The following is a 55811-nucleotide window of genomic DNA, read 5'->3' as shown; positions in this document are numbered from 1 at the left end:
GGCTTCGGCCGGTCCACTGCCGGAGAATATGCCGGCAACATCTTTTGGGTTGTCGCGTTCTCGCTGATCGTGAGCTGGTTCGTTGCCGTAACCTTCACGCCCTATCTCGGTGTGAAGCTGCTGCCGCAGATCAGCCAAGTCGAGGGCGGCCACGACGCGATCTACGCCACCAAGCACTACGCGCGCCTGCGCCGGCTGGTGCGCCTCTGCGTCGACCGGAAGAAGCTCGTCGCCGGCCTGACGCTCGGCCTGTTCGTGCTGTCGGCGGCCGGGGCCGGCCTCGTCGAGCAGCAGTTCTTCCCGAATTCCGACCGGCCGGAGCTGATCGTCGAGGTCAACATGCCGCCGGGCACGGCCTTCGACGTTACCGACGCTTCGGTGAAGCGGATCGAGGCGGCGCTCAGGGCCGAGCCGGAATCGAAGATCGTCACGGCCTATGTCGGCCAGGGGCTGCCGCGCTTCATCCTGCCGCTCGATCCCGAACTGCCCGATCCGGCCTTTGCGCAGATCGTCGTGCTCACCGGGAGCAGCCACGCCCGCGACGCGCTCAAGCTCAAGGCGCGGGCCATGGTCGATGCCGGGATGTTTCCGGAGGCGCGGGTGCGGGTGACGCAGTTCGTGTTCGGCCCGCCGGTGCGCTACCCGGTGCTGTTCCGGGTGATCGGCCCCGACCTCGACGAGCTCCGCAAGATCGCGGCGCGGGTGCGCGACGTCGTCGCCGCCAACCCCGACATGCGCCTCGCCCATCTCGACTGGGGCGACAAGACCCCGAACCTGCGCCTCGCCTTTGACCAGGAACGCCTGCGCCTGCTGGGCCTGAGCCCCCGCGATGCCGCGATGCAGCTCCAGACCATGCTGAACGGCGCCCCCGCCACGCAGGTTCGCGAAAACCTGCGCCCGGTCGATGTGATGGTGCGCAGCCCCTCCGCCGAGCGCCGCACCCTCGGCTCCATCGGCAGCATGACCCTGGTGACGAGCGACGGGAAGGCGGTGCCGCTCGCGCAGGTCGCCCGGCTCGAAAGCCGTACCGAGGACGCGGTGCTCAAGCGCTACGACCGCAACCCCTTCATCGCCGTGCAGGGCGACGTGCGCGATGGGCGGCAGCCGCCGGACGTGACGGCAAAGATCCTGCCGCTGCTGGAGCCGATCAAGGCCGGCCTGCGGCCGGGCTACCGCATCGAGACCGGCGGTTCCGTGGAGGACAGCGCCAAGGCGCAGGCGGCGCTCGGCGCGGTGTTCCCGCTGATGCTCGTCGTGACGCTGACCGTGCTGATGTTCCAGGTCCGCTCGTTCTCGACCATGTTCATGGTGCTCGCCACGGCTCCGCTCGGCCTCTGCGGCGCGGTGCCGACGCTTCTCGTCTTCGGCCAGGCCTTCGGCTTCAATGCCATCCTCGGCCTGATCGGGCTGTCGGGCATCCTGATGCGCAACACCCTGATCCTCGTCGATCAGATCGACCGCGAGAAGGCGGCCGGCCTCTCGGACTACGACGCCATCGTCGAATCGACCGTGCGCCGCGCCCGGCCGGTGGTCCTGACGGCGCTGGCCGCCATGCTCGCCTTCATCCCCCTCACCCACTCGATGTTCTGGGGCGCACTCGCCTACGTGCTGATCGGCGGCGTCGGCGTCGGCACGGTGCTGACGCTGCTGTTCCTGCCGGCTTTGTATGCGCTGTGGTTCAGGGTGGCGGCGCCGGTCGGGGAGGATGCGGCAGAGGACTGGCTGCCGGCGGAGCCGATCCGGGCGTAGCCATGCATCCGGCTCCTACCACCGAGGCAAACGCAACCCGGCATCGACACCCATTCGTGCGCCCATCGTTCGGCTGCAGAGCTATTCTGGGTCGGATACTGTCCAGGGATTCACGATGGTGAGGCCGCAATTCGCGAAGCCGCCGATATCGCGTGTGGCGATGAAGCCCCCGGCAGCCAGTGTCGCCGCCGCAATCAGGGCATCGAAGCCTTCGATTGGCATCCCTGCCCGGCGTCGTTCTGCCACGATGCGGGCGAAATGAGGTGCGGCTTCCGCTGCGAATGGGAGAATCCGCCCAGCGAATTCTTCGGCAAACATGGCCTCGACCAGCGCAGCGGCTCCGTCGCGGCGCTTTCCGGCCGGCATGGCTGCGATCCCGTACAGAATCTCGGCGCGATTGATACTGGTCGGATAGAGCGCATCGCGTGGTTGCGCGGCTACCCAGGCGGTAACGGCCGGGTTCGGTTCGGGCCGCATGAGTTCGGAGATCACGTTCGTGTCGAGCACGATCATCGATCGAGGTGGGTGGGGTCCGTGATCGCGACGGGCGGATGCGGTTCCAATTCGATCCCACCTATGCGCGCGAAACGGCGTCGGATCGCCTCGGCCAAATTGAGTTCGGACGGTGGTGGGTTCGTCAAAATCTCGGCGAGGATACGGTGTGCCTCGTCTTCCGCGCTGCGGCCGTTACGGGTCGTCCGGTCGCGAAGACTGGCGTTTACGCGCGCGTCGAGATTTCAGATCGTCAGCGTCGTCATGCTCGTATCTCGAAGACCGCTTCGGGCAAGGTACGCAAAGCTCATCGATCGAGCAATCTGCGATCGCAGCACGCGACGAAAACCCGGACAGTCGAAGCTCCGCCAACCGACCAGAGGCTGTAACGACCCAATAACCTTGTCGAATTCATTGTGCTTCGGAAAACCGAAACCATCTCTGGACATCATCCGTTAAGTGAGTCCGAAGGCCTCGGCGCCAACGCCTTCAGAATTAAGCCAAAAACAAGCCGCGCCCGCAAAACTCTTTCCATTACGCGCAACGACAAGCGCGACAGGCGGGCACGTCATGAGCATCACCGACACCAGCGACCCAGGTCGGTCCGGCCTCACCGGCAGCGCGCGCGATTTCCGCGTCCCGGCCGGCGCAAACCTGCTGGAGCGCGGCGACGGCTTTTTCGCGTGGCAGGAGGAGCGGCGGCAGGCCGGCTATTGGCCGTTCTCGCGCTCCACCGAGACCCGCCCCGGCACCGCCTGCCGGGCGCGCGACGACGGCGGCAATCCGATCGAGGGCATCAACTTCTCCTCGCAGGACTATCTCAGCCTCGCCGCTCACCCCGAGATCGCCGAGGTCGCCACCGATGCCGTGAAGCGCTTCGGCGTCCACAGCGCTGGCTCGGCCGTGCTCGTCGGCAACACCGCGAGTTCGGTGGCCCTGGAGTGCCGCATCGCCGACTTCCTCGAGATGGAGCAGGCGGTGCTCTACCCCACCGGCTGGGCAGCCGGTTACGGCGTCATCCGCGGGCTCGTGCGCTCGGCCGACCACATCGTGATGGACGCACTTTCCCATGTCTGCCTGCAGGAGGGCGCCGGCGCTTCGACCCGGAACATCTCCCTGTTCCGCCATCTCGACCTCGACCATTGTCGGGCGAAGCTCGCCGCGATCCGGGCGAAGGACACGCAGAACGGCATCATGGTCATCACCGAGGGCCTGTTCTCGATGGACTCGGACACGCCCGACCTCGCGGCGATGCAGGAGCTCTGCGACGAATTTGGCGCGACGCTGATGGTCGACGTCGCCCACGATCTCGGCGCGCTGGGTGCGGAGGGACGCGGCCATATCGGCATCCAGGGGATGCTCGGGAAGGTCGACCTCGTGATGGGCAGCTTCTCCAAGACCTTCGCCTCGAATGGCGGCTTCGTCGCCACCAACCGGCGCACGATCAAGGAGTACCTGCGTTACTACAGCCCCTCGACGACCTTCTCGAATGCGCTCTCGCCGGTGCAGACGGCGGTGATCGGCAAGGCCTTCGACATCGTCGCCTCGGATGAAGGCAGGGCCTTGCGCGAAACACTGATGCGCAACGTCGTCAGCCTGCGCGCGCAATTCGCGGAGGCCGGCCTCGACGTCTACGGCGACCCCTCCGCCATTGTTTGCGCCAAGGTCGGAGCGGAGAGCACCGCCCGCATGGTCAGCCGCCGCCTGCCGACGCTGGGGCTGCTCGCTAACCTCGTCGAGTACCCGGCGGTGGCCAAGGGCGCCGCCCGCTTCCGCCTGCAGGTCATGGCCGGCCATTCCGAGGAGAACATCCGCCACGCGGTGCGCGCGATCGAGCTCGCGGTGGACGAGGCGCGCATCATGGCGGCGGTGCGCGAGGCGCGCGCCCTGGCCATGGCGGCGTAGAGCCTCGCCGAGGGCGCGCATCGCCACCGTTCCGGCTATACCGGCCCCGGTGATCCCCGCTCAACCCCGCCCCTTCCTCGACGTCGCGCGGTCCGTGCTCGGCCGGCCCTGGCGCGAGCGCTGTGCCGGCCCGTCGCAGCACGCCTTCGCCACGACGATGACCCAGGCGCACGGCCTGCCGGACCTGCTCGCGCGCATCCTCGCCAGCCGCGGCGTCCGGCCGGATCAGGCGGAAAAGTTCCTGGCCCCGAAGATCCGAGACCTGATGCCGGACCCGTCCGTGCTCGTCGACATGGAGGCCGCCGTCGACCGGCTCGCCCGTGCCGTCACCGCCCGCGAGCCGGTGGCCATCTTCGGCGATTACGACGTCGACGGCGCTGCGAGCGCCGCGCTGCTGGCCGGCTATCTCCGCAGTTTCGACGTGCCGGTGCAGATCTGGATCCCCGATCGCATCACCGAGGGCTACGGCCCCAACGTCGCGGCGGTGACGACGCTGGCTGAGGGCGGCGCGCGCCTCCTCGTCTGCGTCGATTGCGGCACGGCAGGCCACGCCCCCCTGGAAGCCGCCAAGGCTCTCGGCCTCGACACCGTCGTGCTCGACCACCACGCCGCCACCGAACACTTGCCGCCGACGGTGGCGCTGGTGAACCCCAACCGGCTCGACGACCTGTCGGGCCTCGGCCATCTCTGCGCGGCCGGGGTGGTGTTCCTGACGCTCGTCGCCCTGAACCGCCGGCTGCGCGGGCTCGGCGCCTTCGCCACTCGCGAAGAACCGGCGCTCACCGATTCCCTCGACCTCGTCGCGCTCGCCACCGTCGCCGACGTCGTGCCGCTGCTCGGCCTCAACCGCGCCTTCGTGGTGCAGGGCCTGACCGTGATGCGCGGCCGGGGACGGCCGGGGATCGCCGCCCTGTTCGACGCGGCGGGCCTCAGCGAGCCGCCGGAAGCCTGGCATCTCGGCTATCTCGTCGGGCCGCGCATCAATGCGGGCGGGCGCATCGGCGATGCCGGCCTCGGCGCGCGGCTGCTGGGCACCGCCGACCCCGTCGAGGCCACCCGCATCGCCGCCGAACTCGATCGTCTCAACCGCGAGCGGCAGGCGATCGAGGCGCTGGCCGTCGAGGAGGCCGAGGCCGCCATGGACCGCGACCTGATGGCCGAGCCCGACCGGCCGGTCCTCGTTACCGGATCGCCTGAATGGCACCCCGGCATCGTTGGGCTGATCGCGGCGCGTCTGAAGGAGCGCTTCGGCCGCCCGGCCTTCGCTTTCGCGATCCGCCCCGACGGCACCGCCACCGGCTCCGGCCGCTCGATCCTCGGGGCCGATCTCGGCCGCGCCGTGCACGCCGCGGTCGAGGCGGGCCTGGCACTGAAAGGCGGGGGCCACGCCATGGCCGCGGGCGTCACCCTGCCCTCTTCGGATTTTTCCGCCTTCACCACGCATCTCGCGACCGCCCTCGCCTCGGCCGTGGCCGAAGCCCGCGAGGCGGAGGCACTGCTGATCGACGGCACCGTCAGCGCCGGCGGCGCCAGTGCCGAACTCGTGAAAACCATCCAGCGCGCCGGGCCCTTCGGCCAGGGTGCGCCGGAGCCGGTCCTCGTCCTCCCCCGCCACCGCCTCGTCGACGCGGCGGTGGTCGGCAACGGGCACGTCCGCGCCCGGTTTCGGAGCCGCGACGGCCAGACCGTCGGCGCCATCGCCTTCCGGGTCGCGCAGGGGCCGCTCGGGATGGCGCTGCTCGGCGGCGTCGGCCAGGACTTCCACGTCGCCGGCACCCTCTCCACCGACCGCTGGCGCGGGGCCGAGCGCGCGCAGTTGCGCATCAGCGATCTCGCGGCACCGGAGTGACACTGCGGGACACGGTGCTCACGACCCGCGCGATCCAGTTGACACCCGGAAACGCCCTCACCATAAGGACGCCCTGTCGAGACCACCCCTTGGGGCGGTCCTGCGGTTTGGGGGAATGTCCCGAGCGGCAAAGGGGGCGGACTGTAAATCCGCTGCGTAAGCTTCGTAGGTTCGAGTCCTACTTCCCCCACCAAACCAGCCTGATCGACACATCTTCTCAACGCCGCGGCGCCATGCTATCCGGCGCCGCATGCGGGTGTAGCTCAATGGTAGAGCAGCAGCCTTCCAAGCTGAATACCCGGGTTCGATTCCCGGTACCCGCTCCAAACGGCTCTCATACGCAGGGCGCGGCAGGGTGCCGCCGCGTCTCGCTCCGCTGAGGCAATCACCCTGTCGGAGACCCGAGCCTGATCGGCCCGGGCCCGGCGCGGCTGGTCAGACCTTCAGCCGCTTGTTGCACTCCGAGTAATATCCGCCGCCCTTCATGATCCAGTTCAGGCCGCCGTTGCCGCCGTTGGCCTTGTTGACGTTGTACTGGTCGAGGCAGGTCTTCTGACGCTGCTTGCCGGCGGATTCGCTGGCGTATTTCGGGTCGATCTTGCTCGGGAAGACCGCGGAGCCGGAGGCCGCCGGGGTCGTCGGCTTCGCGGTCGGTTCGGGCTTGGCGGCGGTCTGGGTCGGAGCGGGCTTGGCCGCCTCCGTCGGGGCGGGTGCGGGGGCCGTGGTCGTGGTCGCCGCGGCCGGTTGCGCGTCGGCGCCGCACTGGGCCTTGCGGAAGTCGTTCCACTTCGTGGCGCCGAGCGAGCCGTCCTTCTTGGCGGCCTGGTACTTGACGGAACACTCGCTCGCGGAGAGGGCCGAGGCCGGCCCGCTCGCTGCACAGGTCATGGCGAGGATCGAGGCGGCGAGAATCAGACGAGACATGGAATGAAACCTCCCTGGCGCGGCGTTTACCAGTGTCGGCAGGGTAAGCCCGATACCCATACCTGAGAAGAGTGCGCACCGGGTTTTCCCATGCCGCAGAGTGGGACGCCCGATCTTCCCGATGCTTGGTGATCGGCCGTCGCCCGGCGTCGGAGGATCGCCCTATCGGCCCCGTGCCGCGACCTCACCGGAACCGCCACACGCTCGACTGTTTGATCTCGGCATCCTCCAGCGAGCGCGTCACCGGCACCGCGTAGGTCGCGATCGCCTCCAGCCGGTCGCGGGGCAGGTAGGAGCGGCCGGGATCGCCGATGAGAACCAGGGTGCCCTGCGCCTGCAGGCCGTCGAGCCACGCCCCCACGGCACCGGCGAGGTCGCGCTCGTAGAAGATGTCGGCGGCGAGGACGCCGTCGAACGGGCCGACGCGGCCGATCAGGTCGTCGCCCGTCGCGGTGATCCGGTCGGCGACGCCGTTCTCGGCGGCGTTGAGGGGGATTGCGGCGAGGGCGAAGGCGTCGAGGTCGCTCGCCAGCACATGCGCCGCCCCGGCCTTCGCGGCGGCGATGGCGACGAGGCCGGAGCCGGAGGCGAAGTCGAGCAGGCGCTTGCCCGCAACCGTCTCGGGATGGTCGAGGATGTAGCGCGCGAGCGCCTGTCCACCGGCCCAGGCGAAGGCCCAGAACGGGGGCGGCAGGCCGATCTCTTCCAGTTCGTCCTCGGTCTTCTGCCAGAGCTCGGTCGCCTCGTCGGCGACGTGCAGCCGGATCTCTGGCGCGTAGGGCACCGGCCTGAGGCGGGTGTTGGCGCGGATGAAGCCGAGAGGATCGCGGGAGGGCGTCACGGGGAGAGCAATTCCGAATAGATCCCGGCAACCGCGCTGCCGATGGCCGCCTCCGTGTAGCCGCCCTGCAGGATGCGGGCGCGGGCCGCCTCGCCCATCCGCTCGACCAGCGCCGGGTCTCCGGCAAGCCGCATCAGCGCCGCAGCGAGCGCCTGCGCATCGCCCGGCGGCACCAGCAGTCCCTCGACGCCGTCGCGGACGAGGTCGCGGCAGCCCGGCACGTCACTGGTGAGGATCGCCCGGCCGCTGGAAGCCGCTTCCAGGAGCGTGCGCGGCAGACCCTCGCCGCCACGCGAGGGCAGGCAGCCGACGTGGTGGGCGGCAAACACGCCTGCGACGTCGCGCGTCGGCCCGTGCCAGGTGACACCGTCGCGGCTCCACGCCCGCAAAGTCGCCTCGGGGATGGCGCGGCGGTTGGAGGCGTCGGGCGCGCCGTAGAGCGAGAGCGCGACCGCGGCCCCCTGCCCTCGCGCCAGCCGCACGGCCTCGACCGCGACGTCGATGCCCTTCGACCACAGCATCCGCGCCACGATCGCAACCTCGAGCGGCGGCGGGGGCGGCAGCGGGCGCGGCACGAAGGCATCCGGGTCGACGCCGGCGCCGCCGACGATGGTCACGGCGGTGTCGGACGGATCGAGCCCGAGTGCGCGGGCATCGTCCGCGTTCTCGAACAGGTAGCGGGTGCGCCGGCTCGCCAGCGGCCCGCGGATCAGGCCCTTCAGGGCGAGCCGCGCGAGCTTGCCGGTGCGGTCCTCGCGGGCGCCGAGGAGGCCGAGGCCGGTGAGCGCGTAGACGCGGTCGGGAATGCCCGTCATCGCCGCCGCCGTGCCGCCGACGAGGATACCGCGCAGCGCGATGCAATGGACGATGTCCGCCTTCAAGGCCTTCAGGATCGCCGCGAGTTGCCCGGCGGCGTAGCCCGCCGCCATCGGGTTGAGGCTGGAGCGCTCGGCCTCCAGTTCGATCACCCGCGCGCCGGCCGCCTCGATGACGGCCCTGTGGGCGCGCACCCGCGTGATCACCGCCACCGACAGGCCCATCGCCACGGCCGCGCGCGCCATCGGCAGGAAATGCGAGGCGAAGAACCAGTCCTCCGTCACGACGAAGGCGAGGGTCTTCTTTTGCGGTATCGGGGCGTTCATCGCGGCGGGATGTAGCACGGCCTCGTCAGGTGCGGCACGGGATGCCGGAACACGCCCCGTTCGCTGCCGGTTGAGCCCTCGCGTCGCGTGAGAAAGCCAGCATGTCAGCCTGCGAGGACACCGGAACCGTCGATCCGCGCGAGGCCGCAATCGAGGCCGGCCTGCGCTACGTCGACGATTCGAAGCCGGGCCTGACGCGCAGGCGCAGCGGCACGGGCTTTTCCTTCCAGGATGCCGACGGCACCACGATCCGTGACAAAGTGCTGATCGCCCGGATCAGGAAACTCGCGATCCCTCCGGCCTATACCGACGTCTGGATCTGCCGCCATGCCAACGGCCATATCCAGGCGACGGGGCGCGACGCCAAGGGGCGCAAGCAGTACCGCTACCATCCCGAGTTCCGGCAGGCGCGCGAGACGACGAAATTCGAGCGCATCATGAGCTTCGCCGACGCACTGCCCGGCATCCGCGCCCGCATCGACGCCGATATGGGCAAGCGCGGGTTGAGCCGCGAGAAGGTGCTGGCGACGGTGGTGCACCTCCTCGAAAGTACCCTGATCCGCGTCGGCAACGACGATTACGCCCGCTCGAACAAGAGCTACGGCCTCTCTACGCTGCGCGACCGGCACGTGAAGATCTCCGGGGCCGAGCTGACCTTCCGCTTCAAGGGCAAGAGCGGCAAGGAGTGGAACCTCTCGATCCGCGACCGGCGCGTCGCCAAGATCGTCAAGGCCTGCCAGGACCTGCCGGGCCAGGAGCTGTTCCAGTATCTCGACGAAGACGGCGCGCGCCGCGACGTGACTTCGTCGGACGTCAACGCCTACCTGCGCGAGATCACGGGCCAGGATTTTACCGCCAAGGATTTCCGGACCTGGGCCGGCACGGTGCTGGCGGCGCTGGCGCTGAAGGAATTTGAGAGCTTCGACAGCGAGGCCAAGGCCAAGCGCAACGTGCGCGACGCCATCGAATCCGTCGCGAGCCGGCTGGGCAACACGCCGACGATCTGCCGGAAATGCTACATCCATCCGCAGGTCGTCGACTGCTACCTCGAAGGTGCGCTGCTGCTGCAGGTCAAGGAGGCGGTCGAGGACGAACTGGCGGAAGACCTCGACCGGCTGAAGCCCGAGGAGGCCGCCGTGCTCAGCCTGCTCCGCAACCGGCTTCAGGAAGCTGCGCCGCGCGGGACTCGGGCGAACGTGGCCCGCAAGGGCGCCTCGCGGGCGAAACCGCCCTCGGCGAAGAGCCGGCGCGCTGCCTAGAGCCGTACCCGACCCGATTGCATCGGGCCGGCGCCTCTAAGCCTTGTTGTGACGCGCCTTCTTTCGACAAACCGGCACCCACTTGGTCGGAAAGCGCTCTAAGGGGGACGGAACCCCGCGCTGCCGCCCGGCCGGCTTCGGACCGTTGCCGGCTATGCTGGATCGTTAATTGCTTTGCTCTTGGCTGTGGCGAGTCCCCGGCACCGTCGGTGCGGGGTCCGACGACGAGAGGTCCCATGAGACACGCGGCTTTCGGATTGGCTGCGATCGCCCTCCTGAGCGGCAGCGCGCGAGCCGGCGAGACGCTGACCGGCCGTGCAACCGTGATCGACGGCGACACGTTGCGCGTGCGCGGCACCGTCGTCGGCCTCGCAGGCGTCGCGGCTCCGGGCCTCGGCCAGACCTGCCAGGGCAAGGGCGGCCGGATCGTGCCGTGCGGCCGGCAGGCTGCGCGTGCGCTGTCCGAGCATATCGGCGAGGCCGTCATCGCTTGCGAGACGCGCGGTCTCGACCCGTCCCATCGTACGCTGGCGATCTGCCGCTTGGGCGGCGACGACCTGAACGCCTGGATGGTGGCGTCGGGGCTCGCGGTGTCCGACCGCTTCGTCGACACCACGTATTTCACGGACGAGACGCAGGCTTGGGCCAGACGGAACGGCCTCTGGGCCGGCGTGTTCGAGGATCCGACGGGACGGCGGCGGGGCGATTACGCCGTCGCCGCCCGCCCGATACTGACGGATGGCGAGGCCGGGGAACCCGAACGTGCCGACGGCGCCGTCGCGCTCAAACTGTCGAAGCTGGCCAGATAGGCTGTCCGCTGCCGTCTCAATGTGAGGCGACCCGGCGCGGCGGATCGACGTCGACAACCGGATCGAGGCCGAGCTGGCGGGCAAGCATCACGAGATCCTTGAGGCGTCCCGTCTGAGTCTTGCGGCGCAGATTGAGCCGGTGCGTCTCGACGGTGCGCACGGACAGCGACAGGCGCCGCGCCACCTCCTTGTTCGAGAACCCGGCGCTGAGGAAGCGTAGAACCTCCGCCTCGCGGGGCGTCAGGGACAGGGTCTCGGGAGCGGCCATCAGGACGTGGTCGCGCGTGTCCAGGCCGATCTCTGCCGTCCCGATCTCCGCCGTGGCGCCGGCGAGGCCGAGGATGACGCTGCAGACGTCGCGCACCGGCGTTCCGCGCCCGACGAAGGCGTCCGCGCCGGCCGCGAGCAGGCGGCGCAGGTCGTCCGAGCCGAGGGACTGGAAGAGGACGAGGATGCGCAGGGCGGGGTAGTTGTCGCGGAGCGACGCGATCCGCTCGCAGGCCGCCTCCGGCAGCGCGGCACGGACGCAGACGAGGGCGACGACCGTGTCCGTCTCGCCCCGGCCGAGATCTTCCTCGCCGATCGTGCGCAGCGCTGGAGTATGCTCAAGCGTGGCCCGGAAGTTCGGATCGAGCCCGGGCGGCTCGTCGACGATCAATACTCCGACGGCGTAACTCATGCCGCATTCCCCCTTGCGCGTCCCACCGCAGCACATCGCGGCCGTGTCGGGGGTATTCAGAACAAGAGTCGTTCCAGGGGTCGAATGGGTAAAAGTGGTTCGATTTCGTGACGACTCGGAGATGCCGAGATCAATCCTGTCCTGATCCGAGACAGGATATACGATTGCTTGTTAAGATTTCTTAATGGTTAGCGAAATGCGTTCCAGTCCGTCTCAGCAGGCTTTGCTGAGAGGCATGCCGCCGTCCGAGGCGACGACGCGGTCGCGTCCCGTCGCCTTCGCTTCGTACAGGGCGACGTCGGCACGCTTGAGCAGGCCGTCGACGGTGTCGCCCCTGCGCCAGGCGCTCACGCCGAAGCTGCAGGAGAGTTTCGCCGGCCCCGCCTCCACGGGGACGCGCACGGCGACGGCGCGCCGGCGCAGGCGCTCGGCGATCACCGTGGCCTCGGCGAGATCGCGATCCGGCAGCAGCAATGCGAATTCCTCACCGCCGAGCCGTCCGGCGATGCCGTTTCCGGAGATCAGCGAGGCCACCGCCTTGATCGCCTCGTCGCCGATATCGTGTCCGTAGGCGTCGTTGATCCGCTTGAAATGGTCGATGTCGAGGAGGATCGCCGCGAGACTGCCCGAAGCATCGGCATGCGCCACGGCATCCTGCGCCCGGGCCATGAAGGCGCGACGGTTCATCAGCCCGGTCAGCGGGTCCGTCTCCGCCAGCCGGATCAAGGCGCTTTGCACGGTGGTGAGCCGCTCGGCCGCCCGCAGGCGGGCATGCAGCTCCTCGGCGCTCGGCGGTTTCTCGATGAAGTCGTCGGCGCCGCTGTCGAGTGCCTCGGCCAACGTATGCGTGCAGCGCGTTGACGACATCACGATGATCGAGAGCGGCCGGCTCGCATCGCCGAGCAGGCGTGCGGACCAGCACAACTCCAGGCCGCTGATCGGACGGACCTCGAGGCTCGTAATCAGCGCAGTGATGGACGGATGCGAGGCGATGTAGTCCAGCGCTGCGGAAGAATCCGTGAACAGTTCGAGAACATGGCCGCGCGGTTCGAGGAGCCCAGCCACGAGCTTCAAGACGACGCGGCTCGAATCGACGATCGCGATGTGCATAAAGACCCTGTGTCAGTCGTCCCCGACCGCATCCAAGGTTGCATCGAAACTGCAACTAGAAGGTTAAGGCACCCGTTCTGAACTGTCCCAATGCGCGAATGCGTACGGGCGCAGATACACGCGCCCGTACGCACCGCGCGGATACGGGACCGTATGGATGGCCTGCCTCAACGGCGCGGCACCGTGACCGAGATGACGCGGACTCCGCCCTGATCCGGCTCTGCGCCCCGCGTGTTGTCCGCCCATCGCGGATCCGAACCCCGCGACAGGATCCGGGGCCCCATCCCCCTGCGCCGAGGCGCCGGCTCGTCGGCATTGATCACGGTCAGGGTCGGCGCCGCGGTCGGGGCCTGGCGGATCCCGGTCACCGTCGGCACGCCGTAGGTGCCGTAGCCCCAGGCCGGCGGGACCAATTCGCTCGGACGGGGAAAGCGCGTGAGGGGAGCGCCGATATAGTCGCCGCCGATCGCCTCGTTCGCGAACCCGTATCCGCCGGGATACCCGTCATAGCCGAAGCGCTCGCCTGCCAGCGCGCCGGAGACGGTGCCGGCGGATATCAGCGCGGCAAGGCCGAGGCCGTAGAGGGCTGCACGCATCAGATCAAACTCCCGAGTCGATGCGACACCAATCGCACCGGCTGCAGGCTCGTTCCGTCCGCCCTCACCCGGCCAGCGGTGCAGAATGCTGACACCGGCCTCGATCCCGAGGAAATTGACGGTTGAGGCCGTGTGCCGGCGGGAAGGAAATCCGCCGAGGGCGTGAAATCCGTTCCGGTCCACTATTTCAGCGGCAGATCGTGATCCGGCGGACGATCCAGCCCTCACCTTCCACCCAGAGGCGTTTGCGCGACTTGCTGCAGGTCGCGGAATCTTCGTCGTCCACTGCCGTCGCAGGCTGAGCCTGCACGGCATCCGCCACTTTCGTCGGGTTGCGGTCGACCTGCGCGGGAGCGGCGATGGCCGTCGATGCCGCGAAGCCCGATAGAAGCGTGCCGGTCAGGAGGACCGCGAGACGGCTTTTGACGGTCATGACATCCTGCCCGCGCGTACCGCCCGGCCACGCGCAATATTCGATCGATTCTCGCCGGGAACGCTCGGCCGCACTTGTACCGGAATAAGTCCGGCCATGGCCGTTCGGTTGCAGGCCGAAAGCGCATTCGCTGCCTGAAATCCGTGCATTCGCCTCGACCGGCCGATCGGTGTGGTCGGCTCCACCGCGACGACGCTGCAGATGCCGGGGCCTTGAAAAGATCTTCGAAACGGAGGTAGTCCGTCGCTGGAAATCAAGCCGGCCGCTCACCTGTCGTCGTTCCCGCGATTGCTTGTTCGGAACTGTTCCAAACAACCGATTCTGCCGGGTTCATCGATCGAAGTCTTTCCTCCGTGCAGGCCGTCAGGTGGAAGCGCGTTGCCGTCGAGTGAGGGAATGTCCGTGATGGTGGATGGGTCGACGTTCGCACAGGCCTTCACGATCTTGTTCCGGGAGGGGCTCGAAGCCCTCTTGGTGATCGCCGCCCTGGCGGCCTTCCTGCGCAAGGCGGGGGCCGCCGAGCGGATCGGGCCGCTCTATGCGGGTGCCGCCGCTGCCGTGGCTGCGAGCCTCGGCATGGCCTGGATTTTCGAAACCTATTACGACGGCAACCACAGCGACCTGTTCGAGGCGGCCGTGATGCTGCTCGCGGCGGCGCTGATGTTCTACATGAGCGGCTGGCTCTTCCTGCGCCAGGACCCGCGGGCCTGGCAGGCGGATCTGAACCGCCTCGCCGAGAAGGCGCTCGGCGCCGGGACGATCGTCTCGCTCGCGGCGATCGCCTTCCTCGCCGTGTTCCGCGAGGGCGCGGAGACGGTTCTCTTCCTGCATGCGTTGGCCAAGGGCGCCAACGGCTTCGACGGGAGCCTGCTTGCCGGGCTCGCCGCCGCTTCGATCGCGCTCGTGGCGATGTTCGTGGCGATGCAGTGGCTGGCCCTGCGCCTGCCCCTGCGGCCGATGTTCATCATCACGTCGGCGTTTCTGTTCGTGATGGCGCTGAAGATGGTCGGCGCCGCCTTCCTCGAGCTTCAGGAGCAGGCCATCATCCCCGTGCACAACGATGGCGTGCCGGAATTCGTGAGCACGCTGGGCCTCAACGGAAGCTGGGAGGCTTTGGGCACGCAAGTCGTCATCGCCGCCTTGGCCAGCCTGCTGCTGCAGGCCCGCCGCGGCGGTAAGGGTTCGGCGTCGGCGAACCGCCCGGCTGCCGCGTCCTGAGGGATGCGGTGGGCCCCCGATCCTACTCCGCCGGCTCGCCGGCGGTGACGGAGATCATCGGCAGGGTCGTGGCGATCTCCACTCCCGTCATGGCGCCCGGCGACAGGTTCGACGTCGCCGCCACGGCGAGGCCGAGCACCAGGGTGAGCGCCAGAAGCGACGTTTCGATCCCGCGATAGAAGTCGTCCATGTCGGACCTCCGGGCCTTGATTCGGCTACGATCCGATCGTGGTCCCGAAGCGGTGAGGAAACGGTAACCGAGACCTCCCCGCGATCGATTTTGTCAGTGCTCGGTGCCGGGCCGGTTGGCGCGGGGCGCTTCCCCGTGGTGTTTCGTGAAAGCCGAGCGCTCCGGATCGTTCTTGGCTTTCGCGACGCGGCCACGCTGCCAGATCGCGAAGGCGGCGACCGCCACGATCGTGAAAATGGCAAGCAGCGGAATCAGGGTATCGTTCGACATTGCACTATGGCTCCGGGTTGATTGTCCGGAGAAGCCGAACTGGTCGCCGATGTTCCTGGGTCAGGCAAAATACCGCACGGTCCTGCGCAAAGAAAAACAGCCAAGATGACCTTGGCCGTTCAGCGTTGCTCTCGGAGATGTCTGGTTCCGGCGATCGATCTCAATCGTCGCGGTAGACACGCTCGCGGCGTTCGTGGCGTTCCTGCGCTTCGAGCGACAAGGTGGCGATCGGCCGGGCGTCGAGGCGCTTGAGCGAAATCGGCTCGCCCGTTTCCTCACAGAAGCCGTAAGAGCCATCCTCGATCCGGGCGAGGGCCGCATCGATCTTGCTGGTGAGCTTGCGCTGACGGTCGCGCGCCCGCAACTCGATGGCCCGGTCCGTCTCGGACGAGGCGCGGTCCGCGAGGTCGGGATGGTTCTCGTTCTCGCTCTGCAGAGACGTGAGCGTTCCCTGAGCTTCCCGAAGGATCTCGCTCTTCCAATTCACGAGCTTGCGACGGAAGTACTCGCGCTGCCGCTCGTTCATGAAAGGCTCCGCATCGGAGGGCGTGTAGCTCTCGTCGATCGTCACCTTCGCCATGGTTCGCCTCACGCCAATCCCTATCGGTCAGCCGCGATCATGGGCGAGCGTATAATCGAGGGATGGTGGCTTCACAACGTATGGCGGGCCGATTGGACGGGTCGACACGAAAAGCTGCCGCGATGAGGTAAACACGTCACGGTCGTATCGGTAAAACTCTCGGTAAATTCAACTTCGACACCGATCTCGACGATCCAGTTTCAAGAAATTCTTTCATGCCGTCCTACGGGCAGCTGCGAATAGAGATTTTCGGTCTTCGTTGATCGCCCGTGGAAGGCACGCGGCCGTCACCGAGCCTTGGTGCCGTCCTCCAGCGTCACGATGGCGGCGGCGATGTCCGCGGCGATTTTCTGCGCAAGGGGGTGCCGGTAGTGCGAGGGGTCGAAGAACAGGGCCGCGTCGCGCGCCTCCGGCCCGTCGCGGCGCCAGTCCAGCACGGCACTGCGCCGGTGCCCGCGCACGGATGCGGTGAGCGCCGCCTTGCAGGCCTGCTCCGCCCGCTCGCGCGGCGTTCCGGGCCGGGGCAACGCGTCGGCGTAGATCGGCGGAAACACCAGCACCAGCGCCGTCTCGGCCGGCAGGCCCGCTGCGATGGCGGCGAAACGTTCGGCCGCTGGAAAGGACGGACCGGCGGTTCCGGGTTCCGGCATCTCGGGAGCGCGCGCCTCGTGGCCGGCCGCCGTGCCCGGATGGCCGGTATGGCCGATGGCGGCGTAGTCGGCCTCGTAGTCCCACCAGCCGTCGCGCGGTGCGGTCTCGCGCTGCTTTCGTAGGAGCCAGCCGATCCGGTCCGGGAGTTCTTCCAGGACCGACCAGCGCAGCAGGCCGCGCAGGTAGACCGCAATGTGCTCCGAAAACAACCAGAACGGGAACGGTTTGTCGTTCGGCAGGGCCGGATCGTTCGTGCACCAGAGGTTGTCGGCGGCGACGACCAGGGCACGGGGCGCGGCATGGTGGCGGAGGTACCAGTTCATCAACGCGAACTGCTCGTTCGGCCCCGTCGCCGGTATGGAGAGCTGCACGAACGGAATCCCGGTCGTTTGGGCGAGACGGCCCGGCTCGATGAGCTGAATGTGCGAGTTGCCGAAGACCGCGCCCTGGTAGGCTGGATCGCGCCCGCGCAGGGCGGCGGAGGTGCGCGGTCCCTGCGGCCGCACCGCGCCGACGGAGAGCAGCGGCGAACGCCCGCTGTCGAAAGGGTCGATCGCGTAGGCGAGCGCGAGATAGCCGGCGACGATGCCGGCGAGCGCCTGGATGAAGCCGCGGGTCCACCCGGCCCAGCGTGTCTCTGCGTCTGATCTCTCGGAGCCGGTCATCCGCTCAGAACTGGAAATAGATGAACTCGTAATTCGCATCGTCCCCGATTTTCAGGAGCACGACCACGAACAGCACTGCGGCAGCGATGGCGAGCGTTCGGCTCGGCGGCGCCTTGTGGACCGCAGCCCAGGCGCTGGGCCCGAGCGTCGCGACGGCTGCGGCGATGGCGATGGTGCGCCATTTGAAGGCGGACCCGGCGGGCGCCAGCCCGAACAGCCCCTTGAACACCGCGAGCGCCGCCTCGAAGCTCGTCGCGCGGAACAGCACCCAGGTGAGCATCACGAACAGCAGCGTCAGCGCCCAGCCGAGCACCGCCGGCATGGTTCGCCCGGCCTTGCGCCAGAGCACGCCGGCCGCGAGTCCGAGACCGTGGGCGGCGCCCCAGGCGACGAAGGTCGGCCCGGCTCCGTGCCAGAGACCGCCGAGCGTCATCGTCGCGAACAGCGCGGCCATCTGCAAGGCGAGGCCGCGGCGATTGCCGCCGAGAGCGATGTAGAGGTAGTCGCGCAGGAAGCGCGACAGCGTCATGTGCCAACGCCGCCAGAAATCGCGCAGCGACGTGGAGCGGTAGGGCACGTCGAAATTCTGCGGCAGCACGAGACCGAACAGCAGCGCGATGCCGAGTGCCATGTCGGTGTAGCCGGAGAAATCGAAATAGATCTGGAAGGTGAAGCCGAGCGTCGCCTGCCAGGCCTCGGCCATGGTCACGACCTTGCCCGCGGCCGCCGCCTGGAAGACCGGATTCACGTAGACGCTGAGCGGATCGCCGAGCAGCACCTTTTTCGCGAGCCCGACCGTGAGCAGCAGGATGCCGCGGCCGATCCGCTCCATGGCGTCGGCGCGCGCGTACGGGCGCTCGTCGAACTGGTGCATGATCTCGCTCCAGCGCACGAGCGGGCCGGCGAGAACCTGCGGGAAGAAGGCGATGTAGAGGGCGTACTTCGTTAGCCCGAAGGCCGGCGCGCGACCGGCCCTCAGGTCGGTCAGGTACATGATGTGGTGGAAGGTGAAGAACGAGATCCCGAGCGGCAGCACCCAATCGAGATGGGGCAGTGCTGCGCCGGGCAGCAGGTTGGCGAGATCGGCGAAGAAGTTCAGATACTTGAAGAGTGCCAGGATCAGCAGGTTCGCGCCGATCGCCAGCGGGATCAGCCAGGCGACGGGGCGCGCGAGGAAGGCCCGCGCCACCAGCCAGTTCAGCCCGATCGAGGCCAGCAGCAACGGCACGAAGCGGACATCCCACCAGCCGTAGAACACGAAGGACAGCAGCACGAGCAGCGGCAGCCGCCAGTCCGGCCGATAGCGCTCGGCGAGCGCGTGCAGCGCCAGGGCGACCGGCAGGAAGGCGAGGAGGAAGATGAACGAGTTGAAGAGCATGGACGCCGCATCGGCTGCGCTATCCAGGGCGCGTCGCTTGCGTTCGCCCCCTCACGCGGGCGTCTTGTCGGGGATCGGCACGGCACCGTCAACGAAGCGCTGAATCCGCGTCGGCCTCGGCCGCGCCCTCCATCCGCGCTGCGGCGATGCGGTCTTGCCCGTACACTTCCCATCTCGTTGTCCGGACAGCCCTTTCCGGCTAAGCTCGAAAGCCTCCAGACGAGCGGCACGTGACCGAACCAAGCCATAAACCTCTGTCTGCCGAAGAGCTTGCTGCGGAGAACACGCGCCTGCGCGCACTGTTGCGGGATGCGGGCCTCGATTCCCGGCGGCTCGTGCAGCGGCAGATGCAGGCGGCCGACCGTGACTACCAGCTCGATCTCGCGGGCGCCGTCTCGGAGATCGGGGCCTCCGGCGATCTCGAGGCCGAACTGCGGGTCAGCCGTGCCGCCCTGGCGCTGAGCGAGGAGCGCCTCGCCTTCGCCGTCGAGGCCTCCGGGTCGCTCGGCTGGTGGGACTGGGACATCGTGCAGGATCGCGTCTACGCAGGCGAGACCTTCGCGCGGATGTACGGCGTCGACCCCGCCATCGCGGCCTCGGGCGCGCCGATCCTGGAGTTCATCGACGGCATCCACCCGGACGACAGAGCCTTCGTCGGCAAGCGGATCGAGGCGGCCATCGCCACGGCCGGGGAGTTCCGCGAGGAGTATCGCCTGCTGGGGCGCGACGGCACCGTGACGTGGATCTATGCCCGCGGCCGCTGCTACCACGATGCGCAGGGCAGGCCCTCCCGCTATCCCGGCATCGCCATCGACATCACCGAGCGGAAGGCCGCCGAGCAGCGCAAGGACGCCCTGGTCGAGCTCGGCGACCGTCTGCGCGACCTCGACGAAATCGGAGAGATCGCCTACGCGGCGGCCGAGGTCATGGCCCGGGCGCTCGGCGCGACGCGAGCCGGCTACGGCCTCGTCGACCATGCCCGCGAGACCGTGACGATGCAGCCGGACTGGCGCAGGCCCGGCACCGCCAGCATCACCGGCCTGCACCGCTTCCGCGACTACGGCTCGTTCATCGACGACCTGAAGCGCGGCGAGACCGTGATCGTCGCCGACGTGACCGACGATCCGCGGACGCGGGGGATGTCGGACGCGCTGATCGGCCTCGGCATCCGCGTGCTCGTCAACGTACCGATCGTCGAGCGCGGCCGGCTCGCGGCGGTCGCCTTCGTGCATTACGATCGGGCGCATGACTGGACGCAGGAGGAGGTCGCCTTCGTGCGCACGGTCGCGGACCGGACCCAGGCGGCCGTCGCCCAGGCGCGCGCCGAGGAGCAGCAGCGCTGGCTCAACGGCGAATTGAGCCATCGGCTCAAGAACACGCTCGCGATGGTGCAGTCGATCGCGACGCAGACCCTCCGCAACGCCTCCGATCTCGACACGGCGCGCGAGGATCTCGTCCCGCGCCTGATCGCGCTCGGCAAGGCGCACGACATCCTGCTCGCCGGCCGCCGCGAGAGCGCCGAAGTGGCCGACGTGGTGCGCGGCGCCCTGGCCCTCCATGCCGACGGGCAAGGGCGCTTCGCGATCGACGGGCCGTCGATGCATGTCGATCCGTCCATCGCGCTGTCGCTCTCGCTGATCCTGCACGAGTTGGCGACGAACGCCGCGAAGTACGGGTCGCTCTCGCATGCGAGCGGTCATGTCTCGGTGGTCTGGTCCGTCGTCGGCACCGGCGAGGACGTCACCTTCCGCCTGAGCTGGACCGAGCGCGGCGGCCCCACGGTCGCGCCGCCATCGCGAAGGGGGTTCGGATCGCGGCTGATCGAGCGCGGGCTTTCGGGTGGTTCGGTCGAGACGGACTATGCGCCCGAGGGCCTGACCTGCACGCTGGAGGCGCTTCTCGGAAGCTGACCGGCGTCAGACGCCGCGCAGGGCTTCGAGCTTGGCGAGCTCCACGGCGGCACGCAGTTCGATGTCGGCGACGAGGCCGTCGAGGCGGGGGTCGCCGCTCGATTCGGCATGCTCGGACAGGCGTCCCGCGATCGCCTGCAATTCGTGCGTCGCGACGCGGCCTCCCAGGATCGCCGCCTTGAGGCGGTCGAGGCCGTCGAGGAGGTCGTGCCCGCGCTTCACCGAGCGGCGACGGCGCTCCTGCGGCGCATCCTGGTTGCCCTGGAGCGTGAGGATGGCGTCGAGGCCGGCGAGCATGCCCGTTTGCGCCGTGGCGGCCGTGCCCGGGCGGGTCACCTGCGCGCTCTCCGCGAGCGAGAAGGCCCGTGCTCCCTCGGCCCGGCGCCCGGCGGAGGCCGGGCCGGCGGCGACGGTGGCGAAGCGGTGCTCGACGCGCATGATCCTGGCCGCGGGTGGGAACGGAAACCCCGGAGGGTTCGACCCGTTTAGTCTTCCGGCCGTCATGGTTAACCACCGGTAAACTGCCCGGCAGAAGCTGCCGGGCCGGCAGGAACGGACGGGTTGCCGGCCCGGCGCCGCCAGTCAATGAAATCGTGAAATATCATAGATTTCAACGCTTTGAATAAATCCGAAACATGGCACGGCGCTCGCAACATGGGTCTCGACATTCATCGAGTCCCTCATGACCCCGCGTCCCGTCCGGCTCAGCTCCTTCCCCCTCCTGGCGCTCCTGGCGCTGGGGCTCGGCCTGTGGCTGTCGGCCACCGGCACGGCCTCGGCGCTGTCGCGGGTGAAGGATCTCGCCTCGATCGAAGGCGTGCGGCAGAACCAACTCGTCGGCTACGGCATCGTCGTCGGCCTTAACGGTACCGGCGACACGCTCAACAACATCCCCTTCACCAAGCAATCGCTGCAGGCGATGCTGGAGCGGCTCGGCGTCAACACGCGGGGCGCCACCATGCGCACCCAGAACCTCGCCGCGGTGATGGTGACCGCGAGCCTCCCGCCCTTCGGCACGCAGGGCAACCGCATCGACGTCACCGTGTCCTCGCTCGGCGACGCCAAGTCGCTGCAGGGCGGCACGCTGCTGGTGACACCGCTGCTCGGCGCCGACGGCGAGGTCTATGCGCTGGCACAAGGGTCGGTGGCCATCGCCGGGTTCTCGGCCGAGGGCGAGTCCGCCAAGATCACCCGTGGCGTGCCGACTAACGGCCGCATCTCCAACGGCGCGATGATCGAGCGCGAGGTCGCATTCAAGCTTAACGACGCCCGCACACTGCGTCTCTCGTTGCGCAACCCCGACTTCACCACCTCGAAGCGCATTGCCTCGGTGATCAACGATTTCATGGGCTCCGATACGGCCGAGCCGACGGACCCGGCCACCGTCACGCTGCAGATCCCGGCGAAGTATCACGGCAACATGATCCGCCTCATCACCGAGGTGGAGCAGCTCAAGGTCGAGCCCGACCAGACCGCCCGCGTGATCGTCGACGAGCGCTCCGGCATCATCGTGATGGGCCGCGACGTGCGCGTCTCCACCGTGGCGATCGCCCAGGGCAACCTGACGGTGACGATCACCGAGCAGCCGCAGGTGAGCCAGCCGGCTCCGCTCTCGAACGGTCAGACCGTGGTGGTGCCGCGCACCGCCGTGAAGGTCGATACCGGCGACGGCAACAAGCTCGCGCTGGTCAAGGAGGGTGTGACGCTGCGCGAACTCGTCGACGGCCTCAACGCGCTCGGCGTCGGACCGCGCGACCTGATCTCGATTCTCCAGGCCATCAAGAGCGCCGGCGCGCTCCAGGCCGACATCGAACTCATGTGATCCTGAAGAAGTGAGGGCCTGATCATGCTTCCCCTGGCAACCTTCGCGGCCTCCGCGGCCGTTGGCGTCGGAAAGGCGCTGGCCGGCGCGCTCGCCAAGACCGACACCGACACCATGGACACCGCCAAGGCGGCGGCCTCCGCGAAGGCGCACAAGACCGCAAACGACTTCGAGTCGATGTTCCTCGAGAACAGCCTGGAATCGATCACGCAGTCGAGCGGCACCGAAGGTCCGCTCGGCGAGAACGGCACCGGTGGCGGCGTCTGGCGCTCGATGCTGACCAAGGAATATGCCGGCTCCATCGTGAAGAGCGGCGGCGTCGGCATCGCCAGCCAAGTCTATTCCGAGATGATGAAGATGCAGGAGGCCCGCAGTGCAGGCGCCTGATCCACGCGCCGTCCGCATCCTCGACAAGGCTTCCGCTGACGCCTTCGTCGCCGGATTGATGGCGACGATGCGCGACCTCGACGCTGTGCTTGCGAGCGAGAGCGACGGTGTCCGTGCCGGGCGCATCCGCGAAGCGATGGTCGAGGGGCCGCGCAAGGCCGAACTCGCCTCCGCCTACCTGAACGGCCTGGAGGCGGCCAAGGCCAACGCCATCGCCCTGGCCCGCTTCGCGCCTTCGGGCATCGAGACCCTAAAGGCCGCCCATCGCCGCTTCACTGCCGTGGTCGAGATGAACCAGACCGTGCTCGCCACGGCCCGCACCGTTTCCGAAGGGCTGATACGGACGCTCGCCGACGAACTCGGCAAGGCCAGCACCTCGACCGTCTACGGCCGGCCGTCGGCTGCCCCCTCCCCCTACGGCCGCAACGCCGGACGGGCGCCGCTGGTGCTGTCGCGGAGCCTGTGACTGGTCAGCGGCGTCCGGCGTCGACCCGTACGAACGTGCGCAGCGGGCCGGCATCGGTCTCGCTGCGGGTGTCGATCGAGAGCCGGCCATGGCTCGCTGCCGTCGATGGCGCGCGTATCCGCGCGCCGGCATCGGTGCCGACTGCGACCCGGCCGGAAATGCGGATGCAGGTGGTTGTGCCGGGGATCCGGCCGAAGCCGGCGCCCTGCTCCGGACAGGCCTCCAACGCGCCTTCCGAAGGCAGCGGGCCCCGCTCGACGGCGAGCGCCGGCGCGGTCGCCAGGAGCATGGCGAGTGGGCAGAGATAGAAGAGACGTGCCATGGCGCGGATCCTGTCGAACACCGAGCGAGCGTCAAAGCTAGGCCATCCACGCCGTCCGGCCTAGATCACGCTGCGTTTTGATCGAACCGATCAAAACGCAGCGTGATCGGTTCAAAAGTCTGGAGCAGGCTTCGCACGAAAAACCGTTGCCACTTTTTTGCAGCCTGCTCCAGCTCGGACCCGCATCACCCCGTCAGCACACAAAAAAGAACCTCCGAGGGTGGACCCCCGGAGGTTCTTGTCGTTTCAGGCCTCAAGTGATCGCCTCAGTGGGCGACCACCGCTGCGCCGTCTTCCTGGCCCGGCTTCTTCACCGGGGGCAGCGGCTCGTCCCACTCGATCGCCTTGGGCTGGCGGACCAGGGCGTGGATCAGGACCTGCTCCATGCGCGCGACGGGGATGATGTCCATGCCGTTCTTCACGCTGTCGGGCACCTCGACGAGGTCCTTGGCGTTTTCTTCCGGGATCATCACCGTCTTGATGCCGCCGCGGAGCGCAGCCAGCAGCTTCTCCTTCAAGCCGCCGATCGGCAGGATGCGGCCGCGCAGCGTAACCTCACCGGTCATGGCGACGTCGCGGCGCACCGGGATGCCGGTGAGCGTCGAGATGATCGCTGTCGCCATGGCAATGCCGGCCGACGGACCGTCCTTCGGGGTCGCACCCTCGGGAACGTGGACGTGGATGTCCCGGCGCTCGAACAACGGCGGTTCGATGCCGAAATCGACGGCCCGCGAGCGGACGTAGCTCGCCGCCGCGGAAATCGACTCCTTCATCACGTCGCGCAGGTTGCCGGTGACCGTCATCTTGCCCTTGCCGGGCATCATGACACCTTCAATCGTCAGCAACTCGCCGCCGACCTCTGTCCAGGCCAGGCCGGTGACGACACCGACCTGATCGTCCGCGTCGATCTCGCCGTAGCGGAACTTCGGCGGGCCGAGGAATTCCGGCAGGGTCTCCGGTGTGCCCTCGACGGTCTTGACCTTGTTGATCAAGATCTCCTTCACCGCCTTGCGGGCGAGGTTGGAGATCTCACGCTCGAGATTCCGCACGCCCGCCTCGCGGGTGTAGCGGCGGATGAGCATCATCAGGCCATCGTTCGTGATCGACCACTCCTTGACGTCCAGACCATGCTTCTTGAGCGTGTTCGGGATCAGGTGGCGGCGCGCGATCTCGGCCTTCTCGTCCTCGGTGTAGCCGGCGATCCGGATGATCTCCATGCGGTCCATCAGGGGCGCAGGGATGTTCAGCGTGTTCGCCGTCGTCACGAACATCACGTTCGAGAGGTCGTAATCGACTTCCAGATAGTGGTCGTTGAAGGTCGCGTTCTGCTCGGGGTCGAGGACCTCCAGCAGGGCCGCCGACGGATCACCGCGGAAATCCATGCCCATCTTGTCGATCTCGTCGAGCAGGATGAGAGGGTTCGAGGTCTTGGCCTTGCGCATCGACTGTACGACCTTGCCCGGCATCGAGCCGATATAGGTCCTGCGGTGACCGCGGATTTCGGCCTCGTCCCGCACGCCGCCGAGCGACATGCGCACGAACTCGCGGCCCGTCGCCTTGGCGATGGACTTGCCGAGCGAGGTCTTGCCGACGCCGGGGGGGCCGACCAGGCAGAGGATCGGGCCGGTCAGTTTGTTCGCGCGCTGCTGCACGGCGAGGTACTCGACGATGCGGTCCTTGACCTTCTCCAGGCCGAAATGATCGTCGTCGAGCATGGCCTGCGCGCCGAGCAGATCTTTCTTGATCTTCGAGCGCTTGTTCCACGGGATGCCGAGCATCCAGTCGAGATAGTTGCGCACGACGGTCGCCTCGGCGGACATCGGCGACATCTGGCGCAGCTTCTTCAACTCGCCGGTGGCCTTCTCGCGGGCTTCCTTCGAGAGCTTGGTCTTCTCGATCTTCTCCTCGAGCTCGGCCAGTTCGTCGCGGCCGTCCTCGCCGTCGCCGAGCTCCTTCTGGATGGCCTTCATCTGCTCGTTGAGGTAGTACTCGCGCTGGGTCTTCTCCATCTGCCGCTTCACGCGGGTCCGGATGCGCTTCTCCACCTGGAGCACGGAGATCTCGCTCTCCATCAGCGACAGCACACGCTCGAGGCGCTGCGCCACCGTGGGGATCTCCAGGATCGCCTGCTTGTCGGCGATCTTGACCGCGAGATGCGAGCCGACCGTGTCGGCGAGCTTCGAGGGCTCGTCGATCTGCGTGACGGCGGAGACGACCTCGGGCGAGATCTTCTTGTTGAGCTTCACATAGTTCTCGAACTCGGAGATCACCGAGCGTGCCAGCGCCTCGGCCTCGACCCGGTCGCCGAGTTCGTCGGTGAGCGTCTCCGCGGTCGCCTCGTAATACTCGTCCGAACGGGTGAAAGCCTCGATCTTGGCGCGGCCGGCACCCTCGACCAGCACCTTCACGGTGCCGTCGGGCAGCTTCAGCAGCTGCAGCACGGAAGCCAGCGTACCGATCGTGTAGATCTGGTCCGTCGACGGATCGTCGTCACCGGCGTTGATCTGCGTGGCGAGCAGGATGTGCCGATCGGTGCGGACGGCCTCTTCGAGGGCGCAGATCGACTTCTCGCGTCCGACGAACAGCGGCACGATCATATGCGGGAATACGACGATGTCGCGCAGGGGCAAGACGGCGTAGGAGCCCGTCGAACCTGGGACGACCGGCTGGCGCGATTTCGACTGGGTCATAAGGTGGCTTCCCTTGTGCTCTGACGCCGGGCATTCGCTCCTCTCGACGAGCAAGCATCCTGCCACGGGCCGACCGGGCCGCGTATGGTCGGAGATCGGATCGAACGTGTGCGGCTGGCGACGCGGCACCGCACCTCGAAATGGGAGCGTGCGGCCACTGCGCTGTCGTTCAGGTGGCGCTCGCCGCCACCGCTTTCAAGTTTCACTTTCGCCGCAGCGAACGGGCCATGCCGCTGTTGCGGCACGGCCCGGATGTCTCACGCGCTGACGCTGGCCGGCGCTTCCTTGTTGCGGTCGCCGTGGATGTAGAGCGGCCGCGACTTGCCCTCCACGACCTCCGGTCCGATCACCACCTGCTCGACCGATTCCAGGCCCGGCAGATCGTACATCGTCTCCAGCAGGATCGTCTCCAGAATGGAGCGCAACCCGCGGGCGCCGGTCTTCCGCTCGATCGCCTTGCGGGCGACCATGGAGAGCGCCTCGTCCTGGAAGGTCAGCTCGACGTTCTCCATCTCGAAGAGACGGGCGTATTGCTTCACCAGGGCGTTCTTCGGCTCCTGCAGGATGCGCTTCAGCGCGGTCTCGTCGAGATCCTCGAGCGTCGCCAGGACGGGCAGACGGCCGACGAACTCGGGGATGAGGCCGAACTTCAAAAGATCCTCGGGCTCGACGGACCGGAACACCTCGCCGGTGCGGCGGTCGTCAGGGGCCTGCACGGTCGCGCCGAAGCCGATCGAGGTGCCCTTGCCGCGCTGGGAGATGATCCGCTCCAGCCCCGCGAAGGCGCCGCCGCAGATGAACAGGATGTTCGTCGTGTCGACCTGCAGGAACTCCTGCTGCGGGTGCTTGCGGCCGCCCTGCGGAGGCACGGAGGCGACGGTGCCCTCCATGATCTTCAGGAGCGCCTGCTGCACGCCCTCGCCCGAGACGTCGCGGGTGATCGAGGGGTTGTCCGACTTGCGGGAGATCTTGTCGATCTCGTCGATGTAGACGATGCCGCGCTGCGCCCGCTCGACATTGTAGTCGGAAGCCTGGAGCAGCTTGAGGATGATGTTCTCGACGTCCTCGCCGACGTAGCCGGCCTCGGTGAGCGTCGTGGCATCCGCCATCGTGAACGGCACGTCGAGGATGCGGGCGAGCGTCTGCGCGAGCAGCGTCTTGCCCGAGCCCGTCGGCCCGATCAGCATGATGTTGGACTTCGCCAGCTCGACGTCCGAGTGCTTCGTCGCGTGGGCGAGGCGCTTATAGTGGTTGTGGACTGCGACCGAGAGGACCTTCTTCGCGTAGTCCTGGCCGATGACGTAGTCATCGAGGACCCGGCGGATTTCCTTCGGGGTCGGGACGCCGTCGCGCGACTTCACGAGCGAGGATTTCGACTCCTCGCGGATGATGTCCATACACAGTTCGACGCACTCGTCGCAGATGAACACCGTCGGGCCCGCGATCAGCTTGCGGACCTCGTGCTGGCTCTTGCCGCAAAACGAGCAGTACAGCGTGCTCTTCGAGTCGTTGCCGCCAGTCTTGCTCATGTCCGTCTCCGCTCCGCGAGCGCGTCGCCGGCAAGGGACGAACGCGCATCGCTCATAGTTAAAGGTATCTGCCTAAAGAAACAGTCACCTCGGGGCCTGCATCGGGGCCGAAGGGATCAGAACCCCGATGCAATCATGCTGCCGCTTCCGGATCAACCTGCGGACTTTCCCGATCTGTCGCCAAAACGACGCATCGGGCCGCTGCCGGCTTCGCCGGCCGCAAATCATGCCGCTGCAGGCTCCGGCCGCTTGTGCAGGATGTCGTCGATGATGCCGAACTCCTTAGCGGCGTCGGCGGTCATGAAGTTGTCGCGCTCGAGGCCCTTCTCGATGGTCTCGTAGTCGCGGCCGGTGTGCTTCACGTAGATCTCGTTGAGGCGCCGCTTCAGGGCCTCGATCTCGCGGGCATGGATCAGGATGTCGGTGGCTTGGCCCTGGAACCCGCCAGAGGGTTGGTGGACCATGATGCGGGCGTTCGGCAGCGAGAAGCGCTGGCCGGGCTCACCGGCGCAGAGCAGCAGCGAACCCATCGAGGCCGCCTGACCCGTGCACAGCGTCGTCACCGGGCAGCGGATGAACTGCATGGTGTCGTAGATGGAGAGGCCCGAGGTCACCACGCCGCCGGGCGAGTTGATGTAGAAGGAGATTTCCTTCTTCGGGTTCTCGGCTTCGAGGAACAGCAGCTGCGCGACGATCAGCGATGCGCCGTAATCCTCGACCGGGCCGGTGAGGAAGATGATGCGCTCGCGCAGCAAGCGCGAATAGATGTCGAAGGCACGCTCGCCGCGGCTCGACTGCTCGACCACCATCGGGACGAGGTTGCTCTGAAAATAGTCGACCGGATCTCTCATCGTCACGCCCTCTGGGTCGGGGACCGGCCGGGACGAATCGCCCCGAAGCCGGTGTTACAAGCCAACTACGGCGGTACTTAACACCGCCTGATCGGGCCCGCTTCCCTGAACCCGGGTGCGGGCCTTAGCCGGCAGCCTTCTCGGCCGCCGCCTCGTTCGTCTCGGCAGGCGCGGCTTCCTCGTCGTCGTCGGCGAAGAGCGTCTCCTTGGAAACGGGCTCTTCAACGAGCGTGACCTGACCGAGGACGTGGTCGACGACCTTCTCCTCGAACAGCGGCGCGCGAAGCTCGGCGAGCGCCTGCGGATTGTTGCGATAGAAGTCGTAGACCACCTTTTCCTGGCCGGGGAACTGACGCACCCGGGCGAACAGGGCCTGGTTGACCTCTTCGTCGGAGATCTTGATATCGGCCGTCTCGCCGACCTGCGCAAGCACCAGTCCGAGACGCACCCGCCGCTCGGCGATGGTCTTGTACTCGGCGGTGGCCTTTTCCTCGGTCGTGCCCTCGTCCTCAAAGGTCTTTTCGCGAGTCTTCAGGTCCTGCTCGACCTGGGCCCAGACGCTGGCGAATTCCTGGGTCACGAGGCTCGGAGGCAGCTCGAAGGCGTACTTCTCGTCGAGGGCGTCGAGGAGCGCCTTCTTGAGCTTGCGGCGCGACTGTGCCTCGTAGTCGGTGCCGATGGCCTTGCTGACAGCCTCTTTCAGCTTCTCGAGGTCGTCCATGCCGAAGCGCTTGGCGAGTTCGTCGTCGATCACGACCTCGCCCGGGGCCTGGATGGACTTCACGGTGACATCGAACTCGGCATCCTTGCCGGCAAGCTGCTCGGCTTGGTAGCCCTCGGGGAAGGCGGTCTTGACGACACGGCTGTCGCCGGCCTTGGCGCCGACGAGCTCGTCCTCGAAGCCGGGGATGAAGCTGTTCGAACCGAGCTCCAGCTCGACGTCTTCACCCTTGCCGCCCTCGAACTCGACACCGTCGATCCGGCCGACGAAATCGATGGTGACCTTGTCGCCGGTCGCAGCCTCGGCACCCTCGTCCTTGGCGGAGAAGTCGCGGTTCTGCTTGGCCATGCGGTCCAGCGCCTCCTGCACCTCCTCGTCGGAGGGCTTCAGGACGGGCTTCGTCAGCGTGACGCCGGAGAGGTCGACGAGGTCGAAGGTTGGGAGCACTTCGAGCTTGATCTTGAAGGCGAGGTCGGCCTTGGCGTCGAGGGCGCGCTCGACGATGTTCTGCTCTTCGTCCTTCGGGAATTCGATCTGCGGCTCGAGTGCCAGCTTGAGGCTGTTGTCGGCGACGATCTTCTGGTTCGCCTCGTTGACGGCGTTCTGCAGCACGTCGGCCATCACGGACTTGCCGTAGACCTTGCGCAGATGCGCCACCGGCACCTTGCCGGGACGGAAGCCCTTGAGCTGGGCCTTGCCCTTGATGTTCGAGAGCTCGGTGTTCAGGCGATCCTCGAGCTCGCTCGCGGGCAGCAGCACCTGAAACTCGCGCTTCAGCCCTTCGGAAGTCGTCTCGGTCACCTGCATCGTCGTCTCGTCCGCTTCTCTGAAATTCGTACGCAATGGCTTCGTCCGCCGCGGGCAAGCCCGTGGCGGGGCGACGGACCGATCCGGGGGGTCGGGGGCCGTCTCGACGCGACCGCGGGGCAGCCCATCCCAGGCCCCTCGGCGGTCACGGCGGCTGGACTGGTGCGGGCGGAGGGGCTCGAACCCCCACGTCTTGCGACACTGGTACCTAAAACCAGCGCGTCTACCAATTCCGCCACGCCCGCGGGCACCTGCGAGGAGGCACACGTCCGGCCGCACAGGGGCGGCTCTATAACACGGGCATTCCGGGCCGCAGCAAAAAACTTACAGTCCCAGGCGGACCGGTGGCGGTTGGGTCCGCCCGCCGCTAAGAAACGGCCCGAGCGTTCCGCTTCGCCACAAACAATCCGAGTGCCATGCCGCCACGCGAAGCCCGGTCAGGACCCTCCCGACGCGCTCTCCTCGGAGGCGTCGCCGCCTTCGCCTGGGCGCCGCGTCCGGCCTTTTCCCAGAGCAACCCGAGCGCTGCACAGGCGGAGACGACCTGGACCACCGCCCCGGGTAAGGCGCGTCTGAAGCCTGAGCCGGCGCAGGAGACCCCGATCTGGTGCTTCGACGGCAAGTCGGTTCCGCCGGTGCTGCGGATCAAGCACGGCGAGGCGGTGCGCCTGAAACTCGAAAACAAGACCGAAAAACCGCTCTCCCTGCACTGGCACGGCGTGCGCAACCAGAACGCCATGGACGGGGTCGGCGGGGTGACGCAGCCGCCGATCGCGCCGGGCGCGACCTTCACCTACGCCTTCACGCCCCCGGATGCCGGGACCTCGGTGATCCGGCCACTGGTCGTCGGCGGATCGAGCGAGCCGTCCGGCCGCGGGCTTTCGGGCATGCTCGTCGTCGAGGAGAAGACGCCGCCGCCTGTCGATCGCGACCTGAGCTTCCTGCTGCAGGACGTGCGCCTCGACGACGACGGCCAGCCGCTACCCTTTGGTCAGGTCGCCTTCGCCGCAGCCTCGGGCCGGCTCGGCAATCTCGTCACCCTCAACGGGAAGCCGATTCCCGACGCCGTCGAGGTGCCGCCCGGCAGCCGTCTGCGGCTGCGCATCGCCAATGCCTGCAACGCGCGCACGACCCGCATCCGCTTCGACGGCGCCAAGGCCTACGTCGTGGCCGTCGACGGCCAGCCCACCGACACGTTCGAACCCCTTCGCGCGACGCTGCCCTTCGCGCCGGGTACCCGTTACGATCTGCTCGTCGACATGCCGGCCGAGGCCGGCGGCACGGTGACGATCAACGCGCTGATCGGCAGCGGCCTGGCACTCGCGACGATCACGACCAGGGGTACGCCGCTCACGCAGAAGCGCCCGGAGATCAAGGGGATCGGCAACAATACGCTGCTGCCGGCCGAGGTGCGTCTGCAGAACGCATTTCGCCGCGACCTGATCCTGACGGGCGGCGCCAAGGTCGACAAGGACAAGCCCGGCGTCGAGCCGGCCTATACCGGCGACCCGACCCGGATCTGGCAGGTCAACGGCGTCAGCGGCGCGGCGAGTGCCGCCCCCGCCTTCAGCGTGAAGCGCAGTCAGGTCGTGGTGCTGACGGTGCGCAACGACACATCGTTCCTGCAGACGCTCCACGTGCACGGCCACGCCTTCCGCCTGCTCCATCCCCTCGACGACGGCTGGGAGCCCTACTGGCTCGACACCTTCCAATTGCTCGACGGAAAGCTCGCCCGCATCGCCTTCCTCGCCGACAATCCCGGCCGCTGGCTGATCAGCTCCACGGTGCTTGAGCGGTTCGATACGGGGCTTTGGACGAGTTTCGAAGTCAGCTGAGCGCCAGCACCCCGGCCAACACCGCCGGCATCAACTCCGAAATGTCCTCCGCGATCAGCCCCGGCCCATGCCGGAGTCCGGCATCGCCGTGCAGCCAGACTCCGGCGCAGGAGGCTTCGAACGGGTCCATGCCCTGTGCCAGCAGTCCGGCGATCAGTCCGCCGAGTACGTCGCCGGAGCCGGCGGTGCCGAGATAGGGCGTGCCGTGGTCGTTGATCGCGGCCCGGCCGTCGGGCGCGGCGATCACGGTGTCGGCGCCCTTGAGCACCACGATGCCGCCGACGACCGCCGCGGCGCGCCGGGTGCGTTCGAGCTTGCTCAGGCCCTCGGCGACGGCGTCGGTGTTGGCGAAGAGCCGGGCGAACTCGCCCTCGTGCGGGGTCAGCACGGCCTGCGACCCGCCCTGGCCGAGATGGTCGGCGAGCAAAGGGGCCTGACCCTTGAAGCTCGTCAGCGCGTCGGCGTCGAGGACGAGCTTGCGGCCCGCCGAGGCTGCCACGGCGACGAGGTCGCGGGTGGCCTCGCCGATTCCGAGGCCGGGGCCGAGCAGCACCGTGTCGAGGCGCTCGTCGGTGAGGATGTCGTCGAGGTCGTCGGGACTGTCGCAGGCGCGCAGCATGATCGCGGTGAGGTGGGCGGCGTTCTCGGCCATCGCGCCGCTCGGCGAGACCACCGTGACCAATCCGGCGCCCACGCGCAGCGCCCCGCGGGCGGCAAGCCGCGCCGCGCCGGTCTTGAAAGCCGGGCCCGACAGGACGAGGGCGTGGCCGCGGGTGTACTTGTGGCCCTCCGCGTAGGGACGCGGAAATGCAGGATTCCAGAGATCCGGCCCATTGCGGAATGCCGGCGCCCCATCTGCGGCAAGGCCGGCCTTCAGCGCCGCTTCGCCCGCGCCGATATCCACGACATGCAGCGTCCCGCAGAGCGAGCGCCCCGGCTGGAGCAGATGGCCGGGCTTGAGCGCCACGAACGTCACCGTCTCCACCGCCGAGACCGCGACACCCCGGATCTCGCCGCTGTCGCCGTCGAGGCCGCTCGGCACGTCGACCGCGACCACCGGCGTGTCGGACCGGCCGATCGCCTCGATCAGCGCCCGCGCCTCACCGTCGATGTCCCGCGTCAGCCCGGCACCGAAGATCGCATCGACGATCACGTCGAAGCCGCTGAAATCGCCGGCAGCTCCTGCGGCCTCGACAGCATGCCCGGCACGCGTCCAATCGGCGGCTGCGAGCGCGGCGTCGCCGGAAAGAGCGGAAATGTCGCCCAGCAGACGCAGCACGACGGGAAGGCCGCCATCGGAGAGCAGCCTTCCCGCGACGAAACCGTCGCCGCCGTTGTTTCCGGGGCCGCACAGGATCAAGACTCGCCCGCCCGCCGGCACCCGGGTGCGAACGCGATCGGCCACTGCCGCCCCGGCAGCCTGCATCAGCGCGTAGCCCGGCACACCGCCCGCGATGGCGGTCTCGTCGACCCGCCTCATCGCCGCGACGGTGATCAGACGGTTGGTCGTCATCGGTAGCGTCTCCGGTTCATGCTCGCGCATCGCTCAAGCCTTGCCTGCGGAATGGGCCATTGCGAGCAAATCGCCCAGATAATGCGCAGAATCTGCTCAACGCTTATGCAGTTTGCCCGAGGCTCCCGGCAAAACCCCGTGGCGGTCTTCGGGAGGCGGTGCTAGGAATCCATATCCTCGCGAAAGCGCAGATCAGGCGCCACCGAATGAAGAAGATCGAAGCGATCATCAAGCCGTTCAAGCTCGATGAGGTGAAGGAAGCTCTGCAGGACGTGGGGCTTCAAGGCATCACCGTGATCGAGGCCAAGGGCTTCGGTCGCCAGAAGGGTCACACCGAGCTGTATCGCGGCGCGGAATACGTCGTCGACTTCCTGCCCAAGGTGAAACTCGAGATCGTGCTCGGGGACGCGCAGGTCGAGGCTGCCGTGGAGGCGATCCGCAAGTCTGCTCAGACCGGCCGCATCGGCGACGGCAAGATCTTCGTGTCGACGATCGAGGAAGCCATTCGCATCCGCACCGGCGAGACGGGGCCGGACGCGATCTGAGATGGGTGGCCGGGCGACAGCCGCGCGCCGCGCCTTTCGGGCCTTGCACGCGCAGGGCTGTTTTGTCCTTCCGAACCCTTGGGATGTCGGTAGTCTCAGGCGGCTCGAAGAGCTCGGCTTTCCTGCGCTCGCTTCGACCAGCGCAGGCTTGGCTTGGAGCACGGGCCTCGACGACAGGGCCGTGACCCGTGACGCGGTGCTCGACCACCTCTGCACGCTCTGCGCCGCAACCGACCTGCCCGTGAACGCCGATTACGAATCCGGCTTTGCGGACGATCCCGAGAGCGTGGCCGCGAACGTCGCGCTGGCGATGGAGACGGGTGTCGCCGGGCTCTCGATCGAGGATCGCGCCGGCGACGACCTCTACGACACCACGCTGGCCGTCGAGCGTATCGCAGCGGCCCGGACAGCGATCGACGCCGTCGACCCACAGACGATCCTCGTCGGCCGCAGCGAGAGTTTCCTGGTCGGTCGGAAGGACCTCGGGCCGACCATAGACCGGCTTGTCGCCTATGCCGAGGCGGGCGCCGACTGCCTCTACGCACCCGGTTTTTCGGACCCGGACGGCATCCGCGCCATCGTGCAGGCCGTCGCGCCGAGATCCGTCAACGTGCTGCTGACCGCCCCGTCGATGCGCGTGGCCGACCTCGCTGCGCTCGGCGTGCGCCGGATCAGCACCGGCAGCCGCCTCGCCTTCGCCGCCTGGGCCGGCTTCGACGCTGCGGCACGGATGCTGCTGGAGGACGGCGCATTGCCGCCCGCGAGCTTCACGGGCACCTGATCACCCTTCGGTTCGCTCTCCCTCGAAACCCGACCGCGAGTCTTCTCCTGCCGAACCTCAACGACGTCGTGAGCGAGATCGCCGAGGAGATGCGGCAGCGGCCGGATCGCGGCGACGTCGCCACCTACATTCCCGAACTCGCCCGCGCCGACCGACAAGCCTTCGGCATCGCCGTGATCGACAATGCCGGCCAAATCGCAGCCGCCGGCGATTGCGAAACGCTGTTTTCGGCGCAGAGCATCACCAAGGTGTTCACGCTGACCCTGGCGCTCGGCATGGTCGGCGACAGGCTCTGGCGGCGGGTCGGCCGTGAGCCCTCCGGCAACCCGTTCAACTCCATCGTCCAGCTGGAGCTGGAAAAGGGCGTGCCGCGCAATCCCTTCATCAATGCCGGCGCCATCGCCGTCACCGACGTGATCCTGTCCGGGCACCAGCCGCGCGAAGCGCTGGGCGAGATCCTGCGCTTCATGCGCGAACTGGCCGAAGATCCGACGATCGCGATCGACGAGGCCGTGGCGGCCTCCGAGAAGCGCACGGGCTTCCGCAACGTCGCGCTCGCCAATTTCATGAAGTCCTACGGCGTGTTGGACAATCCGGTGGACTTCACCCTCGGCGTGTATTTTCACCACTGCGCCATCGCGATGTCGTGCCGGCAGCTCGCCATGGCCGGGCGCTACCTCGCACACGAAGGACGCAACCCCGCGACCGGCTTTCTGGTGATCTCGCCGGAGCGGGCCCGCCGCATCAACGCGATCATGCTGACCTGCGGCCACTACGATGGCTCGGGAGAGTTCGCCTACCGGGTCGGCCTGCCGGGCAAGAGCGGCGTCGGCGGCGGCATTCTCGCCATCGCGCCGGGAAAAGCCTCGATCGCGGTGTGGTCGCCGGGGCTCGACGCGGCCGGCAACTCGCATCTCGGGCGGATAGCACTGGAGACGCTGACCAAGCGCATGGGCTGGTCGATCTTCGGGGATTGATCGACCCGCGTCATTCCGGGATCCGCTGCGTGGCCTCGAAATGACGGTGAGGAATCGATAACCGAAACGAAAAGCGGCGCGGAACCATTTGGTCCGCGCCGCCGGGCTCGTCGATCTTATCGCAAAAGTTAGGCTGCGGCCTCGCTCATCGAAGCTTCCATCTGCACTGAGGCGATGGTCTTCAGGATCTGCGAGGCGATCTGGTAGGGGTCCCCCTGGCTGTTGGGGCGACGATCTTCCAGGTAGCCCTTGTAGCCGTTGTTCGCGAAGGAATGCGGCACGCGGATCGAGGCGCCGCGGTCGGCGATGCCGTAGCTGAACTGGTCGATCGCCGCAGTCTCGTGCTTGCCGGTCAGGCGCATGTGGTTGTCGGGGCCGTAGACCGCGATGTGGTCGGCGATGTTGTCCTTGAAGGCCGCCATCAGCTTCTCGAAGTACTCTTTGCCGCCGACCGTCCGAAGGTGCTCGGTCGAGAAGTTGGCGTGCATGCCCGAGCCGTTCCAATCGGTGTCGCCGAGCGGCTTGCAGTGATACTCGACGTCGATCTCGTACTTCTCGCAGAGGCGCTGCAGCAGGTAGCGGGCGACCCACATCTCGTCGGCAGCCTTTTTGGAGCCCTTGCCGAAGATCTGGAATTCCCACTGGCCCTTGGCCACTTCGGCGTTGATGCCCTCGTGGTTGATGCCGGCGTCGAGGCAGAGGTCGAGATGCTCTTCGACGATCTGGCGCGCGAGGGAGCCGACGTTCGAGTAGCCGGCGCCGCAATAATACGGACCCTGCGGGGCCGGGTAGCCGGCGGCGGGGAAGCCGAGGGGGCGGCCGTCCTTGTAGAAGAAGTATTCCTGCTCGAAGCCGAACCAGGTGTTGTCGTCGTCGATGATGGTGGCGCGCTTGTTGGTGGCGTGCGGTGTCTGGCCGTCCGGCATCATCACTTCGCACATCACCAGGATGCCGTTCTTGCGCGTCGAGTCGGGGAAGTGGCGCACGGGCTTCAGCATGCAGTCGGAGCTACCGCCCTCGGCCTGCTTGGTCGACGAGCCGTCGAAACCCCACATCGGGAGCTGCTCGAGCGTCGGGAAGCTGTCGAATTCCTTGATCTGCGTCTTGCCACGCAGGTTCGGCGTCGGCGTGTAGCCGTCGAGCCATAGATACTCGAGCTTGTATTTTGTCATCCCTGCATTCTCTCGTTCGCCGATCAGGCTCGGTCTGAGGACATCCGGGCGCCACCGGGTCGTCTGCCGACGAGCGCAGGCTTGCATGATGCGTGCCAGCGCATTCTGCCCGACGGGCTGCTTTGCTGGCGCGCGAACGGGCATCCGGTGCCCGGAAAAAGCACGGGCTTACTCCGGTCGGTACCGGCCATAGAACGAATTACCCCGCAGAATGCCTCAAAAAGCGGCACAATCCCCGGTGCGCATGTCTGGCAACGCGTGCGCTCGGGGGATATCAGTGCCCCCGGCCAACGTGCGTGACGGGAGGGCGCACGGGACCAGGGTCCGTCCGGCACGCTCGCGCGTCTGGTACACGAGGACCCGTCCGAGCCCCATCGTCGCGAACGTTCCGGCGAGACCGGCCGCCCGACGCGGCCGTGAAACGGAATGATCCCTCGAACGGGGTGGCCACGCTCCCTTGCCTACGCTCCCTGCCCGAGGAGAACGCCGACGATGAAGAACGCAGCCGAAGTCCTGAAGGCGATCAAGGACAACGACGTCAAATACGTCGACCTCCGCTTCACCGATCCGCGGGGCAAGTGGCAGCACGTCACCTTCGACGTCTCGCTCGTCGACGACGAGCTGTTTTCCGAAGGCACGATGTTCGACGGCTCCTCGATCGCCGGTTGGAAGGCGATCAACGAATCCGACATGCTGCTGATGCCCGACCCGGTCACGGCGTGCATGGACCCGTTCTTCTCGGCCTCGACCATGTCGATCGTCTGCGACGTGCTCGAGCCCTCCACCGGCGCGCCCTATTCACGCGACCCGCGCTCGACCGCCAAGCTCGCCGAGGCCTTCCTGAAGTCGACCGGCATCGGCGACACGATCTTCGTCGGCCCCGAGGCCGAGTTCTTCGTGTTCGACGACGTGAAGTTCGGCTCGGACCCCTACAAGACCGGCTTCGAGCTTGATTCGACCGAGCTGCCGTCGAACGGCTTCACCGATTACGAGGGCGGCAACCTCGGCCACCGTATCCAGACCAAGGGCGGCTACTTCCCGGTGCCCCCGCAGGATTCGGCGCAGGACATGCGCGGCGAGATGCTGGCCGCGATGCAGTCCATGGGCGTCAAGGTCGAGAAGCACCACCACGAGGTGGCCTCCGCGCAGCACGAACTCGGCATGAAGTTCGACACGCTGACGCTGCTCGCCGACCACATGCAGATCTACAAGTACGCGATCCACAACGTGGCCCAGAGCTACGGCAAGACCGCGACCTTCATGCCGAAGCCCGTCTACGGCGACAACGGCTCGGGCATGCACGTGCACCAGTCGATCTGGAAGGACGGCAAGCCGCTCTTCGCCGGCAACAAGTACGCCGACCTCAGCCAGGAATGCCTCTGGTACATCGGCGGCATCATCAAGCACGCCAAGGCGCTCAACGCCTTCACCAATCCGTCCACCAACTCCTACAAGCGCCTCGTGCCGGGCTACGAGGCTCCCGTGCTGCTCGCCTACTCGGCGCGCAACCGCTCGGCCTCCTGCCGCATCCCGTGGACGACGAACCCGAAGGCCAAGCGCGTCGAGGTCCGCTTCCCAGACCCGATGGCGAACCCCTACCTTGCCTTCTCGGCCCTGCTGATGGCCGGCCTCGACGGCATCATCAACAAGATCGATCCGGGCCCGGCCATGGACAAGGACCTCTACGATCTGCCGCCGAAGGAGCTGAAGAAGATCCCGACGGTGTGCGGCTCGCTGCGCGAAGCCCTGCAGAACCTCGACAAGGACCGCGCCTTCCTCAAGGCCGGCGGCGTGTTCTCGGACGACCAGATCGACTCGTTCATCGAGCTGAAGATGCAGGAGGTCATGCGCTACGAGATGACCCCGCACCCGGTCGAGTTCACGATGTACTACTCGCTCTGAGACTCTTCGGAGTTTTCGGGACGATCGGGGGCCGGAGCGATCCGGCCCCTTTTTCGTTTCTGCTGTCGGAAAGACGGCGGGAGACTATCCTCCCCTATGTCGCCAAATTCGGAGCCCGCCATGAGCCTCGTCGTCCCCGTCATCCTCGGCTCGGTCCGCTCCGACCGACTGGGCATCCGCGCGGCGCACTTTCTCGTGGCGCAATTGGAAGCCCGTGGTTTCGAGGCGCCTCTGGTAGACCCGGCCGAACTGAAGCTCCCGCTGCTCGACCGGATGTACAAGGAATACCCGAAGGGCGAGGCGCCCAAGGTCCTCGAGGACCTCGCGACGCTCTATCGCCGCGCCGACGCCTTCGTGGTCGTGTCGGCCGAGTACAACCACTCGATCCCGCCGGCCCTCTCGAACACCCTCGATCACTTCCTCGAAGAGTACTTTTGGCGGCCCTCGGGCATCGTCTGCTACTCGGCCGGCCAGTACGGCGGCGTTCGCGCGGCGATGCAGCTCCGCGCGATGATGGCCGAGCTCGGTGCGCCGAGCATTCCCTCCCTGCTGCCGATCCCGCGCATTCACAAGGCGCTGAGCGAGGCCGGCGAGCCGGCCGAGGACTGGCTCGGCAAGGCGGCCAAGAAGTTCGTCGACGAACTGGCCTGGTATGCCGAGGCACTGAAGGCGAAGCGCGCCGAGGGCACGCCGTACTGATGCCGCCGCCCTGGTGGCACCCCACTTGCCACGGCCCGACCGGGACCGGACGAACACGGATCGGGATTGTGGATGAACGAGAGCGTCGAGCGGGTCAGCGCGTGTCTGGCCGACCTCGTCAGGGCGGCGCTGGTGTCGGATGATCGGCGCAGCCTCGAATTCCGGGATGCCGCAAGGAAAGGTCTAGCCGCCTTGACGGCCGACCCGCCGGATCCGGGCTCGGTCCGGATCGACGGCGCCTGGACCTTCGGCATCCGCGCCGCCGAGTCGCCGGAGATGGCGGCTGAGGAGGGGCGGGTGAACCTCACCCTGCCGCAGGACAGCCCATTCACGCTCGCCGAACTCGTCGATCCGGCCTTCGACGTCGATGCGGCCGTCGAGCGCATCGCCAACTCGGCCTCGACCGGCTGATCCCCAGCCCTGGACGGCAAAGGCGTTGCCGCGGGGCGGCGGCAAGCCCATGTTCCCGGCATCGGTCTGACGGCCGGCCCTTTTTCCAATTCAGTGCGCTGGCCCCCAAGGCCCGGTGCAGCGAGCCCTTTTTCTTTGACCAGACGCATCACACCCGCACCGGCCACCGGCGCCCTCCCCTCGCGCGAGACGATCGTCGCGTTCATCGCGGATTCCACCGAAAAGGTCGGCAAGCGCGAGATCGCCAAGGCCTTCGATATCAAGGGGTCCGACCGGATCGAATTGAAGCGCATCCTCAAGGAGATCGAGGAGGACGGTGCGATCGAGCGCGGACGTGGCGGGTTCAGCAAGGCCGGCCGCCTGCCCCCTGTCGTGCTCGCCGACATCTTTTCGCGGGATCGCGATGGCGAACTCCTGGCCCGCCCGGCGCAGTGGGAGGCCAAGGATGGCGAGGCTCCGCGCATCATCGTTCAGATGCCCCGCGGCGGCCGCAAATCCGACCGCCCCGCCCCCGGAATCGGCGATCGCGCGTTGATCCGCGTCGAGCCGGATGGCGACACGCCGGGCCGGTACACCGGCCGCATCGTCAAGGTGATCGGCAAGAACAAGTCCGAGGTCATCGGCATCTATCGCGCCGGTCGTGATGGCGGGCGCTTGGTCCCTGTTGAGAAGCGCTCGCAGGGTCGCGAGATCGCGATTCCGCCGGGCGAAGAGGGCGAGGCGCGCGACGGCGACCTCGTCAGCGTGTCGCTGGAGAGCGAGACCCGCTTCGGCCTGCCGAAGGGCCGTGTGCGCCAGCGGCTCGGCTCGCTCGGCTCCGAGAAGGCGGTGAGCCTGATCGCCCTGCACCTCCACAACATTCCGCATGTCTTCGCCAAGGATACGCAAGCCGAGGCCGATGCGGTGAAGGAGGTCGGCCTGAAGGGCCGCGAGGATTGGCGCGATCAACCGCTGATCACCATCGATCCGCCCGACGCCAAGGATCACGACGACGCCGTGATGGCGGAGCCGGACCCCGATCCGAAGAACGCGGGCGGCTTCATCGTCACCGTCGCGATCGCTGACGTGGCCGCCTATGTCCGGCCCGGCAGCGCCCTCGACCGCGAGGCGCTGATGCGCGGCAACTCGGTCTATTTCCCCGACCGGGTCGTGCCGATGCTGCCCGAGCGCATCTCGAACGATCTCTGCTCCCTACGCGAGAACGAGGACCGGCCGGCGCTCGCCGTGCGCATGGTCGTCGCCGCCGACGGCACAAAGCGCCGCCACACCTTCCACCGCGTGATGATGCGCTCGCGCGCCAAGCTCGCCTACGCCCAGGCCCAGGCTGCCATCGACGGCCGTCCCGACGAGACGACGACGCCGCTCCTGGAGCCTGTGCTGCGCCCGCTCTACGCCGCCTACGAGGCCCTGAAGCAGGCGCGCGACGCCCGTGGCCCGCTGGCGCTCGATCTCCCCGAGCGCAAGGTGCTGCTGGGGCCGGACGGCTCGGTCGACCGGGTAATCGTGCCGGAGCGGCTCGAAGCGCACCGGCTCATCGAAGAGTTCATGATCCAGGCGAACGTCGCCGCCGCCGAGACGCTGGAAGCCGCGAAGTCGCCGCTGATCTATCGCGTCCACGACGAGCCGGCGCTGGAAAAGCTGCGGGCGCTCGGTGAGGTGCTCGCTTCCATCGGAATCAAGCTGCCGAAGGACGGGGTCCTCAAGCCGGCTCTGTTCAATCGCATTCTCGGCACGGTCGCCGAGACCGAGCACGCGATCTTCATCAACGAGGTCATCCTGCGCACCCAGGCGCAGGCGATCTATTCGAGCCAGAATCTCGGGCACTTCGGGCTGAACCTGCGCCGCTACGCGCATTTCACCTCCCCGATCCGGCGTTACGCCGACCTCATCGTGCACCGTGCGCTGATCACGGCCGGCCGGCTCGGTTCGGACGGCCTGCCCTCAGACACCACCGTCGGCATGCTCGACGCCGTCGGCGAGCAGATTTCGGCAGCCGAGCGCCGCGCCATGGCGGCCGAGCGCGAGACCATCGACCGCCTCATCGCGCATCACCTCGCCGACCGGATCGGCGCGACCTTCACGGGGCGCATCTCCGGCGTCACCCGCGCCGGGATATTCGTGAAGCTCGCCGAAACCGGGGCGGACGGCTTCGTCCCGGCCTCGACCATTGGCGCCGACTTCTACCGCCACGATGAGACCCGCCACGCGCTCGTCGGCGACCGCACTGGCGAGACGTTTCGCTTGGGAGACACCGTCGAGGTCAAGCTCGTCGAGGCCGCGGCCGTTGCCGGTGCGCTGCGCTTCGAGATTCTGTCCGATGGGCGGGCCGGTTCCGGTCGGCCGGGGGCGGGCGGACGCCCGAAGTTCCACAAGGCGAAGTCGCCGAAGACCAGCTACGGCCCGCCCGGCACGGCCTCGAAGCGCGGCAAGCCCCCGGCCGCCGGTCGCAACACACCCAACCGCAAGCGCGGGTCGCGCGGCTGAGGGGCGTGGTGTAGGACATCGGCCATGCCGCTCGAAACGAAGCACGAGATCGATCCGCCGCCGGCCGCCGTCCCCGACGCGGTCGTACGGACCAAACTGATCCCGGCCATGGCGCTCGGCTTCGTCTGCCGCTGCCCGCATTGCGGCGAGGGGCGGATCTTCGGCCGATTTCTCAAGGTGAAGCCCGCTTGCGAGGCCTGCGGGCTTTCGCTCGAAGGCCACCGCGCCGACGACCTGCCGCCCTACCTCGTGATCTTCATCGTTGGGCACATCGTCGGTTACCTGATCCTGAAGATCGAGATGGGCTACGACCTGCCGCTCTGGGTCTCGGCGACCCTCTGGCCCGGGCTGACGCTTGGGTTGGCGCTCGGGCTGCTCCAGCCCGTGAAGGGCGCTGTGATCGGGCTGCAATACGCCATGCGCATGCACGGCTTCGACACCTCTCTTCCCTCGCGGCCCGGAGCCGAGGAGACGCGCGTTGGACCAGCCGACACCGCTGCCGGCATCGGCCGCGTCTGAGACGCGGAGCCGCGCGGCTCCGGCTCTGCGCCCGCGCGATGCCGCGACGCTGATCCTCGTCGATCGCGCGAAGAAGAAGCCGCGCGTGCTGATGGGCCGGCGCCATGCCGGCCTTGCCTTCATGGGCGGCAAGTTCGTGTTTCCCGGCGGGCGGGTCGAGCCCTCCGATCGCAGGATGATCGTCGCGGGCGCACTGCCCCAGCGCAGCGAGGACGCCCTCGACGCCCGCCTCGTCCGCGCTTCCCCGATGCTCGGCCGCTCGCTAGCGCTCGCCGCCATCCGCGAGACCTACGAGGAGACCGGGCTGATGGTCGGGTCGCGTGATTACGGGCCGCCGGAGCGCGCACCCGAGGGGGCTTGGCAGGCCTTCGCCGAGGAGGGCGTATTTCCGGATCTCGAAGCCCTGCATCTGCTCGCCCGCGCCATCACGCCGCCGGGCCGTCCGCGCCGCTTCGACACCCGCTTCTTCGTCGCCGACCGCACGGCGGTGGCTGCCGAGCGCCCCGGCATCGTCGGGCCGGATGCCGAGCTCACCGAGATCGCCTGGGTCGGTCTCGACGAGGCCCGCAAGCTCGACCTGCCCCGTATCACCCGCTTGGTGCTCGACGATCTGGAGGCCGCGGCAGCCCTCGACTTCAAGCCGTTCCGCGCGATCCCGTTCTACTTCGAGCGGTATGGAAAGGGGTTGCGGGAATTGCTGTGATGGGGTTTGCGACCCTCAACACAGCACCCTCGTCATTCCGGGGTCGCCGCAGGCGAGAACCCGGAACCCACGACTGGCCGCAGCGTGTCGGGTGGGTTCCGGGTTCCGCTTCGCGGCCCCGGAATGACGTGGAGGGTTTCAGTTCGGCGCGAGGGTAGCTTTTAAACCATGACCGACACGGATCCCCGCGACCTCGGCCTCTGCCCGGACCGCCTCGAGCGCATCGACGCCTGGATGCGGCGCTACGTGGACGAGGGCAAACTTGCCGGCCTGTCGGTGCATTTCGCACGACGCGGCAAGACGGGATTCGCGCGCGCTCACGGCAAGGCCGACATCGCCCGCGACCGGCGCTTCGACACGGAGACCATCGTCCGCATCTATTCGATGACCAAGCCGCTGACCTCGGTGGCGGTGATGATGCTCTACGAGGAAGGCCGCTTCCAGCTCGACGATCCGCTGAGCCGCTTCCTGCCGGACTTCGCCGAGATGCGCGTCGCGGTAGGCGGCAACCGGGTCAAGTTGGAGACCGTGCCGGCTCTACGGCCGATCACGATCCGCGACCTCCTCACCCACACGTCCGGCCTGACCTACGGCTTCATGGAGGCGACGCTGGTCGATGCGCTCTACCGGGTGCACGGCATCGACTTCCAGACCTCGGAGCATTCCCTTGCCGATCTGGTCGCCCGGGTGGCGAAGCAGCCGCTGCTCGCGCAGCCCGGCGCGGAGTGGAACTATTCGGTCGCCACCGACGTCCTCGGCCACCTCGTTGCCGTCGTCTCCGGCCTGCCGTTCTCGGAGTTCCTGCGCGAGCGCGTGCTGAAGCCGCTCGGCATGCACGACACCGATTTCTTCGTGGCCGAGGACAAGCGGGAGCGCTTCGCCGCCAACTACGCCTTCGATCGCACCGGCCAGCTCAAGGTCTACGACGATTCCGAGGGCAGCCGATTTCTCAGCCCCCGACCCGTGACCTCCGGTGGCGGCGGGCTCACGGGCACGGCGCCGGACTACTTGCGCTTCTGCCGCTTCATCCTGAACCGGGGCGAACTCGACGGTGTGCGCCTGCTCGGCCGCAAGACCGTCGAACTGATGATCGCCAACCACCTGCCCGGCGACATGGCCGCGATGGGGCAGCCTCGCTTTTCGGAATCCGCCTATACCGGCATCGGCTTCGGGCTCGGCTTCTCGGTGATGCTCGATCCGGCCAAGGCGCAGATCGTCGGCACGCCGGGCGAGGTCGCCTGGGGCGGCCTCGCCAGCACCTCGTTCTGGATCGACCCGGCCGAGGATCTCGCCGTGGTCCTCTTCGCCCAGCTCATCCCCTCCTCCGCCTTGCCGATCCGGCGCGAATTGCGGGTGCTGACCTACGCGGCTCTCGTCGACTGACGCCCACCTCGCGGGTGCTCGTGGCGAAAACCTTGCATGCAGGCCGGCGTTCCGCCCGCGTCGGCGGACGATGGAGGCGGTCGTAGAACCGCCGGACATTCAGGCAAGAGACAGAGCATGAAGCGCGAAGACCTCACGGAAAAGCTCCTCGACATCAAGCGTGAGAAGGGCTGGACCTGGAAGCACATCCAGGCCGAGATCGGCGGGATCTCGCCGATCCTGATCACGGCCGCCTGCATGGGCCAGATGAAGCTGCCGAAGGCTCAGGCGAAGAAAGCCGCCGAGCTGTTCGGCCTCTCGGAATCCGAGGAGCGGATGCTGAACGAGGCGCCCTATCGCGGCTCGATCCCGCAGATGCCGCCGACCGACCCGCTGATCTACCGCTTCTACGAACTGGTGATGGTCTACGGCACCACTTGGAAGGAGCTGATCCAGGAGGATTTCGGCGACGGCATCATGTCGGCGATCGACTTCAACATGACCATGGAGCGCGAGCCCAACAACAAGGGCGACCGGGTCAAGATGAACCTCTCGGGCAAATTCCTGCCGTACAAGTACTACGACAACGAGGACGGCGTGCCGGAATACGGCTTCAAGGAGAGCTGAGGCCTCCACTCACACCCTCGTCATTCCGGGTTTCGCTCCGCGGCCCCGGAGTGACGACGGGGGTCGAGTGTGCCCTGCGACGGGTTGCCTCCGCCGACCGCCTTCTCTCGATACCCTCCGACGATTACCCTCCGCACCGTCCCGGCCCACGAGCCCGGGACGGTGCGTCGCAGGCGTTCGAACGCCCAAGCTGAAACGTAACCGGCGCGCGAACCGTACGAATGGGGAGATGATCCATCCCCGTTTCGGGAGAAGCGCCCATGAACCGCCGCCAGACCCTGTTTGCCGGAGCCTCGCTCGCCGGATTGCTGTCGGGCCTGAAGCTGTCCCATCCCGCACTCGCCGCCTTCGAGGTCGTGAAGAGCGACGAGGAGTGGCGCAAGCAGCTCGACCCGGTCGCCTATAACGTCCTCCGCAAACAGGGCACCGAGCGTGCCGGCACCAGCCCCCTCGACCGTGAGAAGCGGACGGGCACCTTCGCCTGCGCCGGCTGCGACCAGCCGCTGTTCTCCTCGCAGACCAAGTTCGAGAGCGGAACCGGCTGGCCGAGCTTCTACCAGCCGATGGCCGGCGCCGTCGGCGAGAGCACCGATCGGGCCTACGGCATGGCTCGCACTGAGGTGCATTGCAGCCGCTGCGGCGGCCATCTCGGCCACGTCTTCAACGACGGCCCCAAGCCGACCGGCCTGCGCTACTGCATGAACGGCGCGGCCTTGAACTTCCGGGCGGCTTGAGCCGCCTCTTCCTTGTTCAGACACGCACGGAGGTCCCGATGACCCTGTCCAAGTTCTTCAAATCTGCCGCCGTCGCCTGGCCGCTCGCCCTTGGGACGACCGCCGGTCTCGGCCTGCTCGCAACGCTCTCGCTGCCGCAGGGCGTCGCGTTTGCCGAAGAGGCCGGCCAGCGCGTGCCGGAGGCGGCCGCCAGATCCAGCGAGACTCCCGGCAAGCTGCGCACGGCGACGGTCGCCGGGGGCTGTTTCTGGGGCGTCCAGGGCGTGTTCCAGCACGTGAAGGGCGTGACGCAGGCGGTGTCGGGCTATGCCGGCGGCAGCCGCGAGACAGCCAACTACACCGCCGTCGGACGTGGCCGCACCGGCCATGCCGAGGCCGTCAAGATCACCTACGATCCGTCGGTGATCCGCTACGACGAACTGCTGCAGATCTACTTCTCGGTCGCCCTCGACCCGACGGAGGTGAACCGCCAGGGTCCCGATTCCGGCACGCAGTACCGCACCGCGATCTTCCCGGCGGATCCCGAGCAGGCCAAGGTCGCCAAGGACTACATCGCCCAGCTCGACGCGGCGAAGGTCTATGGCCGTCCGATCGCAACGAAGATCGAGCCCGGCGCGGCCTTCTATCCGGCCGAGGACTACCACCAGGACTACATGGCCTTGAACCCGGACGCCGGATACATCGTCGCGAACGACGCGCCGAAGCTGCGCGATCTGCAGCGCTACTTTCCGGAGCGCTCCAACGCCGAACCGGTCCTCGTCGGCAAGCCGAAGGCATAACGCTCAGGTCAGTCCAGCCGTGGACGGATGCCCGTCCCGGTGCAATCGCCCTTTGCCCCGCCCGCCGTTTTCGGTGATGGGTGGGGCATGAACATCCTGCTCATCGGATCCGGCGGGCGCGAGCACGCGCTCGCCTGGGCGATCTCCAAGTCCCCGCTCTGCGACCGCCTGTTCAGCGCCCCGGGCAATCCCGGCACGGCGCAGCACGGGTCGAACTTGCCCGACCTGAACGTCGCCGATCACGCGTCGGTTGTCGCGTTCTGCCAATCCGAAAAGATCGGTCTCGTGGTGGTGGGGCCTGAGGTGCCGCTGGTCGCCGGGCTCGTTGACGACCTCACGGCTGCCGGCATCCGCGCTTTCGGCCCGACCAGGGCCGCCGCTCAGCTGGAGGGTTCCAAGGGCTTCACCAAGGAACTCTGCGCCGAGTACGACATCCCCACTGCCGCCTTTGCCCGCTTCACCGAGGTCGACGCCGCCCTCGCGTACCTTCGCGAAAAGGGTGCGCCGATCGTGGTCAAGGCCGACGGCCTCGCCGCCGGCAAGGGCGTCGTCGTCGCCGAGAGTCTGCGTGAAGCGGAGGCCGCAATCCGCGCCATCCTCGACGTGCCCGGAGCCGCCCTCGTCATCGAGGAATGCCTGTTCGGCGAGGAAGCCAGCTTCTTCGCGCTCTGCGACGGCACCCGCGCCATCCCCGTCGGCACCGCCCAGGATCACAAACGCGTCTTCGACGGCGACCGCGGTCCGAACACCGGCGGCATGGGTGCCTACTCGCCGGCGACGGTCCTCACGCTTGCGCTCGAAGCCGAGGTGATGGAGCGCATCATCGGCCCGACCCTGCGCGGCATGGCCGAGCGCGGCACGCCCTTCACCGGCATCCTCTATGCCGGGCTCATGCTGACGGCCGATGGTCCGAAGCTCATCGAGTACAACACCCGCTTCGGCGACCCGGAGGCGCAGGTGCTGATGCCGCGCCTCGCCGCGGATCTCGTGCCGGCGCTGATCGCGGCCTGCGATGGCGATCTGTCCAACGTTTCCCTCCCCTTCGACGAGAGCCGTGCCGCGCTGACCGTGGTGATGGCGGCGGCCGGCTATCCCGGCACGGTGGTGCGCGGCTCGCAGATCCGCGGCGTCTCGGAGGCACAGGCCGACGACGTCATCGTCTTTCACGCCGGAACCCGCAGCGAGAACGACGGACTCTACGCCGATGGCGGCCGCGTGCTCGCCGTGACGGCCGTCGGCCCCAGCATTCGAGAGGCGCAGGCCCGCGCCTATGCCGCCGTCGGCCGGATCGACTGGCCCGAGGGCTTTTGTCGGAGCGACATCGGCTACCGTGCGGTGAGCCGCGAGGCGGAGAACGCCGACAACTGAGGGTGCCGTGAGCCTCGACCCGCTCAGTCTCGCCTTCGACGCCGCGCGAGAAGCGGCAGCCCTCGGCGAAGTGCCCGTCGGCGCGGCGGTCGTCCGCGACGGTGTCGTGCTGGCCGTCGCCGGCAACCGCCCCCGAACGCTTCACGATCCGACGGCCCACGCCGAGATCCTGGCGATCCGCGCCGCCTGTGCCGCCATCGGCGACGAACGGCTCGTCGGCTGCGATCTCTATGTGACGCTGGAGCCTTGTGCGATGTGCGCCGGCGCCATCTCCTTCGCCCGCATCCGCCGGCTCTATTATGGGGCCGCCGATCCAAAGGGCGGCGGCGTCGAGCATGGCCCGCGCGTCTTCAACCAGCCGACCTGCCATCACGCGCCTGAAGTCTATGGCGGTTTTCGCGAAGCCGAGGCCGCCACCCTCCTCAGGGCCTTCTTCCAGGCCCGGCGGGTCGACGGCGGTTAAACCCGGAAGAACGCCGTGAGCGCAGCGAGCGTTTCGGTAGGGTTTTCCTCGGCCAAAAAATGCCCGCTGGCGATGGTGCGGCCCGTCGCCCCCGGCGCGAAGGTTCGTCGCCACACGGCGAGCGCACTTTCCGGCTTGTCCTTGTCGAGGTAGTCGCTGCTCGCGAGAACGAGGACGGGCATCGGCAGCGTCTTCCCGTCTGTGAGATCGGCCTGGTCCGCAGCGCGATCAGGTCCGTCGGGGCCTCCGGCGCGATAGTCCTCGCACATGGCATGGATGCGTTCAGGCACGTTCCAGCCCTGCCGGTAGAGTTCCAGCGCCGCCGGTGCGAAGGCCGAGAGGTCGTGCGTGCCCGTCCACTCCCGCAGCAGGCCTTCGAAATATGCGTCCGGATCGCCGCCGATCACGCGTTCCGGCTCCGGTGCGGGCTTCGCCAGGAACGGCCAGTGCGGATTCGTCTCCGGGCTTGCGGCGATGCGCTCCCACTGGATCGCCGTCGGCACGATATCGAGGAGCGCCAGCCGCTCGATCCTTCCGGGTTCATCGAGGGCAAGGCGATAGGCGACGCGCGCGCCACGGTCGTGGCCGGCCAGGGCGAACCGGACATGGCCGATCCGCTCCATCACGTCGGCGATCTCGCGGCCCATCGTCCGCTTGGCATAGGCCGAATGGTCCGCTGCACTGCCGGGCGCATCGGACCAGCCGTAACCCTTGAGGTCCAGGCAGATCACCCGATGGTGCGTCGCAAGAGCCGGAGCGATGCGATGCCACATCGCGTGCGTCTGAGGGAATCCGTGCAGCAGGAGCAGGGCCGGCGCGTCAGCCGGACCTCCCGCACGGGCGAACCAGCGGCCGGTCGGCGTGCCTATCCACAGCGCTTCGAAGCCGGGAAAGAGATTTTCAGCGTTGTCTTCGATCATCCGTTGCTGTCCTGGCCTCCCGGTCGAGAGTAACCGCGACGTGGCTTTTCGGCTCCCCTCAGTGATCCCGTGCCTCTGTGATATCAGTCAGTGACGACGGCTATCGGCGTACGGAAACCCTATTCCGATCACTTCTCGGGCAATCTGCCTATTACTTCGGCATGAACATTTCTTAACGCTTGCCGTGGAGATTCAGTCATCTCCCGCGGTATTCCCATGCCATTGCACGCACTCGAAGAAGTCGCTCAGATCTCCGCCGACTGGCTCTGGGAAACCGACCTGGCCGGGCGGTTCACCCACATGTCCGCCGAGGCCGAGCGCTTCATGGGCCTGCCCGCTTCCGCCCTGATCGGCCACACCCGTGAGGCTTATGCCGCCAATGACGGAGTGGGCGGCGACGAGGTCTATGGCCTTCGCGACGTTGCCGATGCGATGGCCGCGCACCAGCCCTTTCGTGACCGGATCTATGTCTTCCGGCATCCGGACGGCGCGCCCCGTTGGTTCGAGATCAGCGGGCGTCCACGCTTTGCTCCCGATGGAAGCTTCCTCGGCTATCGCGGCGTCGGCAGCGACGTCAGCGACCAGCATCGGACCCGTTCGGCGCTCGCGACGGCCCTCTCGGCGCTCCAGGGGGCCAACGCTCAGCTCGTCGAGCAGAACCGGCTCTTCGATGCGGCGCTCGAAAACATGACCCAGGGCCTCTGCATGTTCGATGCGGAGAGCCGCCTCGTCGTGTGGAATCATCGCTACCTGGAGATCTTCAAACTCAAGGAAGCCGCGCTGACTCCCGGCATGAGCCAGCGGCAGATCATCGAGATCCTCGTCGCGCTCAATCGCTACAAGAGCGGCGCGACCGTCGATTCCGTGAGCGAGGGCACCCGGACATCGTTGACCGCGGATGCCACCAAGTCGGTCCTTCGCGAGCTTGCCGACGGACGCGTGGTCGCGGCGACCCACCGGATCATGGCCGGTGGCGGATGGGTCGCGACCTTCGAGGACGTGACGGAGCGTCGCCGCAACGAGGCACGCATCATCCATATGGCGCGTCACGATGCGCTCACCGACCTGCCGAACCGCTCGGCCCTGCGCGAGATCGGCGCCGAGATGGTAACCGAGACGGGCGACGGCCTGACTCTCGCCGTGCTCTGCCTCGATCTCGACCGCTTCAAGCCCGTCAACGACAGCTACGGCCACGCGCTCGGCGACGGGCTCCTGCGGGCCGTGGCCGATCGGCTGCGCAGTCACGTCCGCGGTCACGACGTGGTCGCTCGGCTCGGCGGCGACGAGTTCACGGTGCTTCACCGCGTGGCCGACACGGCCGGCGCCGTCACCTTGGCCCAGCGCCTCATCGGCGTGATCAGCGCACCCTACGAGCTCAACGGCTTCAACATCGAGATCGGCATGAGCGTCGGGATCGCACTCGCCGATGGCGAAGGCCGCGACATCGAGCGGCTGCTCAAGGACGCCGACATGGCGCTCTACGAGGCCAAGGCGGCGGGCCGCGGCACCTATTGCCTGTTCGAGTCCCAGATGGACGAGACGGCGCGGGAACGCACCGTCATGGAGCGCGAACTGCGTGAGGCCCTCGCCTACGGCCGGTTCGAACTGCACTACCAGCCGCTCGTCGATCTCGACAAGAACCGGATCAAGGGTGTTGAAGCTCTGGTGCGCTGGCGGCACCCGGAGCGGGGACTCATCAGCCCCGGCGTGTTCATTCCGCTTGCCGAAGAAACCGGCCTGATCGTGCCGCTCGGCGATTGGGTGCTGAACCAGGCCTGTCGCGACGCTGCCACGCTGCCGGACGACATCAGCGTCGCGGTCAACGTCTCCGCGCTGCAATTGCGCAACCGCAACTTCGCGCAGGGCGTCCTGATGGCGCTCGCCGCCAGCGGTCTCAAGGCGACGCGGCTCGAACTCGAGATCACCGAAAGCGTGCTGCTCGACGATACGGAGTCGAATCTCGAAACCTTGCACACCCTGCGGCGGCTGGGCGTACGCATCTCCATGGACGATTTCGGAACGGGCTATTCCAGCATCAGCTACCTGCGGCGTTTCCCGTTCGACAAGATCAAGATCGACCGGTCGTTCGTGCGGGATTCCGTCGGGCGCTCGGATGCCGGCGCGATCATCCGTGCCATCGTCGGCCTGGGCACCAGCCTCGGCATCACCACGCTGGTCGAGGGAGTCGAGACGGAGGCGCAACTGGCCACCGTGCGCGCCGAGGGAGCTCAGGAGATCCAGGGCTATCTGTTCAGTCCGCCGCGGCCGTTGAACGAGATCAGCGAGATGCTCTATCTCGCCAAGACACGGTCGGCAGCCTGAAGCCGAGGCGGGCGATCTCTCTCGACCGGAGGCGCAGCGAGCCGTCGCATGGTAGGAGAACCGTATGTTAATCGGCGGAACATTGCGGCTCCGAGCGCCGTTCCTTTCCCGAAGACGGCACCGCCGTTGGAGAAGGGAAGAGACTTCGCCATGAGCAGCACGGTCGACAAGATCAAGGGTCTCGGCAACGAGGCCGCCGGCAACGTCAAGCAGGGCATTGGTAAGGCTACCGACAACGAGAAGCTTCAGGCCGAAGGCAAGGCCCAAGAGCTCAAGGGCGAGGCGCAGAAGACGGTTGGCGACGCCAAGGACGCGGTCAAGGACGGCGCGGACGCAGTGAAGCGCAAACTCTAGGGAAAATTGCCGGAGAGGCGGAACGATTTCGCAGCTTGGCCATTAGGTTCCCGAAGGACTGCAGGAGACCACCATGCTTGGTTGGGCCGTCACGTTTCTCGTCGTCGCGTTGATCGCTGCAGTCCTGGGGTTCGGCGGTGTCGCCGGCACGGCCATGGAAGCGGCCAAGATCATCTGCTTCGTGGCGGTCGCACTGTTTCTGATCTCGGCGGTAGTGGGCGCTGTGCGCGGACGCGCACCGCGACTCTGATCCGATTCGGATAGTGAAGGGCGGCTTCGGCCGCCTTTTTCGTGACTTTGCCCGTCTCTGCTCCCATGCATCCGTAACATCGCCGGCGTGCCGTTGGCCGGCGAACAGGCGCCTCGCAACGGGCGACGCGCTCTGTTATGGCATCGACCATGAACGACACTCCCGATGACGAAACCCGCATGGCGGAAGCCCCGCGCGGCGATGATGTGATTCCTGCGACCCCCGAGGTGCTTCCTGCAACTCCGGAGGGTGAACGCATCGCGAAGGCGATCGCCCGAGCCGGTGTTGCTTCGCGCCGCGATGTCGAGGCGATGATCGAGGCTGGGCGCGTCACCCTGAACGGGAAAATCCTGGCTTCGCCGGCGATCAACGTGACGGAATCCGATCGCATCACCGTTGATGGCGAGCCGTTGCCGGTCCGCGAGCGCACCCGCCTCTGGATCTTGCATAAGCCGCGCGGCGTGGTGACGACCGCGCGCGATCCCGAGGGCCGTCAGACGGTTTTCGATGTCGTTCCCGAGGAATTGCCACGCGTCGTCGCGATCGGCCGGCTCGACATCAATACCGAAGGTCTGCTGCTGCTGACCAACGACGGCGGTCTCGCCAAGGTCATCGCCCATCCCGATACCGGTTGGCTGCGCAAGTACCGAGTGCGGGCCTTCGGCGAGATCACGCAGGTGGAACTCGACAAGCTCCGCAAGGGCGTCACCATCGACGGCATGGAATATGGCCCCGTCGAGGCGCATCTCGACCGGGCGCAGGGTGACAACATCTGGCTGACGCTGGGTCTGCGCGAAGGCAAGAATCGCGAGGTCAAGCGGATCCTCGAACATCTCGGACTGTCCGTGAACCGGCTGATCCGCCTCTCGTTCGGCCCCTTCCAGCTTGGTGATCTCGAGGTCGGCCTCGTCGAGGAAATCCGCACCAAGGTGCTCAAGGAGCAGCTCGGCAAAACCCTCTCCGAGCAGGCCGGCGTCGATTTCGAGAGCCCGACGCGCGAGCCGATCGCTCCTTTCGGCAAGCCGAAGAAGCCAGCAGCGGCCTCTGCCGAGCGGGCAGGCTCCCAGGGCCAGAAGGCCCCGCGCGAGGGCGGACGTTCGCGCGAGCCGAGCTACGGCCGGCCGAGCTTCGACCGCCAGGGCCGCGATCCGTCGCGGCCGGCCCGTCCTGCGGCACCCGCCCGTGTGCCGACCGGCGGCATGAGCGCAGGCCCGCGCGAGTCGATCTGGCGTGCCGACGACAATGTCGAGAAGCCGCACGGCACCAAGATTCCGCGCCGCGGCGCCGATCCCAAAGCCTCGCGAGCCGCAGCGGCCGAGCGTGGCCGCGAGCGCGTCGGCGCGATCCAGACGGCTGGCGACCGCCGCGTCCTGGTGGAGCGTCTGCAGCCGAGCCCCGAGGTTCCGGCGCCCGAGCCGCATCGCCGGACCCGTTTCCGCACGCAGGAGGAGCGCCCGCAGCGTTCCGGAGACGACCGCGCCCCACGTGCCGATGCGCGTCCGCGCCGGCAGGATGGCGACGCGCCGCCCCGGCGCGAGAATTTCGAGGATCGCGGCGAGCGCCGTGGCCCGCCGCGGGACCGCCCACAGGGCGGCGAACGCTCGGGTGGTTTTCGTGGCGAAGAGCGTCCGCGCTCCTTCGGCGGCGGTCGCGACCGTCCCGAGGGCGGGGCCAACCGTAGCGAAGAGCGTCCGCGCTCCTTCGGTGGTGGCCGTGATCGTCCCGAGGGTGGGGCTGGTCGTAGCGAACGCCCGGGCGGATTCCGGGGTGATCGCCCCGTCGGCGACCGCGGCGGCTTCAAGGGCGGCGAAGGCCGGCCCGGACCCGGTGGGCGGTCCGATCGCCCTGCCGGTGGCGGCTTCCGGGCGGACAAGCCTGCTGGCGGACGCCCCGGCGCCGGTCGCAGCTTCAAGCCCGGCGGTGATCGCCCGGGCGGGTTCCGCAGCGACCGTCCCGGTGGCGGTGACCGTCCAGGTGGGTTCCGCAGCGATCGACCCGGCGGCGGCGGCTTTAAGGCCGGCGCTGGCCGTCCCGGTGGCGGCTTCAAGGGCGGAAAGCCCGGCGGGCGTCCGGGTGGTTTCGGCGGCAAGCCGGATTCCCGCGGCGGTGGTCGTCCGCCCCGTGCGGGGAAATGATCCCGAAGGGACGACTGCCCGTTTCGACGGGCGGTGAGTTCATGGCCCCTATGATCGGCACTTCTGCGAACCGATGAGGATTGTCGGGGGAGAATTGCGCGGGCGCGCGCTGCGCGGCCCGCGCACCGACGCGATCCGGCCGACCTCGGACCGGCTGCGCGAGGCGCTGTTCAACGTGCTCGTCCATGCCTACGGCGATGCCGTCGAAGGCGCCCGCGTCCTCGACCTGTTCGCGGGCACCGGTGCCCTCAGCATCGAGGCACTCTCGCGTGGCGCGGCCTACGCGCTGCTGGTCGACGAGGGCGCGGAAGCCCGCGGGCTCATTCGCGAAAACATCGAGGCGTTGGGGCTCGAGGGCACCACCCGCCTCTACCGGCGCGACGCGACGAAGCTCGGGCTGGCCCAGGCGATCGGCCGGTTCTCGCTGGTCTTCTGCGATCCGCCCTACGGCCGCGACCTCGCTCCGAAGGCGCTCGTCTCCGCCGCAGAGGGCGGCTGGCTGGAGCAGGACGCCCTCGTCCTCGTCGAGGAATCGGCTGCGGTGTCCCTGGTCCTGCCGCCGGGTTTTTCGGCGTTAGAACGGCGCGACTACGGCGAGACGGCCGTGACGTTTCTTCGCTACGCGGCCGGCTGAAACGGGACGTTCGACGACCGGATCGGCGCCTTGCCTCGCGATGCCGGGGTTGGGCGAGACCCCGTTCTTAGAATTAT

Annotated in this window: 53 protein-coding genes and 3 tRNA genes (1 of these 56 running past the window's edge); 33 read left to right on the top strand and 23 right to left on the bottom strand. The window is 67.8% G+C overall.

From position 1 onward, the window contains the following. Positions 1 to 1749 carry the 3' portion of an efflux RND transporter permease subunit gene (locus MFF07_RS14435; RefSeq protein WP_238232238.1) on the top strand. Its footprint begins 1353 nt before the window's first position, so 1749 of the gene's 3102 nt are visible here — the last part of the coding sequence; its start codon lies off the left edge, out of view; the stop codon is at positions 1747 to 1749. 81 nt (positions 1750 to 1830) lie between these two features. Here the strand turns inward: MFF07_RS14435 and MFF07_RS14430 are convergent, their stop codons facing one another. Continuing rightward, complete coding sequence (locus tag MFF07_RS14430) at positions 1831 to 2262, bottom strand: type II toxin-antitoxin system VapC family toxin (protein WP_147817607.1); 432 nt, start codon at positions 2260 to 2262, stop codon at positions 1831 to 1833. 549 nt (positions 2263 to 2811) lie between these two features. Here MFF07_RS14430 and MFF07_RS14425 point away from each other — a divergent pair. From MFF07_RS14425 to MFF07_RS14410, 4 genes are all read left to right on the top strand, one after another. Beyond that, positions 2812 to 4146, top strand: coding sequence for an aminotransferase class I/II-fold pyridoxal phosphate-dependent enzyme (locus MFF07_RS14425; protein WP_147817608.1), 1335 nt, complete (start codon positions 2812 to 2814; stop codon positions 4144 to 4146). Between the two features lie 157 nt (positions 4147 to 4303). Beyond that, positions 4304 to 5995: a single-stranded-DNA-specific exonuclease RecJ gene (recJ, locus tag MFF07_RS14420; RefSeq protein ID WP_238232260.1), complete on the top strand. Its 1692-nt coding sequence runs from the start codon at positions 4304 to 4306 to the stop codon at positions 5993 to 5995. Positions 5996 to 6104: 109 nt separating this feature from the next. Continuing rightward, a tRNA-Tyr gene (locus MFF07_RS14415) sits at positions 6105 to 6188 on the top strand. A gap of 59 nt (positions 6189 to 6247) precedes the next feature. After that, a tRNA-Gly gene (locus MFF07_RS14410) sits at positions 6248 to 6321 on the top strand. A gap of 109 nt (positions 6322 to 6430) precedes the next feature. On the opposite strand, the gene MFF07_RS14405 is transcribed toward MFF07_RS14410, so the two are convergent. The 3 genes from MFF07_RS14405 to MFF07_RS14395 all read right to left on the bottom strand — a co-directional run bounded on the left by MFF07_RS14405 (position 6431) and on the right by MFF07_RS14395 (position 8902). Continuing rightward, on the bottom strand, positions 6431 to 6919 hold the full coding sequence (locus MFF07_RS14405; RefSeq protein ID WP_147814492.1) for a hypothetical protein: 489 nt from the start codon (positions 6917 to 6919) through the stop codon (positions 6431 to 6433). 184 nt (positions 6920 to 7103) lie between these two features. Further along, the gene (locus MFF07_RS14400; RefSeq protein ID WP_147814493.1) at positions 7104 to 7760 is read right to left on the bottom strand and encodes a class I SAM-dependent methyltransferase; all 657 of its coding nucleotides are present in this window, start codon (positions 7758 to 7760) and stop codon (positions 7104 to 7106) included. Continuing rightward, the gene (locus MFF07_RS14395) at positions 7757 to 8902 is read right to left on the bottom strand and encodes a glycosyltransferase family 4 protein (protein WP_238232259.1); all 1146 of its coding nucleotides are present in this window, start codon (positions 8900 to 8902) and stop codon (positions 7757 to 7759) included. Before MFF07_RS14395 ends, MFF07_RS14400 begins: the two co-directional genes overlap by 4 nt. 101 nt (positions 8903 to 9003) lie before the next feature. Here MFF07_RS14395 and MFF07_RS14390 point away from each other — a divergent pair, with 101 nt between their 5' ends. Then, positions 9004 to 10161: a DNA topoisomerase IB gene (locus MFF07_RS14390; protein ID WP_147814494.1), complete on the top strand. Its 1158-nt coding sequence runs from the start codon at positions 9004 to 9006 to the stop codon at positions 10159 to 10161. Between the two features lie 236 nt (positions 10162 to 10397). Further along, positions 10398 to 10970: a thermonuclease family protein gene (locus tag MFF07_RS14385; protein WP_147814495.1), complete on the top strand. Its 573-nt coding sequence runs from the start codon at positions 10398 to 10400 to the stop codon at positions 10968 to 10970. A gap of 16 nt (positions 10971 to 10986) precedes the next feature. On the opposite strand, the gene MFF07_RS14380 is transcribed toward MFF07_RS14385, so the two are convergent. The 4 genes from MFF07_RS14380 to MFF07_RS22720 all read right to left on the bottom strand — a co-directional run bounded on the left by MFF07_RS14380 (position 10987) and on the right by MFF07_RS22720 (position 14058). After that, entirely contained in the window at positions 10987 to 11649 is a 663-nt protein-coding gene (locus MFF07_RS14380; RefSeq protein ID WP_147814496.1) for a LuxR C-terminal-related transcriptional regulator, read from the bottom strand. A 213-nt stretch (positions 11650 to 11862) separates the two neighbouring features. Continuing rightward, entirely contained in the window at positions 11863 to 12759 is an 897-nt protein-coding gene (locus MFF07_RS14375) for a GGDEF domain-containing response regulator (RefSeq protein ID WP_147814497.1), read from the bottom strand. A 167-nt stretch (positions 12760 to 12926) separates the two neighbouring features. Beyond that, complete coding sequence (locus MFF07_RS14370; protein ID WP_147814498.1) at positions 12927 to 13355, bottom strand: hypothetical protein; 429 nt, start codon at positions 13353 to 13355, stop codon at positions 12927 to 12929. Positions 13356 to 13542: 187 nt separating this feature from the next. Beyond that, entirely contained in the window at positions 13543 to 14058 is a 516-nt protein-coding gene (locus MFF07_RS22720; protein WP_373322354.1) for a hypothetical protein, read from the bottom strand. 135 nt (positions 14059 to 14193) lie between these two features. On the opposite strand from MFF07_RS22720, the gene MFF07_RS14360 reads away from it, so the two are divergent. Next, positions 14194 to 15006: an FTR1 family iron permease gene (locus MFF07_RS14360; RefSeq protein ID WP_238232258.1), complete on the top strand. Its 813-nt coding sequence runs from the start codon at positions 14194 to 14196 to the stop codon at positions 15004 to 15006. 22 nt (positions 15007 to 15028) lie between these two features. Here the strand turns inward: MFF07_RS14360 and MFF07_RS14355 are convergent, their stop codons facing one another. The 5 genes from MFF07_RS14355 to MFF07_RS14335 all read right to left on the bottom strand — a co-directional run bounded on the left by MFF07_RS14355 (position 15029) and on the right by MFF07_RS14335 (position 18740). Then, complete coding sequence (locus tag MFF07_RS14355; RefSeq protein ID WP_187272421.1) at positions 15029 to 15196, bottom strand: hypothetical protein; 168 nt, start codon at positions 15194 to 15196, stop codon at positions 15029 to 15031. Positions 15197 to 15289: 93 nt separating this feature from the next. Further along, the gene (locus MFF07_RS14350) at positions 15290 to 15466 is read right to left on the bottom strand and encodes a hypothetical protein (RefSeq protein ID WP_187272422.1); all 177 of its coding nucleotides are present in this window, start codon (positions 15464 to 15466) and stop codon (positions 15290 to 15292) included. 160 nt (positions 15467 to 15626) lie between these two features. Further along, complete coding sequence (gene dksA / locus MFF07_RS14345) at positions 15627 to 16046, bottom strand: RNA polymerase-binding protein DksA (protein WP_147814499.1); 420 nt, start codon at positions 16044 to 16046, stop codon at positions 15627 to 15629. 287 nt (positions 16047 to 16333) lie between these two features. Then, complete coding sequence (locus MFF07_RS14340) at positions 16334 to 17362, bottom strand: hypothetical protein (RefSeq protein ID WP_238232237.1); 1029 nt, start codon at positions 17360 to 17362, stop codon at positions 16334 to 16336. A 4-nt stretch (positions 17363 to 17366) separates the two neighbouring features. Beyond that, positions 17367 to 18740, bottom strand: a complete 1374-nt coding sequence (locus MFF07_RS14335; protein WP_147814502.1) for an MBOAT family O-acyltransferase — start codon at positions 18738 to 18740, stop codon at positions 17367 to 17369. Between the two features lie 230 nt (positions 18741 to 18970). On the opposite strand from MFF07_RS14335, the gene MFF07_RS14330 reads away from it, so the two are divergent. Further along, the gene (locus MFF07_RS14330) at positions 18971 to 20650 is read left to right on the top strand and encodes a sensor histidine kinase (RefSeq protein ID WP_147814504.1); all 1680 of its coding nucleotides are present in this window, start codon (positions 18971 to 18973) and stop codon (positions 20648 to 20650) included. A 6-nt stretch (positions 20651 to 20656) separates the two neighbouring features. Here the strand turns inward: MFF07_RS14330 and MFF07_RS14325 are convergent, their stop codons facing one another. Continuing rightward, on the bottom strand, positions 20657 to 21088 hold the full coding sequence (locus tag MFF07_RS14325) for a flagellar assembly protein FliX (RefSeq protein WP_147814506.1): 432 nt from the start codon (positions 21086 to 21088) through the stop codon (positions 20657 to 20659). Positions 21089 to 21332: 244 nt separating this feature from the next. Between MFF07_RS14325 and MFF07_RS14320 the strand changes: the two genes are divergently transcribed. From MFF07_RS14320 to MFF07_RS14310, 3 genes are read left to right on the top strand one after another with little or no spacing between them, the layout of a single operon-like run. Next, complete coding sequence (locus tag MFF07_RS14320; protein WP_147814508.1) at positions 21333 to 22472, top strand: flagellar basal body P-ring protein FlgI; 1140 nt, start codon at positions 21333 to 21335, stop codon at positions 22470 to 22472. A gap of 24 nt (positions 22473 to 22496) precedes the next feature. Further along, entirely contained in the window at positions 22497 to 22859 is a 363-nt protein-coding gene (locus MFF07_RS14315) for a rod-binding protein (RefSeq protein WP_147814510.1), read from the top strand. Beyond that, positions 22846 to 23325 (top strand): hypothetical protein, encoded by a 480-nt coding sequence (locus MFF07_RS14310; RefSeq protein WP_147814512.1) that lies wholly within the window; start codon positions 22846 to 22848, stop codon positions 23323 to 23325. Before MFF07_RS14315 ends, MFF07_RS14310 begins: the two co-directional genes overlap by 14 nt. A 4-nt stretch (positions 23326 to 23329) precedes the next feature. Here the strand turns inward: MFF07_RS14310 and MFF07_RS14305 are convergent, their stop codons facing one another. From MFF07_RS14305 to MFF07_RS14280, 6 genes are all read right to left on the bottom strand, one after another. After that, the gene (locus MFF07_RS14305; RefSeq protein WP_147814514.1) at positions 23330 to 23647 is read right to left on the bottom strand and encodes a porin; all 318 of its coding nucleotides are present in this window, start codon (positions 23645 to 23647) and stop codon (positions 23330 to 23332) included. 266 nt (positions 23648 to 23913) lie between these two features. Then, a complete protein-coding gene (gene lon, locus MFF07_RS14300; RefSeq protein ID WP_238232236.1) occupies positions 23914 to 26337 on the bottom strand; it encodes an endopeptidase La in 2424 nt (807 codons plus the stop codon). 257 nt (positions 26338 to 26594) lie between these two features. Beyond that, the gene (gene clpX / locus MFF07_RS14295) at positions 26595 to 27866 is read right to left on the bottom strand and encodes an ATP-dependent Clp protease ATP-binding subunit ClpX (protein WP_147079264.1); all 1272 of its coding nucleotides are present in this window, start codon (positions 27864 to 27866) and stop codon (positions 26595 to 26597) included. 224 nt (positions 27867 to 28090) lie between these two features. Continuing rightward, entirely contained in the window at positions 28091 to 28717 is a 627-nt protein-coding gene (locus tag MFF07_RS14290) for an ATP-dependent Clp protease proteolytic subunit (RefSeq protein ID WP_147079266.1), read from the bottom strand. Positions 28718 to 28841: 124 nt separating this feature from the next. Then, positions 28842 to 30245: a trigger factor gene (gene tig / locus MFF07_RS14285; RefSeq protein WP_238232235.1), complete on the bottom strand. Its 1404-nt coding sequence runs from the start codon at positions 30243 to 30245 to the stop codon at positions 28842 to 28844. A gap of 160 nt (positions 30246 to 30405) precedes the next feature. After that, positions 30406 to 30490: transfer RNA gene (locus MFF07_RS14280), tRNA-Leu, on the bottom strand. 171 nt (positions 30491 to 30661) lie between these two features. On the opposite strand from MFF07_RS14280, the gene MFF07_RS14275 reads away from it, so the two are divergent. Then, positions 30662 to 32080 (top strand): multicopper oxidase family protein, encoded by a 1419-nt coding sequence (locus tag MFF07_RS14275; RefSeq protein ID WP_238232234.1) that lies wholly within the window; start codon positions 30662 to 30664, stop codon positions 32078 to 32080. Here MFF07_RS14275 and MFF07_RS14270 read toward each other — a convergent pair. Further along, positions 32073 to 33593, bottom strand: a complete 1521-nt coding sequence (locus tag MFF07_RS14270; RefSeq protein ID WP_147814522.1) for an NAD(P)H-hydrate dehydratase — start codon at positions 33591 to 33593, stop codon at positions 32073 to 32075. The genes MFF07_RS14275 and MFF07_RS14270 overlap by 8 nt on opposite strands. A 206-nt stretch (positions 33594 to 33799) precedes the next feature. Here MFF07_RS14270 and MFF07_RS14265 point away from each other — a divergent pair, with 206 nt between their 5' ends. From MFF07_RS14265 to MFF07_RS14255, 3 genes are read left to right on the top strand one after another with little or no spacing between them, the layout of a single operon-like run. Continuing rightward, entirely contained in the window at positions 33800 to 34138 is a 339-nt protein-coding gene (locus MFF07_RS14265) for a P-II family nitrogen regulator (protein ID WP_147814524.1), read from the top strand. 1 nt (position 34139) lies between these two features. Then, the gene (locus MFF07_RS14260; protein ID WP_147814526.1) at positions 34140 to 34919 is read left to right on the top strand and encodes an isocitrate lyase/PEP mutase family protein; all 780 of its coding nucleotides are present in this window, start codon (positions 34140 to 34142) and stop codon (positions 34917 to 34919) included. Between the two features lie 47 nt (positions 34920 to 34966). Then, positions 34967 to 35896, top strand: coding sequence for a glutaminase (locus tag MFF07_RS14255; protein WP_147814528.1), 930 nt, complete (start codon positions 34967 to 34969; stop codon positions 35894 to 35896). A 128-nt stretch (positions 35897 to 36024) separates the two neighbouring features. On the opposite strand, the gene MFF07_RS14250 is transcribed toward MFF07_RS14255, so the two are convergent. Beyond that, on the bottom strand, positions 36025 to 37068 hold the full coding sequence (locus MFF07_RS14250; RefSeq protein ID WP_147814530.1) for a glutamine synthetase beta-grasp domain-containing protein: 1044 nt from the start codon (positions 37066 to 37068) through the stop codon (positions 36025 to 36027). Positions 37069 to 37560: 492 nt separating this feature from the next. Here MFF07_RS14250 and glnA point away from each other — a divergent pair, with 492 nt between their 5' ends. The 12 genes from glnA (at position 37561) to MFF07_RS14190 (ending at position 49119) form a co-directional block, all read left to right on the top strand. Then, the gene (gene glnA, locus MFF07_RS14245) at positions 37561 to 38970 is read left to right on the top strand and encodes a type I glutamate--ammonia ligase (RefSeq protein ID WP_147814532.1); all 1410 of its coding nucleotides are present in this window, start codon (positions 37561 to 37563) and stop codon (positions 38968 to 38970) included. 120 nt (positions 38971 to 39090) lie between these two features. Beyond that, complete coding sequence (locus MFF07_RS14240; protein WP_147814534.1) at positions 39091 to 39669, top strand: NADPH-dependent FMN reductase; 579 nt, start codon at positions 39091 to 39093, stop codon at positions 39667 to 39669. Between the two features lie 72 nt (positions 39670 to 39741). Then, positions 39742 to 40080 carry a hypothetical protein gene (locus MFF07_RS14235; RefSeq protein ID WP_147814536.1) on the top strand — a complete coding sequence of 113 codons (339 nt, stop codon included), beginning with the start codon at positions 39742 to 39744 and terminating at the stop codon, positions 40078 to 40080. Between the two features lie 135 nt (positions 40081 to 40215). Continuing rightward, a complete protein-coding gene (rnr, locus tag MFF07_RS14230) occupies positions 40216 to 42564 on the top strand; it encodes a ribonuclease R (RefSeq protein ID WP_147814538.1) in 2349 nt (782 codons plus the stop codon). Positions 42565 to 42672: 108 nt separating this feature from the next. Then, the gene (locus MFF07_RS14225; protein ID WP_238232257.1) at positions 42673 to 43083 is read left to right on the top strand and encodes a DUF983 domain-containing protein; all 411 of its coding nucleotides are present in this window, start codon (positions 42673 to 42675) and stop codon (positions 43081 to 43083) included. Continuing rightward, entirely contained in the window at positions 43043 to 43786 is a 744-nt protein-coding gene (locus MFF07_RS14220) for an NUDIX hydrolase (protein WP_147814540.1), read from the top strand. Before MFF07_RS14225 ends, MFF07_RS14220 begins: the two co-directional genes overlap by 41 nt. A 168-nt stretch (positions 43787 to 43954) precedes the next feature. After that, positions 43955 to 45169 carry a serine hydrolase domain-containing protein gene (locus MFF07_RS14215; protein ID WP_147814542.1) on the top strand — a complete coding sequence of 405 codons (1215 nt, stop codon included), beginning with the start codon at positions 43955 to 43957 and terminating at the stop codon, positions 45167 to 45169. 117 nt (positions 45170 to 45286) lie between these two features. After that, positions 45287 to 45775 carry a cyanase gene (cynS, locus tag MFF07_RS14210; protein WP_147814544.1) on the top strand — a complete coding sequence of 163 codons (489 nt, stop codon included), beginning with the start codon at positions 45287 to 45289 and terminating at the stop codon, positions 45773 to 45775. 260 nt (positions 45776 to 46035) lie between these two features. Beyond that, entirely contained in the window at positions 46036 to 46509 is a 474-nt protein-coding gene (gene msrB, locus MFF07_RS14205; protein ID WP_147814546.1) for a peptide-methionine (R)-S-oxide reductase MsrB, read from the top strand. Positions 46510 to 46547: 38 nt separating this feature from the next. Continuing rightward, positions 46548 to 47288, top strand: coding sequence for a peptide-methionine (S)-S-oxide reductase MsrA (gene msrA / locus MFF07_RS14200; protein WP_147814548.1), 741 nt, complete (start codon positions 46548 to 46550; stop codon positions 47286 to 47288). A gap of 87 nt (positions 47289 to 47375) precedes the next feature. Beyond that, entirely contained in the window at positions 47376 to 48656 is a 1281-nt protein-coding gene (gene purD, locus MFF07_RS14195; RefSeq protein ID WP_147814550.1) for a phosphoribosylamine--glycine ligase, read from the top strand. A 7-nt stretch (positions 48657 to 48663) separates the two neighbouring features. Next, entirely contained in the window at positions 48664 to 49119 is a 456-nt protein-coding gene (locus MFF07_RS14190; protein ID WP_147814552.1) for a nucleoside deaminase, read from the top strand. Here the strand turns inward: MFF07_RS14190 and MFF07_RS14185 are convergent. Then, the gene (locus tag MFF07_RS14185) at positions 49116 to 50039 is read right to left on the bottom strand and encodes an alpha/beta fold hydrolase (protein WP_147814554.1); all 924 of its coding nucleotides are present in this window, start codon (positions 50037 to 50039) and stop codon (positions 49116 to 49118) included. The genes MFF07_RS14190 and MFF07_RS14185 overlap by 4 nt on opposite strands. A 216-nt stretch (positions 50040 to 50255) precedes the next feature. Between MFF07_RS14185 and MFF07_RS14180 the strand changes: the two genes are divergently transcribed. The 5 genes from MFF07_RS14180 (at position 50256) to rsmD (ending at position 55734) form a co-directional block, all read left to right on the top strand. Beyond that, on the top strand, positions 50256 to 52361 hold the full coding sequence (locus tag MFF07_RS14180) for a sensor domain-containing protein (protein WP_147814556.1): 2106 nt from the start codon (positions 50256 to 50258) through the stop codon (positions 52359 to 52361). 150 nt (positions 52362 to 52511) lie between these two features. Beyond that, positions 52512 to 52715 carry a CsbD family protein gene (locus tag MFF07_RS14175; RefSeq protein ID WP_147814558.1) on the top strand — a complete coding sequence of 68 codons (204 nt, stop codon included), beginning with the start codon at positions 52512 to 52514 and terminating at the stop codon, positions 52713 to 52715. Positions 52716 to 52788: 73 nt separating this feature from the next. Further along, positions 52789 to 52965 (top strand): DUF1328 domain-containing protein, encoded by a 177-nt coding sequence (locus MFF07_RS14170; RefSeq protein WP_147814560.1) that lies wholly within the window; start codon positions 52789 to 52791, stop codon positions 52963 to 52965. A 149-nt stretch (positions 52966 to 53114) separates the two neighbouring features. Continuing rightward, positions 53115 to 55100 carry a pseudouridine synthase gene (locus MFF07_RS14165; RefSeq protein WP_373322353.1) on the top strand — a complete coding sequence of 662 codons (1986 nt, stop codon included), beginning with the start codon at positions 53115 to 53117 and terminating at the stop codon, positions 55098 to 55100. 73 nt (positions 55101 to 55173) lie between these two features. Further along, on the top strand, positions 55174 to 55734 hold the full coding sequence (rsmD, locus tag MFF07_RS14160) for a 16S rRNA (guanine(966)-N(2))-methyltransferase RsmD (protein ID WP_147814562.1): 561 nt from the start codon (positions 55174 to 55176) through the stop codon (positions 55732 to 55734). Positions 55735 to 55811 lie beyond the last annotated feature (77 nt).

The organism is Methylobacterium thuringiense (assembly GCF_022179645.1).
In the GTDB taxonomy this organism is placed as follows: domain Bacteria; phylum Pseudomonadota; class Alphaproteobacteria; order Rhizobiales; family Beijerinckiaceae; genus Methylobacterium; species Methylobacterium thuringiense.
Note: the sequence above shows the minus strand (reverse complement) of the source record. Positions and strands in the feature narration are given on the sequence as shown.

Bases quoted from the DNA above. Each gene is read 5' to 3' on its own strand.
- MFF07_RS14430 (WP_147817607.1), bottom strand. From the start codon at position 2,262: ATGATCGTGCTCGACACGAACGTGATCTCCGAACTCATGCGGCCCGAA.
- MFF07_RS14425 (WP_147817608.1), top strand. From the start codon at position 2,812: ATGAGCATCACCGACACCAGCGACCCAGGTCGGTCCGGCCTCACCGGC.
- recJ (WP_238232260.1), top strand. From the start codon at position 4,304: ATGACCCAGGCGCACGGCCTGCCGGACCTGCTCGCGCGCATCCTCGCC.
- MFF07_RS14405 (WP_147814492.1), bottom strand. From the start codon at position 6,919: ATGTCTCGTCTGATTCTCGCCGCCTCGATCCTCGCCATGACCTGTGCA.
- MFF07_RS14395 (WP_238232259.1), bottom strand. From the start codon at position 8,902: ATGAACGCCCCGATACCGCAAAAGAAGACCCTCGCCTTCGTCGTGACG.
- MFF07_RS14390 (WP_147814494.1), top strand. From the start codon at position 9,004: ATGTCAGCCTGCGAGGACACCGGAACCGTCGATCCGCGCGAGGCCGCA.
- MFF07_RS14385 (WP_147814495.1), top strand. From the start codon at position 10,398: ATGAGACACGCGGCTTTCGGATTGGCTGCGATCGCCCTCCTGAGCGGC.
- MFF07_RS14380 (WP_147814496.1), bottom strand. From the start codon at position 11,649: ATGAGTTACGCCGTCGGAGTATTGATCGTCGACGAGCCGCCCGGGCTC.
- MFF07_RS14375 (WP_147814497.1), bottom strand. From the start codon at position 12,759: ATGCACATCGCGATCGTCGATTCGAGCCGCGTCGTCTTGAAGCTCGTG.
- MFF07_RS14370 (WP_147814498.1), bottom strand. From the start codon at position 13,355: ATGCGTGCAGCCCTCTACGGCCTCGGCCTTGCCGCGCTGATATCCGCC.
- MFF07_RS14360 (WP_238232258.1), top strand. From the start codon at position 14,194: ATGGTGGATGGGTCGACGTTCGCACAGGCCTTCACGATCTTGTTCCGG.
- MFF07_RS14355 (WP_187272421.1), bottom strand. From the start codon at position 15,196: ATGGACGACTTCTATCGCGGGATCGAAACGTCGCTTCTGGCGCTCACC.
- MFF07_RS14350 (WP_187272422.1), bottom strand. From the start codon at position 15,466: ATGTCGAACGATACCCTGATTCCGCTGCTTGCCATTTTCACGATCGTG.
- dksA (WP_147814499.1), bottom strand. From the start codon at position 16,046: ATGGCGAAGGTGACGATCGACGAGAGCTACACGCCCTCCGATGCGGAG.
- MFF07_RS14340 (WP_238232237.1), bottom strand. From the start codon at position 17,362: ATGACCGGCTCCGAGAGATCAGACGCAGAGACACGCTGGGCCGGGTGG.
- MFF07_RS14335 (WP_147814502.1), bottom strand. From the start codon at position 18,740: ATGCTCTTCAACTCGTTCATCTTCCTCCTCGCCTTCCTGCCGGTCGCC.
- MFF07_RS14325 (WP_147814506.1), bottom strand. From the start codon at position 21,088: ATGCGCGTCGAGCACCGCTTCGCCACCGTCGCCGCCGGCCCGGCCTCC.
- MFF07_RS14320 (WP_147814508.1), top strand. From the start codon at position 21,333: ATGACCCCGCGTCCCGTCCGGCTCAGCTCCTTCCCCCTCCTGGCGCTC.
- MFF07_RS14315 (WP_147814510.1), top strand. From the start codon at position 22,497: ATGCTTCCCCTGGCAACCTTCGCGGCCTCCGCGGCCGTTGGCGTCGGA.
- MFF07_RS14305 (WP_147814514.1), bottom strand. From the start codon at position 23,647: ATGGCACGTCTCTTCTATCTCTGCCCACTCGCCATGCTCCTGGCGACC.
- lon (WP_238232236.1), bottom strand. From the start codon at position 26,337: ATGACCCAGTCGAAATCGCGCCAGCCGGTCGTCCCAGGTTCGACGGGC.
- clpX (WP_147079264.1), bottom strand. From the start codon at position 27,866: ATGAGCAAGACTGGCGGCAACGACTCGAAGAGCACGCTGTACTGCTCG.
- MFF07_RS14290 (WP_147079266.1), bottom strand. From the start codon at position 28,717: ATGAGAGATCCGGTCGACTATTTTCAGAGCAACCTCGTCCCGATGGTG.
- tig (WP_238232235.1), bottom strand. From the start codon at position 30,245: ATGCAGGTGACCGAGACGACTTCCGAAGGGCTGAAGCGCGAGTTTCAG.
- MFF07_RS14275 (WP_238232234.1), top strand. From the start codon at position 30,662: ATGCCGCCACGCGAAGCCCGGTCAGGACCCTCCCGACGCGCTCTCCTC.
- MFF07_RS14270 (WP_147814522.1), bottom strand. From the start codon at position 33,593: ATGACGACCAACCGTCTGATCACCGTCGCGGCGATGAGGCGGGTCGAC.
- MFF07_RS14265 (WP_147814524.1), top strand. From the start codon at position 33,800: ATGAAGAAGATCGAAGCGATCATCAAGCCGTTCAAGCTCGATGAGGTG.
- MFF07_RS14260 (WP_147814526.1), top strand. From the start codon at position 34,140: ATGGGTGGCCGGGCGACAGCCGCGCGCCGCGCCTTTCGGGCCTTGCAC.
- MFF07_RS14250 (WP_147814530.1), bottom strand. From the start codon at position 37,068: ATGACAAAATACAAGCTCGAGTATCTATGGCTCGACGGCTACACGCCG.
- glnA (WP_147814532.1), top strand. From the start codon at position 37,561: ATGAAGAACGCAGCCGAAGTCCTGAAGGCGATCAAGGACAACGACGTC.
- MFF07_RS14240 (WP_147814534.1), top strand. From the start codon at position 39,091: ATGAGCCTCGTCGTCCCCGTCATCCTCGGCTCGGTCCGCTCCGACCGA.
- MFF07_RS14235 (WP_147814536.1), top strand. From the start codon at position 39,742: ATGAACGAGAGCGTCGAGCGGGTCAGCGCGTGTCTGGCCGACCTCGTC.
- MFF07_RS14225 (WP_238232257.1), top strand. From the start codon at position 42,673: ATGGCGCTCGGCTTCGTCTGCCGCTGCCCGCATTGCGGCGAGGGGCGG.
- MFF07_RS14215 (WP_147814542.1), top strand. From the start codon at position 43,955: ATGACCGACACGGATCCCCGCGACCTCGGCCTCTGCCCGGACCGCCTC.
- cynS (WP_147814544.1), top strand. From the start codon at position 45,287: ATGAAGCGCGAAGACCTCACGGAAAAGCTCCTCGACATCAAGCGTGAG.
- msrB (WP_147814546.1), top strand. From the start codon at position 46,036: ATGAACCGCCGCCAGACCCTGTTTGCCGGAGCCTCGCTCGCCGGATTG.
- msrA (WP_147814548.1), top strand. From the start codon at position 46,548: ATGACCCTGTCCAAGTTCTTCAAATCTGCCGCCGTCGCCTGGCCGCTC.
- purD (WP_147814550.1), top strand. From the start codon at position 47,376: ATGAACATCCTGCTCATCGGATCCGGCGGGCGCGAGCACGCGCTCGCC.
- MFF07_RS14185 (WP_147814554.1), bottom strand. From the start codon at position 50,039: ATGATCGAAGACAACGCTGAAAATCTCTTTCCCGGCTTCGAAGCGCTG.
- MFF07_RS14180 (WP_147814556.1), top strand. From the start codon at position 50,256: ATGCCATTGCACGCACTCGAAGAAGTCGCTCAGATCTCCGCCGACTGG.
- MFF07_RS14175 (WP_147814558.1), top strand. From the start codon at position 52,512: ATGAGCAGCACGGTCGACAAGATCAAGGGTCTCGGCAACGAGGCCGCC.
- MFF07_RS14170 (WP_147814560.1), top strand. From the start codon at position 52,789: ATGCTTGGTTGGGCCGTCACGTTTCTCGTCGTCGCGTTGATCGCTGCA.
- MFF07_RS14165 (WP_373322353.1), top strand. From the start codon at position 53,115: ATGAACGACACTCCCGATGACGAAACCCGCATGGCGGAAGCCCCGCGC.
- rsmD (WP_147814562.1), top strand. From the start codon at position 55,174: ATGAGGATTGTCGGGGGAGAATTGCGCGGGCGCGCGCTGCGCGGCCCG.